General features: G+C 66.7%; 45 protein-coding genes and 9 pseudogenes (2 of these 54 running past the window's edge). 22 read left to right on the top strand and 32 right to left on the bottom strand.

All coding sequences use genetic code 11. The features are described from left to right. Nucleotides 1-164, top strand: the 3' portion of a protein-coding gene (locus tag ACZK2V_RS05895) for a ferric reductase-like transmembrane domain-containing protein (RefSeq protein ID WP_486322997.1). 475 nt of this gene lie to the left of the window's left edge; 164 of the gene's 639 nt are visible here — the last part of the coding sequence; its start codon lies off the left edge, out of view; the stop codon is at nucleotides 162-164. Nucleotides 165-226: 62 nt separating this feature from the next. On the opposite strand, the gene ACZK2V_RS05890 is transcribed toward ACZK2V_RS05895, so the two are convergent. The 9 genes and pseudogenes from ACZK2V_RS05890 to ACZK2V_RS05850 form a co-directional block, all read right to left on the bottom strand. Further along, nucleotides 227-586: a hypothetical protein gene (locus tag ACZK2V_RS05890; protein WP_486322996.1), complete on the bottom strand. Its 360-nt coding sequence runs from the start codon at nucleotides 584-586 to the stop codon at nucleotides 227-229. Nucleotides 587-656: 70 nt separating this feature from the next. Continuing rightward, nucleotides 657-1,791: pseudogene (locus ACZK2V_RS05885) on the bottom strand (metallophosphoesterase). A 165-nt stretch (nucleotides 1,792-1,956) separates the two neighbouring features. After that, the gene (locus tag ACZK2V_RS05880) at nucleotides 1,957-3,495 is read right to left on the bottom strand and encodes a TerC family protein (protein ID WP_132809516.1); all 1,539 of its coding nucleotides are present in this window, start codon (nucleotides 3,493-3,495) and stop codon (nucleotides 1,957-1,959) included. Between the two features lie 43 nt (nucleotides 3,496-3,538). Next, nucleotides 3,539-3,761, bottom strand: a pseudogene (locus tag ACZK2V_RS05875) (helix-turn-helix domain-containing protein). Then, entirely contained in the window at nucleotides 3,761-4,228 is a 468-nt protein-coding gene (locus ACZK2V_RS05870) for a DUF2975 domain-containing protein (RefSeq protein WP_049461809.1), read from the bottom strand. Before ACZK2V_RS05870 ends, ACZK2V_RS05875 begins: the two are co-directional and overlap by 1 nt. A 182-nt stretch (nucleotides 4,229-4,410) precedes the next feature. Then, nucleotides 4,411-4,992, bottom strand: coding sequence for an NMCC_0638 family (lipo)protein (locus tag ACZK2V_RS05865; RefSeq protein ID WP_100437520.1), 582 nt, complete (start codon nucleotides 4,990-4,992; stop codon nucleotides 4,411-4,413). A gap of 128 nt (nucleotides 4,993-5,120) precedes the next feature. Then, nucleotides 5,121-5,624 carry a GNAT family N-acetyltransferase gene (locus tag ACZK2V_RS05860; RefSeq protein ID WP_458075032.1) on the bottom strand — a complete coding sequence of 168 codons (504 nt, stop codon included), beginning with the start codon at nucleotides 5,622-5,624 and terminating at the stop codon, nucleotides 5,121-5,123. Between the two features lie 14 nt (nucleotides 5,625-5,638). Next, nucleotides 5,639-6,076, bottom strand: coding sequence for a hypothetical protein (locus ACZK2V_RS05855; protein ID WP_032127634.1), 438 nt, complete (start codon nucleotides 6,074-6,076; stop codon nucleotides 5,639-5,641). A gap of 72 nt (nucleotides 6,077-6,148) precedes the next feature. Continuing rightward, nucleotides 6,149-7,807: a GGDEF domain-containing protein gene (locus ACZK2V_RS05850; RefSeq protein ID WP_486322995.1), complete on the bottom strand. Its 1,659-nt coding sequence runs from the start codon at nucleotides 7,805-7,807 to the stop codon at nucleotides 6,149-6,151. On the opposite strand from ACZK2V_RS05850, the gene ACZK2V_RS05845 reads away from it, so the two are divergent. Further along, the gene (locus ACZK2V_RS05845; RefSeq protein ID WP_346485556.1) at nucleotides 7,800-7,967 is read left to right on the top strand and encodes a hypothetical protein; all 168 of its coding nucleotides are present in this window, start codon (nucleotides 7,800-7,802) and stop codon (nucleotides 7,965-7,967) included. The genes ACZK2V_RS05850 and ACZK2V_RS05845 overlap by 8 nt on opposite strands. An 86-nt stretch (nucleotides 7,968-8,053) precedes the next feature. Here ACZK2V_RS05845 and ACZK2V_RS05840 read toward each other — a convergent pair whose 3' ends face one another. Then, on the bottom strand, nucleotides 8,054-9,079 hold the full coding sequence (locus tag ACZK2V_RS05840) for an AI-2E family transporter (protein ID WP_012510371.1): 1,026 nt from the start codon (nucleotides 9,077-9,079) through the stop codon (nucleotides 8,054-8,056). Between the two features lie 135 nt (nucleotides 9,080-9,214). After that, on the bottom strand, nucleotides 9,215-10,063 hold the full coding sequence (locus ACZK2V_RS05835) for an isocitrate lyase/PEP mutase family protein (RefSeq protein ID WP_049398866.1): 849 nt from the start codon (nucleotides 10,061-10,063) through the stop codon (nucleotides 9,215-9,217). Between the two features lie 108 nt (nucleotides 10,064-10,171). Between ACZK2V_RS05835 and ACZK2V_RS05830 the strand changes: the two are divergent. Both ACZK2V_RS05830 and ACZK2V_RS05825 read left to right on the top strand, forming a co-directional pair. Then, nucleotides 10,172-10,297 (top strand): annotated as a pseudogene (locus ACZK2V_RS05830) (LysR family transcriptional regulator); the annotation flags it as partial. A 49-nt stretch (nucleotides 10,298-10,346) separates the two neighbouring features. Next, nucleotides 10,347-11,066 (top strand): LysR substrate-binding domain-containing protein, encoded by a 720-nt coding sequence (locus tag ACZK2V_RS05825; RefSeq protein ID WP_486322994.1) that lies wholly within the window; start codon nucleotides 10,347-10,349, stop codon nucleotides 11,064-11,066. Here ACZK2V_RS05825 and ACZK2V_RS05820 read toward each other — a convergent pair. Together ACZK2V_RS05820 and ACZK2V_RS05815 are read right to left on the bottom strand one after the other, a co-directional pair. After that, the gene (locus ACZK2V_RS05820; RefSeq protein ID WP_049398863.1) at nucleotides 11,054-12,106 is read right to left on the bottom strand and encodes a sensor domain-containing diguanylate cyclase; all 1,053 of its coding nucleotides are present in this window, start codon (nucleotides 12,104-12,106) and stop codon (nucleotides 11,054-11,056) included. The two genes, ACZK2V_RS05825 and ACZK2V_RS05820, sit on opposite strands and share 13 nt — an antisense overlap. A gap of 104 nt (nucleotides 12,107-12,210) precedes the next feature. After that, nucleotides 12,211-13,214: pseudogene (locus ACZK2V_RS05815) on the bottom strand (LacI family DNA-binding transcriptional regulator). Nucleotides 13,215-13,309: 95 nt separating this feature from the next. Here ACZK2V_RS05815 and ACZK2V_RS05810 point away from each other — a divergent pair. The 5 genes and pseudogenes from ACZK2V_RS05810 (at nucleotide 13,310) to ACZK2V_RS05790 (ending at nucleotide 17,938) form a co-directional block, all read left to right on the top strand. Then, nucleotides 13,310-14,362 carry a sugar phosphate isomerase/epimerase family protein gene (locus ACZK2V_RS05810; RefSeq protein ID WP_486322993.1) on the top strand — a complete coding sequence of 351 codons (1,053 nt, stop codon included), beginning with the start codon at nucleotides 13,310-13,312 and terminating at the stop codon, nucleotides 14,360-14,362. 27 nt (nucleotides 14,363-14,389) lie between these two features. Continuing rightward, nucleotides 14,390-15,607 (top strand): nucleoside permease, encoded by a 1,218-nt coding sequence (locus ACZK2V_RS05805; protein WP_486322992.1) that lies wholly within the window; start codon nucleotides 14,390-14,392, stop codon nucleotides 15,605-15,607. A gap of 12 nt (nucleotides 15,608-15,619) precedes the next feature. Beyond that, nucleotides 15,620-16,740, top strand: a pseudogene (locus tag ACZK2V_RS05800) (Gfo/Idh/MocA family protein). 19 nt (nucleotides 16,741-16,759) lie between these two features. Further along, entirely contained in the window at nucleotides 16,760-17,623 is an 864-nt protein-coding gene (locus ACZK2V_RS05795) for a sugar phosphate isomerase/epimerase family protein (RefSeq protein WP_049398855.1), read from the top strand. Between the two features lie 18 nt (nucleotides 17,624-17,641). Next, nucleotides 17,642-17,938 carry a c-type cytochrome gene (locus ACZK2V_RS05790; RefSeq protein ID WP_032127645.1) on the top strand — a complete coding sequence of 99 codons (297 nt, stop codon included), beginning with the start codon at nucleotides 17,642-17,644 and terminating at the stop codon, nucleotides 17,936-17,938. A gap of 30 nt (nucleotides 17,939-17,968) precedes the next feature. Here ACZK2V_RS05790 and ACZK2V_RS05785 read toward each other — a convergent pair whose 3' ends face one another. From ACZK2V_RS05785 to ACZK2V_RS05760, 6 genes are all read right to left on the bottom strand, one after another. Next, nucleotides 17,969-18,712: a 3-keto-disaccharide hydrolase gene (locus ACZK2V_RS05785; RefSeq protein WP_223276916.1), complete on the bottom strand. Its 744-nt coding sequence runs from the start codon at nucleotides 18,710-18,712 to the stop codon at nucleotides 17,969-17,971. Between the two features lie 14 nt (nucleotides 18,713-18,726). Then, nucleotides 18,727-19,302 (bottom strand): gluconate 2-dehydrogenase subunit 3 family protein, encoded by a 576-nt coding sequence (locus tag ACZK2V_RS05780; protein WP_458075024.1) that lies wholly within the window; start codon nucleotides 19,300-19,302, stop codon nucleotides 18,727-18,729. Beyond that, nucleotides 19,302-20,987, bottom strand: coding sequence for a GMC oxidoreductase (locus tag ACZK2V_RS05775; protein ID WP_458075023.1), 1,686 nt, complete (start codon nucleotides 20,985-20,987; stop codon nucleotides 19,302-19,304). Before ACZK2V_RS05775 ends, ACZK2V_RS05780 begins: the two co-directional genes overlap by 1 nt. Before the next feature lie 27 nt (nucleotides 20,988-21,014). After that, nucleotides 21,015-21,911: a hydroxypyruvate isomerase family protein gene (locus ACZK2V_RS05770; protein WP_486322991.1), complete on the bottom strand. Its 897-nt coding sequence runs from the start codon at nucleotides 21,909-21,911 to the stop codon at nucleotides 21,015-21,017. 201 nt (nucleotides 21,912-22,112) lie between these two features. Then, on the bottom strand, nucleotides 22,113-22,688 hold the full coding sequence (locus tag ACZK2V_RS05765; protein WP_010483495.1) for a single-stranded DNA-binding protein: 576 nt from the start codon (nucleotides 22,686-22,688) through the stop codon (nucleotides 22,113-22,115). A 170-nt stretch (nucleotides 22,689-22,858) separates the two neighbouring features. Then, nucleotides 22,859-23,254, bottom strand: a complete 396-nt coding sequence (locus ACZK2V_RS05760; RefSeq protein WP_486322990.1) for a hypothetical protein — start codon at nucleotides 23,252-23,254, stop codon at nucleotides 22,859-22,861. A gap of 139 nt (nucleotides 23,255-23,393) precedes the next feature. Between ACZK2V_RS05760 and ACZK2V_RS05755 the strand changes: the two genes are divergently transcribed. The 3 genes and pseudogenes from ACZK2V_RS05755 (at nucleotide 23,394) to ACZK2V_RS05745 (ending at nucleotide 29,052) form a co-directional block, all read left to right on the top strand. Then, on the top strand, nucleotides 23,394-24,425 hold the full coding sequence (locus ACZK2V_RS05755) for a LacI family DNA-binding transcriptional regulator (protein WP_329913983.1): 1,032 nt from the start codon (nucleotides 23,394-23,396) through the stop codon (nucleotides 24,423-24,425). 129 nt (nucleotides 24,426-24,554) lie between these two features. Then, on the top strand, nucleotides 24,555-25,457 hold the full coding sequence (locus tag ACZK2V_RS05750; protein WP_350259956.1) for an ABC transporter ATP-binding protein: 903 nt from the start codon (nucleotides 24,555-24,557) through the stop codon (nucleotides 25,455-25,457). Nucleotides 25,458-25,469: 12 nt separating this feature from the next. Further along, nucleotides 25,470-29,052: pseudogene (locus tag ACZK2V_RS05745) on the top strand (ABC transporter permease/M1 family aminopeptidase). Nucleotides 29,053-29,167: 115 nt separating this feature from the next. On the opposite strand, the gene ACZK2V_RS05740 reads toward ACZK2V_RS05745, so the two are convergent. From ACZK2V_RS05740 to ACZK2V_RS05715, 6 genes and pseudogenes are all read right to left on the bottom strand, one after another. Next, a complete protein-coding gene (locus ACZK2V_RS05740) occupies nucleotides 29,168-29,461 on the bottom strand; it encodes a hypothetical protein (protein WP_107433650.1) in 294 nt (97 codons plus the stop codon). Continuing rightward, a complete protein-coding gene (locus tag ACZK2V_RS05735; protein ID WP_107433651.1) occupies nucleotides 29,458-29,922 on the bottom strand; it encodes a GNAT family N-acetyltransferase in 465 nt (154 codons plus the stop codon). The genes ACZK2V_RS05740 and ACZK2V_RS05735 overlap by 4 nt, the downstream gene beginning before the upstream one ends. 115 nt (nucleotides 29,923-30,037) lie before the next feature. Continuing rightward, nucleotides 30,038-30,424 carry an SseB family protein gene (locus tag ACZK2V_RS05730; RefSeq protein WP_293794713.1) on the bottom strand — a complete coding sequence of 129 codons (387 nt, stop codon included), beginning with the start codon at nucleotides 30,422-30,424 and terminating at the stop codon, nucleotides 30,038-30,040. A gap of 142 nt (nucleotides 30,425-30,566) precedes the next feature. Continuing rightward, nucleotides 30,567-32,282 carry an alpha-amylase family glycosyl hydrolase gene (locus ACZK2V_RS05725; RefSeq protein ID WP_486322989.1) on the bottom strand — a complete coding sequence of 572 codons (1,716 nt, stop codon included), beginning with the start codon at nucleotides 32,280-32,282 and terminating at the stop codon, nucleotides 30,567-30,569. Next, the gene (locus tag ACZK2V_RS05720) at nucleotides 32,282-33,769 is read right to left on the bottom strand and encodes an MFS transporter (protein WP_486322988.1); all 1,488 of its coding nucleotides are present in this window, start codon (nucleotides 33,767-33,769) and stop codon (nucleotides 32,282-32,284) included. The genes ACZK2V_RS05725 and ACZK2V_RS05720 overlap by 1 nt, the downstream gene beginning before the upstream one ends. Further along, nucleotides 33,766-35,950: pseudogene (locus ACZK2V_RS05715) on the bottom strand (MGH1-like glycoside hydrolase domain-containing protein). Before ACZK2V_RS05715 ends, ACZK2V_RS05720 begins: the two are co-directional and overlap by 4 nt. A gap of 237 nt (nucleotides 35,951-36,187) precedes the next feature. Between ACZK2V_RS05715 and ACZK2V_RS05710 the strand changes: the two are divergent. Continuing rightward, nucleotides 36,188-38,239 carry a glycoside hydrolase family 97 protein gene (locus ACZK2V_RS05710; RefSeq protein WP_486323306.1) on the top strand — a complete coding sequence of 684 codons (2,052 nt, stop codon included), beginning with the start codon at nucleotides 36,188-36,190 and terminating at the stop codon, nucleotides 38,237-38,239. 251 nt (nucleotides 38,240-38,490) lie between these two features. Then, nucleotides 38,491-41,259 carry a TonB-dependent receptor gene (locus ACZK2V_RS05705; RefSeq protein ID WP_486322987.1) on the top strand — a complete coding sequence of 923 codons (2,769 nt, stop codon included), beginning with the start codon at nucleotides 38,491-38,493 and terminating at the stop codon, nucleotides 41,257-41,259. A 256-nt stretch (nucleotides 41,260-41,515) separates the two neighbouring features. Here ACZK2V_RS05705 and ACZK2V_RS05700 read toward each other — a convergent pair whose 3' ends face one another. After that, complete coding sequence (locus tag ACZK2V_RS05700) at nucleotides 41,516-43,129, bottom strand: alpha-glucosidase (RefSeq protein ID WP_486322986.1); 1,614 nt, start codon at nucleotides 43,127-43,129, stop codon at nucleotides 41,516-41,518. A 214-nt stretch (nucleotides 43,130-43,343) separates the two neighbouring features. Between ACZK2V_RS05700 and ACZK2V_RS05695 the strand changes: the two genes are divergently transcribed. Continuing rightward, nucleotides 43,344-44,342: a polyprenyl synthetase family protein gene (locus ACZK2V_RS05695; RefSeq protein ID WP_486322985.1), complete on the top strand. Its 999-nt coding sequence runs from the start codon at nucleotides 43,344-43,346 to the stop codon at nucleotides 44,340-44,342. A 159-nt stretch (nucleotides 44,343-44,501) separates the two neighbouring features. Here ACZK2V_RS05695 and ACZK2V_RS05690 read toward each other — a convergent pair whose 3' ends face one another. Then, the gene (locus ACZK2V_RS05690) at nucleotides 44,502-45,293 is read right to left on the bottom strand and encodes a dienelactone hydrolase family protein (protein ID WP_486322984.1); all 792 of its coding nucleotides are present in this window, start codon (nucleotides 45,291-45,293) and stop codon (nucleotides 44,502-44,504) included. A 134-nt stretch (nucleotides 45,294-45,427) separates the two neighbouring features. Between ACZK2V_RS05690 and ACZK2V_RS05685 the strand changes: the two genes are divergently transcribed. Then, nucleotides 45,428-46,021, top strand: a complete 594-nt coding sequence (locus ACZK2V_RS05685) for an SMI1/KNR4 family protein (protein WP_107433659.1) — start codon at nucleotides 45,428-45,430, stop codon at nucleotides 46,019-46,021. Nucleotides 46,022-46,081: 60 nt separating this feature from the next. On the opposite strand, the gene murD is transcribed toward ACZK2V_RS05685, so the two are convergent. From murD to ACZK2V_RS05670, 3 genes and pseudogenes are all read right to left on the bottom strand, one after another. Continuing rightward, on the bottom strand, nucleotides 46,082-47,491 hold the full coding sequence (murD, locus tag ACZK2V_RS05680) for a UDP-N-acetylmuramoyl-L-alanine--D-glutamate ligase (protein ID WP_486322983.1): 1,410 nt from the start codon (nucleotides 47,489-47,491) through the stop codon (nucleotides 46,082-46,084). Then, nucleotides 47,472-48,823 (bottom strand): annotated as a pseudogene (gene murL / locus ACZK2V_RS05675) (UDP-N-acetyl-alpha-D-muramoyl-L-alanyl-L-glutamate epimerase). The gene murD and the pseudogene murL overlap by 20 nt, the downstream one beginning before the upstream one ends. 74 nt (nucleotides 48,824-48,897) lie before the next feature. Beyond that, entirely contained in the window at nucleotides 48,898-51,492 is a 2,595-nt protein-coding gene (locus tag ACZK2V_RS05670; RefSeq protein WP_107433661.1) for a bifunctional aspartate kinase/diaminopimelate decarboxylase, read from the bottom strand. Nucleotides 51,493-51,567: 75 nt separating this feature from the next. Between ACZK2V_RS05670 and ACZK2V_RS05665 the strand changes: the two genes are divergently transcribed. Next, entirely contained in the window at nucleotides 51,568-52,440 is an 873-nt protein-coding gene (locus ACZK2V_RS05665) for a PhzF family phenazine biosynthesis protein (protein ID WP_107433662.1), read from the top strand. A 131-nt stretch (nucleotides 52,441-52,571) separates the two neighbouring features. After that, the gene (locus ACZK2V_RS05660; protein ID WP_486322982.1) at nucleotides 52,572-53,450 is read left to right on the top strand and encodes a PhzF family phenazine biosynthesis protein; all 879 of its coding nucleotides are present in this window, start codon (nucleotides 52,572-52,574) and stop codon (nucleotides 53,448-53,450) included. 99 nt (nucleotides 53,451-53,549) lie between these two features. On the opposite strand, the gene ACZK2V_RS05655 is transcribed toward ACZK2V_RS05660, so the two are convergent. After that, a complete protein-coding gene (locus tag ACZK2V_RS05655) occupies nucleotides 53,550-53,981 on the bottom strand; it encodes an OsmC family protein (RefSeq protein WP_005408443.1) in 432 nt (143 codons plus the stop codon). A 371-nt stretch (nucleotides 53,982-54,352) separates the two neighbouring features. Here ACZK2V_RS05655 and ACZK2V_RS05650 point away from each other — a divergent pair, with 371 nt between their 5' ends. From ACZK2V_RS05650 to ACZK2V_RS05635, 4 genes and pseudogenes are all read left to right on the top strand, one after another. Then, a complete protein-coding gene (locus ACZK2V_RS05650; protein WP_010483539.1) occupies nucleotides 54,353-54,751 on the top strand; it encodes an HU family DNA-binding protein in 399 nt (132 codons plus the stop codon). A gap of 252 nt (nucleotides 54,752-55,003) precedes the next feature. Continuing rightward, nucleotides 55,004-55,312 carry a DUF3861 family protein gene (locus tag ACZK2V_RS05645; RefSeq protein ID WP_049398822.1) on the top strand — a complete coding sequence of 103 codons (309 nt, stop codon included), beginning with the start codon at nucleotides 55,004-55,006 and terminating at the stop codon, nucleotides 55,310-55,312. Between the two features lie 55 nt (nucleotides 55,313-55,367). Next, a pseudogene (locus ACZK2V_RS05640) lies at nucleotides 55,368-55,914 on the top strand (hypothetical protein). Nucleotides 55,915-55,995: 81 nt separating this feature from the next. After that, a complete protein-coding gene (locus tag ACZK2V_RS05635) occupies nucleotides 55,996-56,592 on the top strand; it encodes a YceB family lipoprotein (protein ID WP_012510326.1) in 597 nt (198 codons plus the stop codon). A 72-nt stretch (nucleotides 56,593-56,664) separates the two neighbouring features. Here the strand turns inward: ACZK2V_RS05635 and ACZK2V_RS05630 are convergent, their stop codons facing one another. Beyond that, nucleotides 56,665-56,751: the end of an SET domain-containing protein gene (locus ACZK2V_RS05630; RefSeq protein WP_012479369.1), read on the bottom strand. The gene runs 381 nt beyond the window's last position; 87 of the gene's 468 nt are visible here — the last part of the coding sequence; the start codon falls outside the window, past its right edge — the gene reads right to left on this strand; the stop codon is at nucleotides 56,665-56,667.

Below are 56,751 nucleotides of genomic sequence, written 5' to 3'. Positions count from 1 at the left end.
CGGCGGTTTTCACCTACTCGTACTTCAAGCGCGTGCCGGGCAACTTCTGGTATGCGGTGCCGTCGGCGCTGCTGTTCACCGCCTTCGTGGTGCGCTGGATCGCCAAGCGGGCGCAAGCGCTGCGTCGAAGTGCGCATGCGCGGCCGCCGCTGCGAGCGGCCTGACGGGCCGGGGTCAGATCCCTTTGCCAAAGGCGAAGGGATCTGACCCCATCATGTCGTCCCCATCAGCCGTCACGTGTGGCGCGATAGGCAGCGTAGGCATCGAGGATCTTCTGCATCCGGGCCTGCTGCTTCACACCCATCGGTGCCCGTTGCACACGCTTCAGCAGCGTCTTCCACATATATCCGGAACGGAAGAAGTACGGGCGCACCTCAAGGAAGGTCAGCACGACATCCACCGTGTTCGGATCCTGCTCAGCCAGTTGCTTCAGTGCATTGGCGTAGCCACCCGGGAACGCAAGCTGTTCATAGCGCTGGTTGTATTCCGCGCAGGCTGCCGTGTGCCGCTGCACTTCTTCCGGGCCACGCCAGCGCGCCAGCGGCTTCGCGGATGGCTTGGCGCAGCCGATTGATCTCGTCCGCATTGGCGCGGATCAGACGTTCCATGGGTGCGCGGGGATGGGACATGGTTCCTTCCCTGTGGTTTGTCAGGGGTCACGGGGCGCGGCGCAGGGTGATCAGGGTGATCTCCGAAGGAACGCCGATGCGTGCCGGGAAACCGGCCCACAGGCCAGCACCATTGCTCACGTACAGTGTCATGCCATCCACCTCGTAACGCCCGGACACATAACCGCCATTGGCGCGCTTCACCAGCTGGTCCATGCCAATGATCTGGCCGCCATGTGTATGCCCGGACAGCTGCAGCTTCACCCCGCGTGCGGCAGCCTCGCGTGCGTTGCGCGGGCGATGGTCGAGCAGGATCACCGGCGCGCCCGGATCGGCGCCAGCCAGCGCGGCCTCCAGGTCCGGCAGCGGCAGACCGTAGCGTGCGGCCACCGGGTCGGTGACGCCGGCAATGGTCAGCGCCGCGTCACCGCGTCGTACCTGCAGATGACTGTTCTCCAGCACCTGCATGTGCAGCGCGCGGAACGCCTGCATCCAGTCCTGATACTGCGCGTAGTACTCGTGATTGCCGGTGATGGCAATGACGCCATCCGGCGCCTGCAGGTCGGCCAACGGACGCGCGTCCTCGCGACGGGCCTCGACACTGCCGTCGATCAGATCGCCAGTGATCACGATCAGGTCCGGCTTCAGTGCGTTGCTGTCGTCCACCACCCTGCGCACCCACTCACCGGTCAGCAGGCGGCTGGCATGGATGTCGGTCAACTGCAGCACGCGATAGCCATCGAACGCGGCCGGCAAGCCGGCGATGCTCACCTCGATCTGCCGAGGCTTGGGGACGGCCATGCCCTGGCTGACGCCAAAGCCACTGACCAGCAGCGCCAGCACACCCGCCGCCGGGCGCAGCTTCGGCGCGCAACGCCGATACAGCACGTGGCCTGCGCAGGATGCGCGACACCAACAGGCCCGCGTCCAGCACCAGCAGGAACAGCGCCAGCAGCAGTACGGCAGTCGAACCCGTGGCCAGCTTGGCGATGGCCAGCTTCGGTATCTCCGGCGAGGCCATCGTGCCCCAGAACACGGCGACGATGCGCAGCTGCACGGCAACGCTCACCAGCAGCAGCGACAGCACGACCTTCATCCAGATGGGCATGCGTAGTGGCCAGAACAGGCGCCAGGCCACATACAGGCCCATCAACAAACCGATCGTACTCAGCACTGCAACCATCCTGGAAAGAAAGCGGGCCCGCCATGGTGACGGTTGCCGGCAGTGTTGTGTAGAGCCGGGCCCGTACCCGGCTGCTCAGGAAGCAGTCGAGCATGGCTCGACTCTACAGAGGGCCAGTCGAGCATGGCTCGACTCTACAGAGGGCCAGTCGAGCATGGCTCGACTCTACGAAAGCCCGATGCGTTCCACCCGCAGGCGGGCGATGCGACGCTTCTCCATTGCCAGTACGGTGATGCGTACATCCGCAATCTCCACCGTGTCACCGATGTCCGGCAGGCGACCCAACTGCTCCAGTACCAGTCCGGAGATGGTCATGTAGTCGGCACTGCGCGGCAGCGACACGCCGGCCAGGCGCTGCAGGTCGTCCAGGGTCAGCGCACCGTCGGCCTCCCACTGGTTCTCGCCCTGCGCCTCCACGCCATAGCGCTCGTCCTGGGTGTCGACCAGGTCACCGGCAATGGCCGCCAGCAGATCGTTGGCGGTCACCAGGCCTTCCACACTGCCGTACTCGTCCACCGCCACCGCCAACGGCACCGGGTGCTGGCGGATCAGTTCCAGCGCCTGCAGTGCGCTGGCGCTGGACAGCACGTACTGCGGCTCGCGCAGGTTGCCCTCCAGCTGCAGCGGCCTGCCCTGCAGCAGGTCGGCCAGCAGGTCGCGGCTCTGCACCACGCCGCGCAGGCTGTCCAGGTCGCCATCACCCACCAGCAGGCGGGTATGCGGCGATGCCACCAGGCGTGCCACCACATCCTCCTGCCCACGCGCCAGGTCGATCCACTGCACGTCGGCACGCACGGTCATCACGCTCGACACCGGGCGATCAGCCAGGCCCAGCACGCTGCGGATCATCTCGTGCTCGGCCGGCTGCAGGCGCTCTTCAGCATCCACCTGCTCGCTGGCCTCTTCGTCGTGATGGCCGTTGGCCGGCCGCGCGCCGAGCATCCTCAGTACGGCGTCGGCAGTACGTTGACGGAACGGCTGGCGACGCTCGTTGCGCTCGCGATTGAAGCGCACCCACTGGTTGAAGGCTTCAACCAGGATCGAGAAGGCGATCGCCGCGTACAGATAACCCTTCGGGATCTTGTAGCCCAGGCCTTCGGCCACCAGGCTGAAACCGATCATCAACAGGAAGCCCAGGCACAGCACCACCACCGTGGGATGCTTGTTCACGAAGCGGGTCAGTGGCTTGCTGGCCACCAGCATCAGCACCATCGCGATGGTCACCGCGGCATACATCACGCCCAGGTTGTCGACCATACCAACTGCGGTGATCACCGAGTCCAGCGAGAACACCGCATCGAGCACCACGATCTGAGCCACCACCATCGCGAAGCTGGCGTAGACCTTCTTGCCATCCTCGTGATGCTCGCGGCCCTCCAGCCGCTCGTGCAGTTCCATCGTGCCCTTGAACAGCAGGAACAGACCACCGCCCAGCAGGATCAGGTCACGCCCGGAGAAGCTGTGGTCGAACAGCGTGAGCAGCGGTTCGGTCAACTTCATGATCCATGCCAGCGCGGCCAGCAGCACCAGCCGCATCAGCAGGGCCAGCGCCAGGCCGATCACCCGCGCGCGGTCACGCTGGTGCGGCGGCAGTTTGTCGGCCAGGATCGCGATGAACACCAGGTTGTCGATGCCGAGAACGATCTCCAGCACGACCAGGGTTGCAAGGCCCATCCATATCGAGGGGTCAGCCAACCATTCCATTTCAGGTCCGTTTCGTCAGTAGGTAAGGGAAAAGGGGAAACACTCAGTCAGCCTCCTGCGCCTGCGCCGGGTCATGCCCGAGCAGGTCACCGGGCGTGCACTGCAGCTCACGGCAGATCGCATCAAGTGTGGAAAAGCGGATGGCGCGCCTTGCCGGTTTTCAGGATCGACAGGTTGGCCAGGGTGATGTCGATGCGCCCGGCCAGCTCGGACAGGGTCATGCCCCGTTCCTGCAGCATGCGGTCCAGGGTGATGACAATCGCCATCAGATGACACCGTCGAGGTCATCGCGCATTGCCGCACCCACGGCAAATACGCGTGCCAGCACGAACAGCATCAGCACCGCGACCAGACCGGTGATCGACATGCCGCCGCCCACCTCCATCCAGGTGAAGTCCGGGCCCATCCAGGCGGCGTAGGCGCCGATCAGGATCGACAGCACCTCCATCGACAGCATCAGCCAGGCCATGCGCTGCAGGCGCTGTGCATTGGCGTGGGTGAACGGCCGCTCGCGCGCCGCCGACTTCAACAGCCGCAGCAGGTGGCGCAGGAACATCAGGCACAGCACCAGCAGCGCGACGATCGCGCCCAGGCCCAGGCAGAAATGCAGGAACAGGTCGCTGCCATGCACGGCAGCAGCATCAGCGTCGTGCATGCTGTCGAGCAGCCAGCTGCGGTCGTGGGCGACCAGCGGCACGGCCAGCAGTGCGGCCAGGATGCCCAGCCAGCACATCGCCCGCACCGCCTGTACGGCGGCCTGGGCCAGGGTGAACAAGCCTCGCGCGGGTCTGGCGCGGGCGGGACGAGCGGTCAAGCGGCCTCCGGCATTGGGGTGGCCTCGCCGCCCCGGGTGGATTTATCGATAAACGATATACCACTTGCCGCGTGAAAGGCTGAATCGCGAGCGTGGGCCCTTCAGGGCCCAGGCGCGCCCTGCGCCAGCATCGCTTCGCCCGGGGCCGCCGAGGCCATCGCCTGCACGCCGGCTTCGGCCGCCTGCCGTGTGACCAGGCGGAATCGCACCTGCAGCTTGCCCTGCCCCGGCGTGGCCCAGCCGTACTGGATGGCCACCTGATCGGCCGACAGCGGCCCACGCCCTGGCAGCGACCGCACCTGCAACGGCTTCGGTGCGGCCTGCACCAACCGGGCGAATCCCTTCTGCACGACCGCCGCGTCGGCCTTTTCGGCGTAGACCGTACACGTGCCATCGTCAGCCCAGCTCACCGCATAGCGGCCACTGGCCAGAGGCACCATCCAGGCCACGCCCGATTGCCCCTGCAACAGCGTCGCGGCTTCGGCGGGCTGCAACGGCGACAGCCCATTGGATTCCATCAGCGACTGCAACCGCGCCGGGGCACCGATGTGCTGCATGCAGGCAGTATCGAACAGCTCGCTGAAGGGATCCTGCGCCGGAGCCTTGGTCTTGGCAATACGCGCGGGTTGCGCCACCGCCAGGGTGGGCAGCAGGGCCAAAGCCAGCCAGAACACAGGACGCATCGGGATTCCACGCTACGGAAAACAGCAGGGAGGATGGCAAAGCCCGGGCGCCACGCGCAATGGGTCATGGCTTGACATGCGTAGATGACGCCCCCGGGTGCACCGATGATGCCGGCCAGCGGCCGGCACTACCGGGTGCTGTAGCGGTAGACCAGATCATCCGCATCGCTGCGCGCGGCGTTCGCATCCAGCACCCCGCCCAGGCGCCGCGCGACGGCCTGCGATGCCAGGTTGTCCGGCGCCATGTAGCTGACCAGCGTCGGCAGCCGCACCACCACGAACGCCCAATCGCGTAGTGCACCGGCCGCTTCAGTGGCAAAGCCCTGCCCTTCATGGCCGTCGTACAGCAACCAGCCCAGCTCCTTTTCAGGAAACAGCGGGCCATGATTGATCCCGACCTGGCCGATACAGGCACGGGTGTCACTGCGCTCGATCATCAACGCGCCATGGCCGAACAGATGCCAGCTGGCGAGGTCATGGCAGAACTGCCCCCACGCCGCCACCTCACCGAACGGCCCGCCCATGCCCCGCGCACGCTGCGAGGCCAGGAACGCGGCATAGACGCCGAAGTCATCCAGCTGCTGTGGACGCAGCCGCAGGCGCACGGTGTGCAGGGTTGGAATCTCAAGCACGACGGCGCACAGGATCAGTACACGGCCAGGTGGCCACAACCGCGGCGCTGTGGCTGCCCTTCCATCGTCACCTGCACGCTGGCCAGGGTATCCACACCTTCGGCAGTGCGGCACGACTCACGCTTGATCTCGACGATGGCGGGCTGCTGGCCAAGCTCGCCGTTGAGCACGATCAGCGAGCTCGGTGCATCGGCCGGCTGCCCCGGATAGCGCAGCGTGCCCTTGTGGGTGCGGCCGTCAGCGCTGAGGCTGGCATCGTGGTTGCCCTGGCCGGTGGAGGCGATCTCGATGCTCCAACCCGCACCGCCGCCGGTGAAGGCCGGCACCGGGCTCAGGTCGGCGGCAACGGAGGGGTGGCGTGGCGCATCCGCAGCGGTCTGCGACGAAGTGGAGGTACAGCCGGCCAGCATCCCGGCCAGCAGCGCTGCAGCAACGACGGGGCGAACGGTCATGATGCACTCCTGCCAGATGGTCGAAGGTCCAGTCTAGGCAGCCATGCGTGCGCCAGCGATGAACATGATGTTTCAGCGTGGAATGCGCCCACCACCGGCGACCCGCACGCGGTCGCGGCCCTGCGCCTTGGCCTGGTACATGGCCGCATCGGCGGCACGCAGCAGGGTCCGCCAGCCCAAGGCGTCGGTAGCACCGCGGGCCACGCCGAAGCTGGCGGTCACCCGCAGCACGGTACCGCCGGCCACCACGATGTCCAGCTGCTGCAGCGCAAGCCGCAGCGATTCGGCCAGCTGTCGGCCAGCGGCCAGGTCACCGTCGGCCAGCAGCACCAGGAACTCCTCGCCACCATAGCGGGAAATGCTGTCGCCGCGGCGAAGATGGCGCTGCAGCAGTTGCGCCACCTGTACCAGCACTTCATCACCCGCATCGTGGCCATGACCATCATTGATCGATTTGAAGCGATCAACGTCCAGCAGGATCACCACTGCGCTCATCCGCCCCTCGTCGTGGCGCTGCTGCACCAGTTCCTCCAGCGCGCGACGGTTCAGCAGTCCGGTCAATTCATCGGTGCCGGCCAGCTGGCGCAGCTCGCTGGTCAGCGCCGAGCGTTCGCGCGACTTCTCGCGCAGCACTTCAATCGCATCGAACAGGCGCTGCATCTCGGCCAGCGGATGGGTGACATGCTGCTCGGGCCCAGGCGCTTCGGAGGCAATCTGGATCACCTGCCGTTGTGCCTGCAGCAGAGGCCGCAGGATCTGCAGATGCGCGATACGCAGCGCCACACCCAGTACCACCAGGGTTCCCAGCGCGGTGGCCAGAAGTACCGCCAGCCGCGTGGCCTCCCGGTTGCGGGTGTGCTCGAACCTGGCGATGGACACACTCAGGTAACCGTCACGCAGCGCCTCAAGCGACTGCAGGGTCGGCACGTAGCGCGTGGTGAACTCGGCAGCGGTCCACGGCGGCGGCAGGCCACGCCGTCCGTCGTCGATCAGCTGTTCGATCATCGGCAGTGACTCGCCGAAGAACTGCCGGCGCGCCATATCCCAATGCCAGGACAGCGTCGGATCACTGCGGAACACCGATTCGTGGCTGCCGGCCAGCCGCCACAGTTCCAGCAGGCGGCCCTCGGTCTGCAGCGCCGCGCGCACCTGTTCGTTGCGCCAGGCACCGGGTACCGCCACCGGCGCCATCACGTTGGAGGCCAGACGCCCGCCGTGCTCGCGCAGGTCGATCAGCACCTGGCCCTGCATGGCTGGAATCGCCGCTTCGCGGTCGGCCCGGACCAGTACGTTGATCTGTGCCGAGGTCAGCAGGTGCAGGCGGTCGACCACGGCAAACATGCCGCTGATCGCGCGCTCCACGTCTTCGACACGTCGTGCGTCGCGCGGCTGCGCTGCCACCCGGTCCACGCCCGCGCGTGCCGACTGCAGGCGACGTTGCGCGTCTGCCAGCATCCCATGCTCATCCACCACGCCCGGATCAGCCGTGAACTCGGCATCCAGCTGCTGCAGCGCGGTGTCCACACGCCTGCGCACCACCGCCAGCTGCAGCGTAAGCCGCGCATGCTCGCTGGCATCGGCCGGGGCGGCACCGAGCAGGCTGTTGGCCGGGCCGCGTTCGGCCGAGACCAGGTTGGCCAGGTCGAAGGTCTGGCGCAGCTGGCGCAGGCTGACCAGGTTGTCCTCGGCAGCGCTGTAGCGCAGCGTGCCCTGGACCAGCGCGATGGCCATCAACGGCAGCGTACAGACCACGAACGACCCCGCCAGGATCCAGACCCAGGTCCGCAGTCCGATGGGCGATGCCTTGCCGGCCATGCAAATTTCCCCTGAAGTGCGGATCACTGTAGCCGCCGGTCCCGGCAGCGCCAAGCCAGTGCCGCGCGAACCGTGACCATGGGTATACCGCAGCCACCGCGAACGCGCCGGCAAGGTCTCATCCCGCGCCGGGCTGAGGCGAATGCGTCACACCCTGCCGTACTAGATCCAGCGCTGGTCGACCAGTTCGCGCTTCACGTAGGCGTAGAACACCGGCGCCGCCACCAGGCCGGGCAGGCCGAACGCCGCTTCCATCACCAGCATCGCCAACAGCAGCTCCCAGGCGCGGGCCTGGATTTCGCCGCCAACGATGCGCGCATTGAGGAAGTACTCCAGCTTGTGGATCACGATCAGGTACAGCAGCGCGGCCACGGCCACGTAGAACGAGACCGACAGCGCGACGATGGTGATGATGGTGTTGGAAATGATGTTGCCCACCACCGGCAGCAGGCCGGCGATGAAGGTGATCAGTACCAGGGTCTTGGACAGTGGCAGGTGCACGCCGAACAACGGCAGCACGCCCAGCAGGAAGATGGCGGTGAACACGGTGTTGAGCAGCGAGATCTTCACCTGCGCGAACACCACCTGGCGGAACGCGGTGGCCAGGCGGCTGGTGCGGCCGATCAGCTCCTGCGCCAGCGGGCCCATCTTCGGCAGCGGCAGTTCGTCATACAGCGCGATCATCGCGCCCAGCACCATACCGATCAGTACGCGTACGCCCACCTGCACCACCGAGGTACCGGCCACGCCCAGCTGGCGCTGATGCTCGGCGGCCCAGTCGTTCAGTGCCGTGCGCAGCGCCGGCATGTCCTCGGGGATGTACGGCTGCAGCAGCGCCGGCACCTGGTGCCGCGACGAATTGAGGATCTCCATCAGCCGCGCCAGCAATGCGTCCGGTCCACCGGTCTCGTTGCGGAAAAATGACGCCACGCCGATCCCGGCCAGTACAAGCGCACTGATGATCACCGCTGACAGCACGATCACCGCGATCGCCCGCGCCCGGCCTGGCGGCAGCTTGCCCTCCACGGTGGAGGCCAGCAGGTGGGTCAGCTGGAACACCAGCAGGCCCGACAGCAGGGTCACCACCAGGCCCAGCTTCAACGCCAGCCACATGCCCAGCAGCATCATCAGCCAGGCCGCGATCCTCGGGACGGGGGGCTTGGGCTGGGCAACGAGGGCGTCTTGCATGGGCGGCACGTCCGGGCAGGGTGGCCCATGGTAGAGGATTGGCGGCGATGATTCCGGGTGCAGGATGAACAGGCAACACACGCGGATTCCGCCGCCCCTTCTCCGTCCATCGGCACGTCCGCAATCACGCCCGGATCACACCCGGTCCAGTGCCAGATACCGCGCCGTGCGCACGATCGTCTCACGCTCGCCGAAGCTGGCCAGCTCGCCGGCAACACGCCCGCTGTCGCCAGTCGCTGCGATCTCCTGCAGGGTGCGCTGCATGGCCCGGATCGCAGCGCGCTGCAGGTCCGAGGGAATGATCACCAGCCGGTAATCGAGTTCGGCCAGCCGCGCCACGGGCACCAGCGGCGTCTTGCCGCTGTGGAACATGTTGATCAGCTTCGGCCCGGGAACCTGCTGCGAAATCACCTCGATCTGCTCCAGCGTTTCTGGTGCCTCGACGAAGATCATGTCCGCGCCCGCGTCCACATAGGCCTGCGCCCGTTCGATCGCCGCATCCAGGCCTTCGCAGGCGATGGCATCGGTACGCGCGATGATCATCAACTCCGGGTCGATCCGCGACTGGCAGGCAACACGGATCTTCGTGCACATCTCGCCCGCGTCGACCAGCGTCTTGTCATCCAAGTGTCCGCAGCGCTTGGGGAAGGCCTGGTCCTCGATATGCAGGGCGGCAACGCCTGCCCTTTCGAACGCGCGCACCGTGCGTTCAACATTCGCGGTGCCGCCGAAGCCGGTGTCAGCGTCGGCGATCACCGGCAGGTCGCAGGCATCGACGATCCGTTCAACCTGCGCAAGCACTTCGCTGAGGCCGAGCAGGCCGATGTCCGGCACGCCGGCCGAACGTGCGATGGCGCCGCCGCTGGCATAGACCGCATCGAAGCCGGCCAGCTCCACCAGGCGTGCCGACAATCCATCGAATGCACCTGGCGCAATCACGCTGCCCTGGCGGAGCAGATCGCGCAACTGACGTGTCTTTTTCATGGGGTCTCCCTTGTCGTTGGACATCTGCCGTGGGATACCGATGATGTTGCCGCCAGCGGCGACCGTCCAATACCGTGTTCGTACAGCACCAGAACGTTTGAGGTTCCAATGGAACTGCGGCACCTGCGCTACTTCGTCATGACTGCCCAGCTGCAGAGCTTCACCAAGGCCGCCGAGGCCCTGCATATCGCCCAGCCGCCGCTCGGGCAGCAGATCCGCGCCCTGGAGGAAGAGATCGGCACACCGCTGTTCCACCGGCAGGGACGCGGCATCGTGCTCAGCGATGCTGGCCAGGTATTCTGGAAAGCTGCGGAGGACATCCTCGCGCGTCGACCAGGCCAAGGAGGAGGCGCTGCGCGCCGCACGCGGCGAGGTCGGCACGTTGACATTGGGGCTGACCGAATCGGCGACCTACAACGAGGCGGTCACCGCGCTGATGCGCAGCTTCCAGCGGGCGCATCCGGCAGTGCAGGTGCGGCTGGTAGAAGATGGCAGTGAATCCCTGGTCCGGCGCCTCGATGATGGCGAGCTCGATGCAGTAATCGTGCGCCCGCCGTTTTCCAATACCGGTGAACGGATGACACAGCAACTCAGTGCCGAACCCCTGGTGGCAGTACTGCCGGCCGATCACCCGTTGGCGTGCCGGACGAGCATCGCGCTGATCGAGCTGCGCGACGAGCGCTTCATCCTGTTCTCGCGGAAATCGGGCCAGGGCCTGAGTGCAGACGTCGTCGCTGCCTGCCGCAGCCAGGGCTTTGCGCCTACCATCCAGCAGGAAGCGCCGCAGGTGGCTTCGGCGATCAACCTTGCCGCTGCCGGCCTGGGCATCGCCATCGTGCCGGCCTCGATGCAGAGCATGCACCGCAGCGGCCTGGCTTTTGTTGCGCTGGAACTGGGCATGCCGACCACTACGCTGCAGTTGGCGGTGCGCTGCAAGCCTCCGGCAACGGCCGCCCAGCTGCTGGCCTGCGCCAGAGACGTGTCAACACCTCATTCGCCATAGCTGGCGTTGTTCTTGCCCTGGCGCTTGGCGTGGTACAGCGCGCGGTCGGCCAGTGCCAGCCAGTCCTCTACGCTGCCACCGCGCGGCGTCGCCGCGATTCCGATGCTGACGCTGAACTCGATGCCCGGGGTTGCCTGCCGTGCTGCCTCCAGAAGTTGCAGCCGAACCCGCTCTGCCACATGCATCGCATCGACGGGCGCACAGTCCTGCAGCAGCACGACGAACTCGTCGCCTCCCAGCCGCGCAGGGGTATCGCCAGGCCGGGCGAAGGCGCGCAAGGTGGAGGCGATATGGCGCAGCACTTCGTCCCCGGCGCGATGACCGTGCGAGTCATTGATGCGCTTGAAGTCATCCACATCAAGCATCAGCAGGCAGGCAAAACCACCCTGCCCCTGCGCCTTGTCCAGTGCCTGCTGCGCACGGACGATCAGGAAGCCGCGGTTGGCCAGCTCCACCAGCGGGTCCATGCGGCTCAGCCGCTTCAACTGGCGGTTCTGCGATTTCACCCGCCGCGCCAGCTGCCAGCTGAGGATGCTGAGGCCGATGCCGTAGACGAACAGGAACGGCACGCTGAGCACGATCGTGCGCTGCGATGACACCGGCTGGTAAGGAAACCCGAGCCCCCACCAGGTGAGCGCGAACCCCACCACCAGTGCCAGTGTGGCCCGTACCGCCAGCTTCACCCCACCGGCGGCGATCTTGTCGGCGACCAGCAGCGCGGCGAACAACGCACTGGGTACCACGCTGAGCCCCATGAAGGCGATCCAGCCACCGCCAAAGAAGGAATCAACCACCATGCAACGGAACTGGACCACCGCAGGCTGCCGTGAGCGCTGGGTCAGCACCAGCGCGAGCGCCGGCCAGGCCAGCGCGTTGAGCAGCAGCAACACCCAGGCCCACGGGCCGTCCTGACGTTCAAGAATGATCGAGGCGATGGGAATCGCGCCCAGCCCATTGCCCACGAAGCGCATCCAGCCGATGCGACGTGCCGCGCCGATGCCTTCGACCGCGACTTCCGTCGAGTCCGTCAAGAACGGCATTGCCGACCCCCTTGCGCGATCGCACGCCCTTGCCGGGCGGCCTGTGGTGAGTCTGACAGCTCTGCGTCAATTCGGGATCAAGGATTCACGGCGGTTACCCTGCCTCACCCACGCCTGGGTGGCGCCGTTGAACCCCGCAGCATCAGGCTGAAATCCAGCGTCTGCTGCAGCGGCACATCCATGTGCTCGATGATGGCAAGCAGCAGGTTGACCGCGCGCTCACCGATCTCCCGCATCGGTTGCCGGATGGTGGTCAACGGCGGCGTGAGGTAGCGGGAAGATGCCAGATCATCGAAGCCGACGATGGACAGGTCCTCCGGCACGCGGATGCCCAGATCGCGGCAGGCCGCCAGGGTGCCCAGCGCCATCTGATCGCTGAAACAGAAGATCGCCGTTGGTGCAGACATGCCGTCCAGCAGCGCCATGGCAGCCGCATGGCCGGATTCCACCGAAAAGTCACCCGGCACGATGTTCAGCTGGCGCAGGCGTCCACGCGCCTTGCCAGCCGCCCGCACCCCTTCCAGCCGTTGCTGGTGCAGCGGATTGTCCGGCGGTCCGCCGACCACGGCGATCCGCTCGTGTCCCAGCCCATACAGATGTTCCATCACCACGCGCGGCCGCGGCGTTATCGATATGGACGCTGGGAATGCCCAGTGCGGGGTCGAACTCGCAGCCGTTGATCACCGGCGCGGCGGCACCGCGCTGCTGGACGATCTCGCGCGCCGTCGGCGGCAGGCGGTGCCCCAGCACGATCATGCCGTCAGCCTCGTTGCGCCGGAGCATCTGCGCATAGCGCTCCTCGCGGTCGGGTTGATGCTGGGTATCGCCGAGCAGAACCGCATAGCCGACCGCCTGTGCGGCGTCCTCCGCCCCCTGCAGGATCTGCGCGAAGAACGGATTGGCGATGTCCGGGACGGTGACCAGGATCTTGCCGCTGCGCTGGGTCTTGAGCGTGCGGGCCACCGTGTTGGGCACATAACCGAGTGCGGCAGCGGCCTGCTCGATGCGCGCGCGTGGCCGGCAGCACTTTGTCCGGCCGGGAAAGCGCCCGCGACACCGTGCCTGCGGAGACGCCGACGTGCTTCGCGATGTCGTAGATGGTGGCCATGGCGTTAGTTCTCCTGTCTGCTGTGCAGTGCACAACAGGTCCTGCGTGAGCCCCTGCTAGGATAATGCAATCGATTGCATCGAGGGCGAATCACGTTGAAGACGCTCAAGGGTCCAGCGCTGTTCCTGGCGCAGTTCATCGGCGACACAGCTCCTTTTGATCGGCTGGACACGCTGGCCGGATGGGCCGCGGGTCTGGGCTATTCTGGCGTACAAGTCCCCACCGGCGCGCCCCACCTGTTCGATCTGGCCGAGGCCGCGCGCAGCCAGGCGTACTGCGACGACGTCGCCGGCATGCTGGCCGGTCATGGCGTGCAGATCACCGAGCTGTCCACCCATCTGCAGGGGCAGCTGGTCGCGGTGCATCCGGCCTACGACAGCCTGTTCGACGGATTCGCGCCGGCGGACAAGCGCGGCGATCCGGCCGCCCGCCAGGCTTGGGCAGTCGAGCAGCTTCTGCTGGCCGCCAAAGCCAGCCAGCGCCTGGGGCTGACCGCGCATGCCACGTTCTCCGGCGCATTGGCCTGGCCCTATTTCTATCCCTGGCCGCAGCGCCCACCGGGACTGGTGGAAGAAGCCTTCGCCGAACTCGGCCGCCGCTGGCGCCCGATCCTCGATGCGTTCGACGCCTGCGGCGTGGACCTGTGCTTCGAGATCCACCCGGGTGAGGACCTGCACGACGGCGCGACCTTTGAACGCTTCCTCGATGTGGTGGACCATCACCCCCGCGCGAAGATCCTGTACGACCCCAGCCACCTGCTGCTGCAGCAGATGGACTACCTGGGTTTCATCGACCGCTACCACGCGCGCATCGGCATCTTCCACGTCAAGGACGCGGAGTATCACGCCAGCGCGAGCAGCGGCGTGTATGGCGGCTACCAGGACTGGATCGATCGTCCGGGCCGGTTCCGTTCGCCCGGTGACGGCCAGATCGACTTCAAGGCGATCTTCTCCAAGTTCGCCCAGTACGACTTCCCCGGATGGGCGGTACTGGAATGGGAGTGCTGCCTGAAGCACCCGGAGGACGGCGCACGCGAAGGTGCCGCCTTCATTCGCGACCACATCATCCGGGTGACCGAGCGCGCCTTCGATGACTTTGCCGACAGTGGCACGGACGCCGCATCACTGCGCCACATGCTGGGAATCTGAGCCATTACCGCCCCGGGAGGGCAAGCCATGTCGCACGCCATGTCGCGCTTGGGCGCGATGATGTTTCTGCAGTTCTTCATCTGGGGAGCGTGGTTCGTGACCCTCGGGACGTACCTGGTACAGGGCCCGCTGCAGGCCAGCGCCAGCCAGGTCGCAACGGCCTTCCTCAGCCAGTCGATCGGCGCGATCGTGGCGCCGTTCCTGGTCGGCCTGATCGCTGATCGCTACTTCGCCGCGCAGCGCATCCTCGCGGTGCTGCACCTGGCCGGCGCGGTGCTGATGTGGCTGGCGTCCACTGCTTCCAGCTTCAGCATGTTCTCGGCCTGCGTGATGGGTTACATGCTGCTTTTCATGCCCACGCTGGCACTGGCCAACAGCGTGGCGATGCGGCACATGCAGTCGCCCGAGAAACAGTTCCCGCTGGTGCGCGTGGCCGGCAGCATCGGCTGGATTGTCGCAGGCGTGCTGATCGGCTGGCTGGGGTGGGAGCAGGCCCATCGGCTTGAACTGACGTTCCGCATGGCGGCGCTGGCATCGCTGGTACTGGGCCTGTATGCGTTCACCCTGCCACACACGCCGCCACTGGCACAGCAGCGCGATGCCGGGCTGGGGCAGATCCTCGGGCTGGATTCATTGCGGCTGCTGAAGTCGCGCGCCTACCTGGTGTTCTTCCTGGCTTCCATCGCCATCTGCATCCCGCTGTCGTTCTACTACAACTTCACCAATCCGTATCTCAACGACCTGGGCGTGCGCGGCGCCGCGGGCCTGCAGTCGCTGGGCCAGGTTTCCGAGGTGCTGCTGATGCTGGCCATGCCGTTCCTGTTCGTTCGCCTTGGCGTCAAGACGATGCTGGCGGTCGGCATGGCGGCCTGGGTGGTGCGCTACGTCCTGTTCGCCTTCGGCGATGCGGGCAGCGGCTTCCCGCTGCTGGTGATCGGCATCGTGCTGCACGGCATCTGCTACGACTTCTTCTTCGTCACCGGCCAGATCTACACCGATGCCCATGCCGGCCCCGCCGTGCGCAGCAGCGCGCAGGGCTTCATCACCCTGGCCACGTACGGCGTGGGCATGCTGATCGGCACCTTCCTGTCCGGCGCGGTGGTGGAGCACTTCACCACCGAGGCCGGCCCCGACTGGCAGCAGATATGGCTGTTCCCGGCCGCTGTCGCGCTGGTGGTGCTGATCGCCTTCCTGCTGCTGTTCCGCGACCGGCCCGCCGTGGCCGCCGCATCTTCCACACGCTGAGGATTCGAGCCGATGCCAACGCTTGGAATCGCCATCGTCGGCGCCGGCATGATCGGCGCCGTGCACCGCCGTGCGGCCTTGCTCGCCGGTGCCGAGGTACGCGGCGTTGCCGCTTCGTCAGCGCAGCGCGCGTGAGATGGCGCAGCTGTGGAATGTCCCGCGCGCCTATCGGGACATCGAGGAGGTGATCGCCGATCCGCAGGTGCAGGTCGTGCATGTCTGCACGCCCAACCATCTGCACCGCGCGATGGCGCAGGCAGCACTGGAAGCCGGCAAGCACGTGATCTGCGAGAAACCGCTGGCGACCACGCTGGACGATGCGCAGGCCCTTGCAGCATTGGCCGCCTCAACCGGGCTGGTCGCCACAGTACCTTTCGTTTATCGCTACCACCCGGTGGTGCGCGAGGCGCGCACGCATAGCGCAGGGTGATCTGGGGCCACTGCACCTGATCCACGGCAGCTATCTGCAGGACTGGCTGCTGGACCCGGCCAGCAACAACTGGCGCGTGGACCCGGCGCTGGGTGGCGCATCGCGCGTGTTCGCCGACATCGGCTCGCACTGGTGCGACCTGGTGGAATGGATCAGCGGCGAGCGCTTCGCCGAGGTCAGCGCGGCGTTCTCTACGGTCATCGCCGAGCGCGGCGCCGTCAGCGGGCAGAGCTTCAGCACGCCAACCGCAGCCAGCGCAATGCAGGCGGTAACGAGCGAGGACGTAGCGGCGGCGATGTTCAGGACCGGCGCCGGTACGCTGGCATCTCTGACGGTCAGCCAGGTCTCGGCCGGACGCCACAACCGCCTCTGGTTCGAGATCGACGGTGCCAAGGCCAGCGCGGCCTTCAACCAGGAAGACGCCGAGCGCCTGTGGATCGGCCTGCCCGACCAACGCGAGGAGATCTTCGTGCGCGGACCAGGCGCCGGCAGTGCCGATCAACGCCGCCTTTCCGTGCTGCCGGCCGGACACGCGCAGGGCTACGCCCAGTGCTTCGAAGCGTTTGTCGCCGACACCTATCGCGCCATCGAGGGCGAGCGGCCGCAGGGCCTGCCCACCTTCAAGGACGGCCTGCGCTCGGCGCAGATCGTCGATCGTGTCATTGCATCAGCCAGGTCGCGTGCCTGGACCACCATCGGTTGAAACCCGGGAGGATCTGTTGATGAAAGCCCTTGTCCATGGAACTGCAAGCCTCATTCTGCTGCTCGCTGCCCTGCCCGCTTTTGCAGTCGAAGCTGTCAGCACGCAGAAGCCGATCGCGGTACAGATGTACACCCTGCGCGATGCAGGCTCGCTCGAGCAGCAGCTGAAGATCGTCCACGACGCTGGCGTCCATGCGGTGGAAACGGTCGGCACGCAGAACACCAGCGCCGCCGAGCTCAAGCAGCTGCTGGACCGGTATTCGATCAAGGCAATTTCATCGCATGTGCCACTGGCCGAGCTGCGCAGCAACCTGGATGGGGTGGTGACCTTCAACCGGTCGATCGGCAACACGACGCTGGTGGTGCCGTACCTGGACAAGAAGGATCGTCCGAGCGATGCCGCCGGCTGGACCGCCCTGGGCCAGGAACTGGGCCGGATCGCGAAACAGGTGCGCGGCAAGGGCATGCGCCTGGCCTACCACAACCACGACTTCGAACTGGTCGACTTCGACGGCAGGACCGGACTGGAGCTGCTGTTCGCCGCCGCCGGTCCCGACCTGCAGACCGAGCTGGACCTGGCCTGGGTCGCGCGTGCAGGCCTGGACCCGGCAGTGATGCTGGCAAAGTTCCGCGGCCACGTATTCGCGGTGCACGCCAAGGACAATGCACCGAAGGGCCAGGCCCAGGACGAAGGCGGATTCGCCGCGGTGGGCCAGGGCGTGCTGGACTGGAACGCGATCCTGCCTGCTGCGGCAGCCGCCGGCGTGCATTGGTACATCATCGAGCACGACCAGCCACGCGATCCGGCCAGGATCATCCAGACCGGTGCGGACTATCTGCGTGAACACCTGACCACCAACGTGCCCGCCCGTGCGCGGCGCTGACGCATCGAGGAGCCCCACATGAAAATGATCCTGGCAATGGCGGTGGCCCTGGGTGGCATGAGCGTTGCGACGGCCGCCTGGTGCAAGGACGATCCGGCTGCGGGTGCAAAGCTCTACACCGCGAACTGCGTGGCCTGCCATGGTGCGGATCGTGCGGGCATGCCGGGCGCATTCCCGGCGCTCACCGACATCGGCAAGCGCATGGCACCCGCACAGATCAAGGAAAAGATCAGCAAAGGCGGTGGGCTGATGCCGCCCTTCTCCCAGCTGTCACAGCAGGAGATCAACGACATCGCCAGCTACCTGGCGAAGTAAGCGGCCGGCGACCACGCTGGCCGCGTGCCCCTACAGCTCGCGCACCCAGATGTTGCGGTAGCTGACCCTGGAGTCATGTTCCTGCAGATAGAGCGGCGCACACGCATGCGGCGCGTAGGAAGGCGCGCCGATGTACTCGGTCTTGCCGGCCAGCACAGTGTCGTCCTGCACCAGCACGCCGTTGTGCAGCACCGTGATGCGCGCGGGCGACACAAGCCCACCGCCCTGCGAGAAGCGCGGCGCCTTCCAGAGGATGTCGTAGGCCTGCCACTCACCCGGTGCGCGCGAGGCGTTCACCAACGGCATGGCCTGCTTGTAGATCGAGCCCGCCTGGCCATTGGCATAGGTCGGGTTGTTGTAGCTGTCGAGCACCTGCAGCTCATACAGCTCCTGCAGGAAGATGCCGCTGTTGCCGCGGTTCTGCCCGTCGAAGCCCTTCGTGTCGGTAGGCGTGCGCCACTCGACATGCAGCTGGAGGTCGCAGAAGCGTTGCCTGGTGCGAATGCCCTTGCTGCCGGGCACGACGGTCATGGCGCCATCGGCAACCTTCCAGGGCACGCCTCCGCCCTGCTCCGACTCCCACGCGGAGACATCCTTGCCATCGAACAGCACGATTGCGTCGGACGGGGCCCTGCCTGGCGGCGTGGCCACGGTCGCAGGCACCGGCGTCCACACCTCGGTCTTCTTCGGATCGCGCGCGGCGTCGGCACCGTTCTGCGCGAACACGGGTGCGGCGGCCAGCACGGTGGCCGCAATCAGCAGCGGCTTGATCATCCTGTTGCGCTCCATCAGCTGGTCCCCCAGGCGGGCGTGCCGGGAACATAAGCAAGATCGCCGTCGTAGCGCCCCGGCACGGCAACGTACTGCAGCACCCCGGTCGCGCCGACCTTGGAGGTGAAGAAGCCGAAGATGGCCAGCTGCTTGAGCATCGTGAAGTAGTGCGGCATCGCCTCGCCCTCCTCAGGCGTACCTGTTTCAGTCACATCGGCATGTCGTGCCTTGGCTTCTGCATCGAGCGTGCGCAGCAATTCGGTTCGGGCTTCCGGCGTGAGCGACACGAAGCGACCGCCGGCGCGCTTGTCGATATCGACCAGCCCTGCGCGGAACGTCGCCTGCTGCCGGGCGGTGTAGCAGTCGTTGACGAAGGTCGCCATGAACAGACCAGCGCCCGCGTCTTTCGCCCCTGGTGTCCGGGTCCGCGGCAGGATGGTCTCGGCGATCTCGTCCAGCGTGCCGACATCGGCGTCGGAGAAATGGAGCTTCGCAGCGGCGGCCGGCGCCTGCCCTTGCACGAGCGCAGGCAGGCCGACCATGGCCGCCCCCGTGGCGGCGACGATCATTTTCAGAAGTTCGCGGCGATCCATCAGAGGTTCCCCGCTTTCAGTTCGCGCACCGCATGGTCGGCGGCCCGGGCCGTCAGCGCCATGTAGGTCAGCGAAGGATTCACGCAGGCGCTGGAGGTCATGCAGGCACCGTCGGTGACATACACGTTGGGCGCATCCCAGACCTGGTTGTGCTGGTTCAACACCGAACTCTTCCGATCACGTCCCATGCGCGCGGTCCCCATCTCGTGGATGCCCTTGCCCGGGGCATAGTCGTTGTCGTGCATCTTCACGTCCTTGACGCCGGCCGCCTCCAGCATCTCTGCGGCATCGGCGGCCATGTCCTTGCGCATCGCCAGTTCGTTGGCGCGCATGGCAACGTCCATCGCCAGCACCGGCAAGCCCCACTTGTCCTTGCGGTCGTGGTCCAGGCGGATCGTATTGTCGTGGTGCGGCAGCATTTCACCGAAGCCGGTCATGCCGATACGCCAGTCACCCGGCACGGTCAGCGCCTCCTTCAGGTCTGCACCGATGTTGAGCTCGGCGATCTCGCGCGACCAGCCGGTGCGGCTTGCGCCGCCCTGGTAGCCGAACCCGCGCAGGTAACCGCGTTTGTCAGCCGCGACGTTGCGGAACCGCGGAATGTAGAAGCCGCAGGGGCGACGCCCGAAGTAATACTTGTCTTCGTAGCCCTCGACCCGGCCCGAGGCACCTGCACCGAAATGATGATCCATCACGTTGTGCCCGAGCTCGCCCGACGATGAGCCCAGCCCGCCCTCCCACACATCGGTGGCCGAGTTCATCAGCAGCCAGGTCGAGTTGAAGGACGATGCGTTGAGGAAGATGACCTTGGCCATGTACTGATAGGTCTGCCCGGTCTCGGCGTCGATCACCTCCACCCCGCGGGCACGCTTGCGGTCCTTGTCGTAGAGCACTTCCTTGACGATCGAGAACGGCCGCAAGGTCAGGTTGCCGGTCTTCATCGCCGCCGGCAGTGTCGCTGCCTGGGTGGAAAAATAAGCGCCGAAAGGGCAACCCAGGATGCACTTGTTGCGGTACTGGCAGTTGACGCGGCCCTGTTCGGGCATGGGCTTGGTGATGTTGGCGGTACGCGAGTGGATCATGTGCCGGGTGCCGCCGAACGCCTTTTTGATCCGTGCGGCCACGTCCTTCTCGACGATGTTCAACGGGATCGGCGGCAGGAACTCACCATCCGGCAACACGTCCAGCCCTTCGCGCGTACCAGCGATACCTGCGAATTTCTCCACGTAGTCGTACCACGGCGCGATATCGGCGTAGCGGATGGGCCAATCGGCTGCGATGCCGTCCTTGAGATTCGCCTCGAAGTCCAGGTCGGAGAAGCGATAGCTCTGCCGGCCCCACAACAATGAGCGGCCGCCGACGTGATAGCCGCGGAACCAATCGAAGCGCTTGGTCTCGACGTAGGGCGAGTCCTGTTCGTTGGCCCACATCCCTTCCAGGTTCTCGGCCAGGCCATAGTCGCGCATCAGCACCGGGAAGTCGGCCTTCATCGCCTGCGTTGGCCGGTTTCGGTGCGGGAAGTCCCACGCCTCCTTCATCGCGTTGACGTAGTCCTTGACGTGCTCGATGTTGCGTCCGCGTTCCAGCATCAGGACCTTCAGGCCCTTCTCGGTCAGCTCCTTCGCTGCCCAACCGCCACTGATTCCCGAGCCAACAACAATGGCGTCGTAGTGATTATCTGCCATGGGTTTCTCACCTGGGTGGATATCGTTTCAGACGTCGCAGAGGCGGATCGCCTCGCGCAATGAGGCAACGGGATCGGGCGCTGCAGGCGTGAACTCCTGCGCCAGATACCCCTTGAAACCGGTGTCGCGGATCGCGCGACAGATGGCCGGATAGTGGAGCTCCTGCTGGTCTCCGATCTCATTCCGGCCGGGCACGCCTGCGGTGTGGTAATGCTTGAAGCAGGCGTGATGCTTGCCGATGGTGGCGATGATGTCGCCCTCCATGATCTGCATGTGGTAGATGTCGTAGAGCAGGCCGAAATTGTCCGAGCCGAGCCGCTGGCACAGCTCCACACCCCATGCGGAGTGGTCGCACAGGTAGTCACGATGATCGACCTTGGAATTCAGCAGTTCCATCACCAGCACCACCCCGCGCTTCTCGGCGTGCCCGAGGATGCGCTTGAGGCCGGCCTCGGCATTCGCGATGCCCTCGGCGGGGTCCATACCGTTGCGGTTGCCGGAGAAGCAGATCAGGTTGCGATAGCCGGCATCGGCGACCAGATCGATGTGCCGCGTGTAGCGTTCCACCAGCTGGTCGTGGAACTCACGGCCGGCAAAGCCCTTGGTAAGGCCCAGCTCCGCGCCGTTGCACATCGAACTGTCCACGCCGTGCGCCTTCAGGGTGGGCCAGTCCTCCGGGCCGACCAGGTCGATCGCGGCAAAGCCGATGTCCTTCACCGTCGCGCAGAGCTGGGCGACGGACAGCTGCGGGAAGGTCCAGCGGGCGACAGAATGCTTCAGGTTGCCCTTGAGCGGCGCCGTGGCGGCGAATGCAGGCAACGCTCCCGCAGTACCCAGAGCTACGCCCCCAGCAACCGCCATGCGCAACGCATCGCGCCGCGTGAGGCCCGTCGCCGGAGCCGGTCTGATCGAATGGATGGACATCCACCTGCCGGCCTCCCAACCGGTATCAAACGCAACGATTCACAGCAATGCAATCGATTGCACCATAGGGGAGGAAATTGTCTGTTTGCAAGTCGCGGTGCACGAAAACTGATGCTGCGGGGCACAACTCCGCGGGAATCGCGGACAAAGAAAAGCCCCGCATGAGCGGGGCTTTCTTTTCTGCTGCGAACGAGCGTTCGATCAGAACGGAATATCGTCGTCAGCGAAGTCGTCCATCGGCGGCGCCTGCTGCGGCTGCGGGCGCTGGTTGCCACCCTGGTTGCCGTAACCGCCGCCCTGATTGCCGCCCTGGTTGCCATAGCCACCGCCCTGGCCGCCGCGCTGGCCACCGCCACCGCCGCCGTACTCCTGGCGCGGAGCCTGCTGGCGCTGCGGGCGATCGCCGCCGTAGTTGCCGCCACCGCCGCCACCGCCGCCTTCACCACGGCCGCCCAGCATCTGCATTTCATCGGCAACGATGTCGGTGGAGTACTTCTCCACGCCATCCTGGCCGGTGTACTTGTCGTAGCGCAGGCTGCCTTCGACGTAGACCGAGCTGCCCTTGCGCAGGTACTCGCCGGCGATCTCGCCGAGCTTGCCGAAGAACACCACGCGGTGCCATTCGGTACGTTCCTGCTGGTTGCCATCCTTGTCCTTGCGGACGCTGGTGGTGGCCAGGCTGATGCGGGTGATCGCCATGCCGCTCTGGGTGTACTTCACGTCCGGGTCGTTGCCGAGGTTGCCGACCAGGATGACTTTGTTGATGCCGCGCGCCATAGATGGATTCTTCCGTTGTCCGGGGCTGGACCAGTGATAGCACACCCGACGGGGTGCCGATACGCTGGACCTCCCACGGTTGCGAATGGGGGATATCGGAACGAGGCATCTTACCATTCCCTTCGCCCCCGGCCCGTCGGGAATCCGGCCGATACGGGTCGGAACCGGCCTCAACGAAGCAGGGGGCGATCCAGCAGCAGGCCGGTGACCCGCGTAACCTCCCCCACCGCCACCATCTTGGGCCCTTCATGGCAGTGGAAGCGCACGCCCGGCCGGATACGCTCCCGGTGCAGCCCCGCCCTCAGCACCTCATTGACCACGGTCAGGCCGGCCAACAGGGACTCTCCCACCGGCAGCGGCAGCTCGGTCGCCCAGCTGTCGCCCTCAGCGTGCCGGAAGTCGGGCCAGATCATGAACAGCTCGGGTGTCCCGGCGTCATCGGCGTAGGCGAAGTCCCAGCGGATACCGTTCCGGGCCGGGCTGCGACGCCCACCCTCCTCTGGCGCAAGGATGCGGATCCGCGCCTCGAAATCGTCGGGGACACCCGGGTACAGGCGAAAGGTCACCGCTTGGCTCCATCAGGCTATGGTGTTGACCGTCGCACGACCGCGACCGTGGCCACAAGCAGTGACGGCCAGGACGGCCAGCAGCCACCGCATGGCATCATGCCCTGGCACCTTCCACCCTGCCCCCTCCCGCGTGCCCATGACCATCAAAGGCAAAGCCACCTCCCTGGACATCGCCCACCTGGCCGGGGTCTCCCAGCCGACCGTGTCGCGGGCCCTGCGGGGCAGCCCGATGGTCAACGCCGAGACCCGCGAGCGCATCCTGCGCATCGCCCGCGAGCTGAACTACAAGGTCGACAAGAACGCCTCCAGCCTGCGCCTGCGCAATGCCGGCACGCTGGCCCTGCTGTTCTTCGAGGACCCGACCAACGACGACTCGCTGATCAACCCGTTCTTCCATTCGATGCTGGGCTCGATCACCCGCGCCTGCGCGCTGCACGGGCAGGACCTGCTGGTCTCGTTCCAGCAGCTGTCCACCGACTGGCAGGCCGATTACGAGGACAGCAACAAGGCCGATGGCATCATCCTGCTCGGCTACGGCGACTACCACGAATCGCGCGACCGCCTGCAGCGGCTGGTCGAACAGGGCACGCACTTCGTGCGCTGGGGCGCCGCCCTGCCCGGCCAGCCCGGCGTCTCGATCGGCAGCGACAACTTCCAGGGTGGGCATGACATCACCACCCACCTGCTGCAGCAGGGCTGCCGCCGCATCGCCTTCCTCGGCCATGCCTCCAGCCATTACCCCGAATTCCAGGAACGCTACCGCGGCCATGTCGCGGCCCTGCAGGACCACGGCCTGGCCGCCGAACCGGCGCTGCAGCACGATGCGATCACCACCGAGGCTTCCGGCCAGGAGGCCTGCCAAGTGCTGCTGGCGCGCGGTGAACCGATCGATGCGATCTGCGCCGCCAGCGACCTGATCGCCATCGGTGCGATGCGCGCCCTGCGCGAGACCGGCCTGCGGGTGCCACAGGACGTGGCGGTGACCGGCTTCGACGACATCCCGCTGGCGGCCTCGGTATCCCCGGCGCTGACCACCGTGCAGCAGGACACCAAGCAGGCCGGCCAGCTGCTGGTGGAGCGCCTGCTGGCACTGATCGGCCGGCAGCCGGTGGAGAGCCAGAGCATCCCGGTGAAGCTGGTGGTGCGGGAATCGTCGCTGCGCGGGTAGGCACCGCAGGGCCGGCGCCCCTGCCAACGCACGACGGCCGGATTCTCCCCCCATGACCAACGGCGGATGCGCACGGACGCTGATGCGCGGATAACGCGCAGACATCGCCCATGGAAAGGTGTACGTCGCATGCTGAAGATCGATTCGCTGTCCAAGACGTACGCCAACGGCGTGCATGCCCTCAACAAGGTCACCCTGGACATCCCGCGCGGCATGTTCGGCCTGCTCGGCCCGAACGGCGCCGGCAAGTCGTCGCTGATGCGCACGCTGTCCACCCTGCAGGAAGCCGACAGCGGCACGGCGACGCTCAGCATTCCGGGCGAAGCGTCGATCGACGTGCTGCGCGACAAGGACGCGGTGCGCCGCCGGCTGGGCTACCTGCCGCAGGATTTCGGCGTGTACCCGAAAGTCAGCGCGCTGGACCTGCTGGAACATTTCGCAGTGCTCAAGGGCCTGACCCAGCGCGCCCAGCGCCGCGAGGTGGTCGATGGGCTGCTGCAGCAGGTGAATCTGTGGGACGCGCGCAAGCGCAAGCTGGGCACGTACTCCGGCGGCATGCGCCAGCGCTTCGGCATCGCCCAGGCGCTGCTGGGTGACCCGCGGCTGGTGATCGTCGATGAACCCACCGCCGGCCTCGACCCGGAAGAACGCAACCGCTTCCTCAACCTGCTGGCCGCCATCGGCGAGAACGTGGCGGTGATCCTGTCCACCCACATCGTCGAGGACGTAACCGATCTGTGCCCGACGATGGCGATCATGAACAAGGGCCAGGTGCTGCTGACCGGCCGTCCTGCCGAAGCGATCGACGCCCTGCAGCACCAGGTCTGGCGCAAGCAGGTTGATCCTTCGGAACTGGCCGACCACGAGGCACGCTACGTGGTGCTGTCCACCCGCCTGGTCGGTGGTCGCCCGGTGATCCACGTGCACAGCGCCAACGACCCCGGCGACGGCTTCGCAGCCGTGGCTCCCGACCTCGAGGACGTGTACTTCCAGCGCCTGCGCCTGCAGGCCCGTGCCCGCGCGGCAGCCTGAGCGGAGCACGCCATGATCCTCAACTTCTTCCGTTTCGAGCTGCGCGAGCAGCTGCGCTCCCCGCTGCTGTGGCTGCTGGCCGGGCTGTTCGCCCTGCTCGCCTTCGCCGCGGCCTCCAGCGACGCCGTGCAGATCGGTGGCGGCAGCGGCAACGTGCACAGCAACGCGCCCACCGTGATCGCGCAGATGCTGGGTATCTTCACCCTGCTCGGCATGCTGGTCACCGCACTGTTCGTCAGCAATGCGCTGTTGCGTGACTTCGAACTCGGCACCGCCGAACTGATCTTCGCCAGTCCGGTGAAGCGCCGCGATTACCTGGCCGGGCGCATCGCTGCCGCCCTGGCGGCCGGGCTGCTGGTCTACGTCCTGATCGCGTTCGGCCTGTGGCTGGCGCCGTTCATGCCGTGGGTCGATCCCGAGCGCATGGGCCCGATCAGCTGGCAGGGCTATGCGTGGACGTTCGCGGTCATCGTCATTCCCAACCTGCTGTTCACCACCGCGCTGCTCTCGCTGCTGGCGGCGCTGACGCGCTCGATCCTGTGGGTCTACATCGGCCTGGTGGCCTACCTGGTGCTGTATGGCGCCAGCGCGGCCCTGCTGCGCGACATCGACAACACGTGGATCGCGGTGCTGAGCGAACCGCTGGGCATGCGCGCACTCGGCCGCACGATCCGCTACTGGTCCACCGCCGAACGCAACAACGGGATTCCCGAGCTCGCCGGTTACCTGCTGGTCAATCGCGCCCTGTGGTTGGGCGTGGCTGCCGCGCTGTTCGCCGCCACCTTCGCGCTGTTCCGTACCGAGCGCAGCGGCAGCGGCCGCCGTCGCTGGGGCCGCAGGCAGTCGCAGCCGGCTGCCGACGCCAGCGCCGCCCGCCCGACCCGCGCAACGCTGCCGCGCGTGGTACCGGCGTTCACCGCCACCACGGCATGGCAGCAGTTCCTGCGCCAGGTCCGCTTCGATACACGCGGCGTGCTGCGCAGCGTGCCGTTCATCGTGCTGCTGGTACTGGGCCTGGCCAACTTCCTGCCCAGCGCGCTGTTCCGGCAGACGCTGTACGGCACCTCGATCTGGCCGGTCACCTCGCAGATGATCATGGGTCTGCAGGGGGCCTTCAGCTGGCTGCTGGTGATCATCGTGCTGTTCTTCGCCGGTGAGCTGGTCTGGAAGGAACGCAGCGCGCATCAATGAAGTGACCGATGCCATGCCGGTGCCGAACTGGGTGCCGCTGCTGGCCAAGTTCACTGCACTGCTGGCGGTGATCGTCTGCTTCCAGGCCGCCGGCGCGCTGGCGGCGATGGGTGTGCAGCTGGCCAAGGGCTACACGCATCTTGAGCCGCTGCTGTACCTGCGCAGCCTGGCCCTGGATTCGGTGGTCTACATCCTGATGGGCGGCCTGGCGCTGGTGCTGCAGGTGCTCACCAACAACAAGTTCGTCGGCTACGCACTGCTGATCGTGGTGATGATCGGCCAGGGTGTGCTCGGCCTGCTCGACTACACGCAGAACCTGTACAACTTCGGCAGCTGGCCCAACGCGCCCTATTCGGACATGAACGGCTACGGCCACTTCCTGACCGGGCAGCTGGCGTTCCAGGGCTACTGGGCGTTGTCCCTGCTGACGTTGATGTGCCTGGCATCGGCCTTCTGGGTACGAGGTGTCAGCCAGGGCCTGCGTCAGCGCGTGGCCCTGGCCGGCCGCCGCCTGCGCGGCCCGACCGGGGTCTTCGCCGGAGTCGCCGCATTGGCCTTCGTCGGCGTGGGTGGCTGGCTGTACTGGAGCACCAACATCCGCAACGAGTTCATCTCGCCCGACCAGCAGCTGGATCTGCAGGCCCGCTACGAGCGCGAGCTGTCGAAGTACCGCACGCTGCCGCAGCCCCGCATCGTGGCGGTGGACAACCGCGTGGACCTGTTCCCGGAATCGCAGTCGATGGTGATCGATGCGAACTGGACGGTGCGCAATACGCATGCCGTGCCGATCCAGGACGTGCATGTCTCGATGGGCGACGACAAGCAGCTGGTCGCGGTTGACCTGGGTGGGCAGACCTTGTCGATGCACGACGCCGACCTTGGCTACCGCATCTACCGCCTGGCCACGCCACTGCAACCGGGTGAAAGCCGCAACGTCCACTTCCGGGTGGTGCAAAAACCCAACGGCATCACCGCCGGCCAGGCACCAAGCAACATTGTCGACAACGGCACCTTCTTCAACAGCCGCGTGCTGCCCTCCTTCGGCTACAACGAGGGTGCCGAGATCAGCGACCGCAACGAACGCCGCAAGCGCGGCCTCGGCGAGCCGCGGCGCATGCCCAAGCTGGAAGACGAAGCCGCGCGCGCCAACACCTACATTTCCAACGACGCCGACTGGCTCGATTTCCGCACCACGGTCTGCACCGCACCGGACCAGGTGGCGTTGGCGCCGGGCTACCTGCAGAAGGAGACCACGGTAAATGGCCGGCGCTGCTTCAGCTACGCCATGGATCGGCCGATGCTGAACTTCTACGCCTATCTGTCGGCACGCTGGGAGGTGCGCAAGGCGAAGTACAAGGACATCCCGATCGAGGTCTACTTCGACCCGGCGCACGGCTACAACGTGGACCGGATGATCGAAGCGGTGCAGAAGTCGCTGGCCTACTACGAAGCGAACTTCACGCCCTACCAGCACCGCCAGGTACGCATCATCGAGTTCCCGGGCTATGCGCGCTTCGCGCAGTCGTTCGCCAATACCATCCCCTACTCCGAGGCCATCGGTTTCATCGCCGACCTGCGTGACCCGGACAAGGTGGACTACGTGTTCTACGTAACCGCGCACGAGATCGCGCACCAATGGTGGGCGCACCAGGTGATCGGTGCCAACGTGCAGGGCGCGACGGTGCTCTCCGAATCGTTGTCGCAGTACTCTGCGCTGATGGTGATGGAGCAGGAGTACGGCCGCCAGCACATGCGCCAGTTCCTCAAGCGCGAGCTGGATGGCTACCTGTCCGGACGCGGTGGCGAGGCCATCGAGGAGCAGCCGCTGGAGCGCGTGGAGAACCAGCAGTACATCCACTACCAGAAGGGTTCGCTGGTGTTCTACCGGCTGCGCGAGGAAATCGGCGAGCAGGCGCTGAACCGCGCGTTGAAGCGCTTCCTGCAGGACAAGGGCTATCAGCAACCGCCGTACACCACCTCGCGCGAACTGCTGGACTACATCCGGGCGGAGACCCCGGCCGACCGCCAGCAGCTGGTCACCGACCTGTTCGAGAAGATCAGCTTCTACGACAACCGGGTGATGGCCGCCAGCGCCCGCAAGCGTGCTGACGGTCGCTACGACGTAACCCTGGACCTGCACGCCGCCAAGCAGTACGCCGATGGCAAGGGCAAGGAGAGCGACGGCACGATGGATGACTGGGTCGAGATCGGCGTGTTCGCCAACGGGCCTTCGGGCAAGGAACGCGACCAGAAGGTGCTGTATCTGCAGCGCCACCACATCACCAGCGCCGCGCCGAAGATCACGGTGACGGTGGATGAAAAGCCGGATGAAGCAGGCTTCGACCCGTACAACAAGCTGATCGACCGGGTGAGCGATGACAACCGGCGCAAGGTGACGATGTAAGGCAACGGGGCGCCGGCCTGTCCGCCGGCGCTCCACGCAACACCTGCGGGCTTGGCTCGGCCTTACTGTAGTGCCAAGCCATGCTCGGCATACTGCCCAGGGTGACCGAGAAGCTTCAGCGCACCGTCGCCTTCGGCCCCAGCAACGCCAGCAGCACGAAGACCACGATCGAGGCGACGGTGCCGAGCGCCGCCGGCAACCCGAATGCCCACGCCGAACGGCCCTGCTGGCGCGCCCACTGGGCCAGATGCCAGGCCGCGCCCAGATTGATCAGCCAGGCAATGACGAACACCGGCCACAGCACCATGCCCACCGCGCGCAGCAGGGGCATGGAGACCAGTGCGGCAACGATGGCCGCGATCAGGAAGATCAGTGCTGAGCGGGAGTGCCGGGCCGTTGCGGTGCTCATGCCGCCAACCTGCGCACCATCACCAGCACGCGGTGGCTGCGGTTGTCGGCTTCCTGCAGCGGCTTCCAGCCCAACCGCGCATACAGGCCGCCATCCAACGATTCGGTCTGCAGGTACAGTTCGGAAACGCTCATCCGCACCGCCTGCGCCGCGGCCTGTTCGACCAGCGCGCCAGCCAGCCCACGCCCGCGATGACTATCGGCCACGAACACGCTGCCCAGCCAGTGCTCGTACTGCGGGAAGGCCTGCATTTCCCGGCGCTTGAGCTGCACGGCACCGACCACCTGGTCGCCATCGAAGGCGGCGATCAGGTGCGGGAAACCCTCGGCGTCCTGAGGTGTGTTCAGCCGCTGCAGTTCCTGTTCCAGCGACAGGCCGGCGTCGCGGCCCCATTCGGCGTGGTACCACCGGGCCAACTGCTGCCGTTCCGGTGCATCGGCGGGTAATACCCTGAATTCCATGGCAATGCCTCGATGGGGAAGCGTTCTGTAGAGTCGAGCCATGCTCGACTGATCTGGCACTGTGCGAAAGGCAGTCGAGCATGGCTCGACTTTACAAATATAGCGCGGTGGCGGTTCAGCCCTGGGCGAAGTCCTTCAGGATCTCGCCCACGCCGCTCGGCGAAATCTCAAAGCCCAGCGAAGTGCCCGGATTGATCACCACGCCATAGCCACCCGGCACGCGGCGCAGCACGTCCAGCATCAGCCAGCGGATCTGGTGTTCGGCCTGCTGGCTGTAGGTGCCCACCCGCGACGGGTCGGTGAACACGGCCACATGCAGGGTGCCCTGCTTGTCGAACAGCAGCGGGTCGAAGCCGCTGCCGTCGGGGGTGACCAGGCTGCCGGTCAGCAGCACCACCTCGGAGGCGACGAAGGCCTCCATGAAGGTGCGGATCGGTACCGCCCCGTCCATCGCCGCCTTCAGCAGGGTTTCGATCGGGGTCTGCGGGGCGAGGTCGGTCATGGCGGTACGGCGGGGCGTGAGGGGTGCCTATTGTAGAGTCGAGCTTGCTCGACTGCTCGAAAAGCGTGCCAACCAAGGTTGGCACCCACCAGAGCGGTAGGCAGGTGCCATGGATTCATGGGTTGCCGGCCAGCGGCCGGCACTACCGCCCCAGCCGCTGATCCCGCGCCTTCTGGTCGGCCATCGCCTTGTCCAGCTCAGCCTGCAATGCCGGTTGCTGCACGGCGGCGTCAAGCACGTACACCTTCACGCCGTGCGCGGGCACGTCGGCCTTCAGGGATGCATCCACCTGCAACGAACCGCCGTCCAGTGCATCGCGCCAGCGGCCCGCCTGCACGTAACGCGACACGGTGAGGGTCCTGGTCCGGTCGCCCTTGTTCAGCAGCACCAGCGCGGTCTGCGCCACGTCGCCATACTGCAGCACGCGGAAGAACACCGCCTCATCACCCTGCAGGCGCTCGTTCACCTGCAGGCCACGCTGCAGCGCCGGCGTGGCTTCGCGCAATCGCGCGATACGCTGCAGCTGCGCGAAGATCGGACTCTCCGGTGCGGCATCCACACGCGACTGGCCGAAGTAGGCACGATTGCCGGCATGCTCGGCGCGGCCGCGCATGAAGCCGGTTTCCGAGCCGTAATAGACCACCGGAATGCCGCGTGCGGTGAACAACCAGTTGTGCGCATCGATGAAGCCGCTGTCGCTGGCCTGCAGGCGCGGCATGTCGTGGTTGTCGTAGAAGCTCATCAGCTCATACGGGTTGGCGTACGGGCCACCGCTCAGGTGCAGCGGCTCGGCCAGGGTCTCGAAGCCCTTTCCGGCGGTGCCGAAGGTCTGCTCCAGTGCGCCGCGCAGCGGGAAGTCGAGCACGCTGACATTGGCGTTGGCCGGCCAGGTGTGTTCGGCGATGCTCGCGGCGTTGTAGTCGAACGCTTCGCCGAACATGAACATGCCCGGATGCTCGGCGCGGATGCGCTTCACGAAGGCATGCCACCACGGGTGCGGCAGCCAGCCGATGGTGTCGATGCGCAAGGCATCCACGCCCTGCGCGGTCCACTGCAGGTAAGCACCCACCAGATAATCCATCACCGCCGGATTGTCCTGGTTGAAGTCGGACAGTTCAGCCAGGTTGCCGTCGAAGATCGAGCCATCCTTGCTGTCGACCGGACCGATGTTGTTGTAGAACGCGTGCAGCGGGTTGTGCTTCGGGTCCAGTTTCTGCGGTGGCAGGTTCTGGTGATCGGCGATCAGTGTGCCGTCCTTGTCGAAGATCTGGCCGAACTGCGGCTGCCGCGTCGGCATGGTCCAGGCCGGCGAACCGTGGTTGCCGACAATGTCCAGCACCACTTTCAGGCCTGCGCCATGCAGGCCCTTGGTCAACCCCGCGAAGTCCAGGTCCTTGCTGGGCAGGTGCTCATCGAGCTTGTAGAAGTTGATGCCCCAGTAGCCGTGGTAGCCGGTCTTGCCGCGATCGGTCAGCGTGCTGGTGCAGCTGATCGGCTTGCTGCCGGTGAACGCCTCGTCCGGGTTGTCGACGATGGGGGTAATCCACACCGCACCGAAGCCGAGGTTGCGGATGTACTGCGCATTGTCGAGCACACCGCGGAAGTCACCACCGAGATAGCCGATGTTGCCGTCCACCTTGTCCGGGCACGGCACCGGAATATCGAAGGTGCGATGCATGCCGCCCTGGTCGCGATGGTCGTTGGACGGATCGCCGTTGACGAAGCGGTCAGTGACCACGAAGTACACCGCATCGCTGGCGAATGGCTCGGTGGTGCCCACATAGTCCGGGCGCGGCGCGGCCGTCGCATTGCCGGCCAGCAGTACCAGGGAAACAGCAACAGACAGCGCACCACGCATCACACCACCTCCGGACGGGACGGAACCCACAGCACGCACAGGCCGGCGATGAACAGGCTGCAGCCGCCCAGCACCAGTACATGCATCGGCTGGCCACCCAGCAACGTACGCAGGGCGAAGCCGAGCGCACTGGCGGCGACCAGCTGCGGAATCACGATGAAGAAATTGAAGATGCCCATGTACACGCCCATCTTCGATGCCGGCACGCTGTCGGACAGCAGTGCATAGGGCAGCGAGAGAATGGACGCCCAGGCGAAGCCGACGCCCACCATCGACAGCAGCAGCCAGTGCGGGTCGCGGATGAACATCAGCGAGACCAGCCCGGCACCGCCCAGCCACAGGTTGACCAGGTGGCTCCAGCGCAGGCCGATCGCACGCACCATCAGTGGAATCAGCACCGCCGCCAACGCGGCGAAACCATTGTAGGCGCCGAACAGCACGCCCACCCAGTTGGCGCCCTCGTTGTAGGCCGCCGACTCCGGCTCGGTCGAACCGAAGTGGGCGCCGGCCACGGCGGCGGTGGTGTAGATCCACATCGCAAACAGCGCGAACCACGAGAAGAACTGCACCCATGCCAGGCGACGCATGGTGACCGGCATCGCGCGCAGGTCGCCGACGATGGCGGCCAGCATGTGCGTGGCCGGCAACGTGCGCGCGAGCGCCAGCAGCAGGCCATAGCCGGCACACAGGCCGGCCAGCACGTACAGCATCCTGTCGCCCTGCCGCCAGGCGATCAGCAGCGCCAGCAGCACGCCCAGCCCCAGCCATACGGCGACCTGGGTCCAGGGTGCCGGACCGCTGATCGGCGCTGCTGCATGATGTGCCGATGGCTCGGCATCATCGAACCCCGCAAGCTCTGCCGGTGAATACTCGCGGGTGCTGACCACCGTCCAGGTGATCGCCGCCAGCAGCACCACCGCACCGAAGTAGAACGCATAGCGCACGGTGTCCGGCACCTCACCGGTGGCGGCCGTATTGGCGACCCCGAAGTGGGCCAGGATGAACGGCAGGAAGCTGGCGACGATGGCGCCCACGCCGATGAAGAAGCTCTGCATCGCGTAGCCGGCTGGGCGCTGGCGCGGCGCCAGCTGATCGCCGACGAAGGCGCGGAACGGCTCCATCGATACGTTGATCGAGGCGTCCAGCACCCACAGCGTGCCGGCGGCGATCCACAGCGCCGGCGAGTTCGGCATTACCAGCAGCGCCAGCGTGGTCAACACCGCTCCGATCATGAAGAACGGACGGCGGCGCCCCCAGCGCGTCCAGGTGCGGTCGGACAGGTAGCCGATCACCGGCTGCACCAGCAGGCCGGTCAGCGGCGCCGCAATCCACAGCCCGGGCACCGCATCGATGTCGGCGCCCAGGGTCTCGAAGATGCGACTGGCATTGGCGTTCTGCAGGGCGAAGCCGAACTGGATGCCGAGGAAGCCGAAACACATGTTCCAGATCTGCCAGAACGACAGCTGCGGCTTGGCGGGACGACTCATCGTGCGCCCTCTTCCATCGCCACCGGCGCCACCTTCAGCGCCTGCACCTGGGCCTGGTTGAGCACACCCTCGCGTCCACCCTTGCCGCCGGTGTAGTGCGCGAAGTGCTGCAGCGCTCATGTTGAAGCCCTCTTCAAGCGCGACCGTGCACTGCCCCTTTGGCACCGTGAATGTCGCCGAGGTCGAGTCCTGCATCGCCACGCTGTGCGGCAGGGTGACCGTATGCCGCTGCAATGGCTGGCCCGGGCACTGCAGCACCAGCTGCTTGACCGCAGCGGTGACGCCGGTGTTGATCGGCCCGTTCGGGTTGCGGTACTGCAGCCGCAGGCGCACCTGCCCGGCCTTGACCGAGTTGAACTGCCAGCGTTCCTCGCCCTTCAGCACCTGCTGCGGACCGACGCAGAGCGTCGGGCTGTGCAGCGACTCCAGCGCACCCTCGCGCAGGGTCAGGCTGAGGCAGTGCTGCAGGCCATCGTCGCTGATGTGCACCGGGCCATTGCTGGCGACGAGGGCCCTGCCGTCCTTCCACAGAACCTGCTCGGCTTGCACCGGAACGTTCCAGCCCGTGCCCATGCGCAGGGCCTGCGGTGCCGCCGGTGTTGCGGGCGCACGCGCGTTGGCATCCGCAGTCGTGGCAGCGAAACCGGTTGCTGCCGGGACAGCGACCAGCTGCACCGTGGTAGTCGTGCCACGTGTGATGGTGCTGCCGGCCACCAGCAGGCCATCGCCCACGTTCTGCGGGCGCTCCAGCACATAGCGCCTGCCGTTGGCTTCCAGCGTGATGCGGGGATGCGTGCCGAACAGCTCCGGCACCAGCACGGCCGGCAGCTTGGGCTGCACGCGGCCATCGTCCTGCACACCGAACACACCTTCAAGCACCATCGACAGATAGCCGGCCACCGACCACAGCTGGCGTTCGGAGTTGACCACCGGGCCGCTCAACGCGCCCTCGTCAACATGCACGGCCTGGCTGACCAGCTCGTAGTTCTCCATGTTGGAACCGGCCAGCGCAGCGCCCTGCATCAGCGAACGGATCTCGGCGGCGATGCGCGGCGCATCGTCCAGCTGCCGCGCCGCACGCAGAGAGTACGCGCTGACAAACGGCCAGATCGCGCGGTTGTGGTAGATCGGCTGCTGCGCCTCCTGCGGCCACACCACCGGGCTGCCGGCCGGCCCCATCGGGTAGGCAGCCAGTGCGCGGCGCGCGTTCGGGTGGCAGCACGTCGGCCAGGATGCCCAGCGACAGGCCAAGCAGATCGACCTTGGCGTACGGCACCGGGTGCGCGGCTTCGCCGATATAGCTCATGTACTGGCCGGTATCCTCGCGCCAGAAACGTGCATCGATCTGCTGCGCCAGCGCATCGGCCCAGGCCTTGTAGTCGGCCGCGCGGGCGTCGCCCTGCTGTCCAGCGAGGCGTTCGGCCAGGCGCAGCGCCTGGTAGTGCAGCACGTTGGTGGACAGTGCATAGGAGTCACCGATGAAGCGCACGTCCTCACGGGTCCAGTCCGGATAGGTCTGCTCGCGCCAGTCCAGGAACGAGGTCTCGCCACGGTACAGGCCCATCTGCGCGTCGAACACCATCGCGCGGTCCTGAGCCAGCGTGCCCTGCAGCGCCTGCCAGACCTGGTCGGCAAACGCGCGATCCTCCAGCAGGTGACGTGCCGCCAGGAACCACACCACGCGGTCGCTGCTGATCGGCCAGCTGCCGCCGGAACCGGTGTCCTGCGCGACGAACAGGCCGGGTGTATGGCCATCGCGGGCCGCCGACAGCTTGAACTGCAGCGACTGCCGGGTGCGCTGCGGATCCAGCCGCGCCAGCGCCAGGTCGGCGGCGAAGCTGACATCGCGGGTCCACACGTAGGGCCAGCGCGCCGGTCTGGAAGCACTCGCACGGCACCGGCCGGCCTTCGTCGAACGCAGGATCGCGGATCGCATCCACGCGGTCCTGGTCCATCTCCTGCTGGGCCAGCGCGAACAGGGCATCGAACATCACGCTGCCGGTCTGGCTGCGCATCGGTGCGGCTGCGATCTGCACTGCACCCTTCGGCGCATGCAGCACGAAGCTGCCCTTGGCAGCGGCTTCGGCGCGCATGACGGCCGTCGAATTGCAGGTCGGCCGCCTGCGCGGTCGATCCCAGCGCTGCCCCCAGGGCAGCGGTCAGGCAAATGATCTTCAGCATCGAAGCGGCGGACCGGCTTGCGCCCGTCGGCCTCCCTCCCTCTCTGCACGCGTTGTAGGTCCGCACCGTCGTTGCCGGCGGGCGGGCGCGGCCCCTCCCTCAAGGTGCCTTGGCCCCATGGTAGACGCGGGGCTGTCGGCTGCGTCCATCTGCATACGTATTCATGGCGCCACGCGGTGGCGCGCCTGCCGCACTGGCTTATGGTCCGGGTCTGCCAACGGCGCCTTGGGAGGGGAACTGCCGATGTCACCTACTGCTGTACGCGCGGCAATCGCGCACCTGCTCGGTCTGGCCCTGCTGGTCTGGGCCACGCTGGCACAGGCCACGCCACAGGTAGCCAGCGTCGAGTCACCGGGTAAGGTACTCAAAGTCAGCCTGGTGCTGGACGGCGGCACCGCCCGCTATCGCGTCGAGCGTTTCGGCGAGCCCGTGGTGGAGGATTCGACGCTCGGCTTCGCCCTGCGCGATGGCCGCCTGGACCGCGATTTCACCCTGCTTGGCCAGCAGCGGCGCAGCGTCGATGACCGCTGGGAGCAGCCGTGGGGCGAGCGCCGGCTCACCCGCAACCACTTCAACGAACTGACCGTGCAGCTGGCCGAGACCACCGGCAGCAAGCGCCGGCTGGATGTGGTGTTCCGCGTCTACGACGATGGCCTCGGCTTCCGCTACGTATTCCCCGAGCAGCCGAACCTGCGCGAAGCCATCATTGATGACGAGCTGACCGAGTTCGCCATCGCGCAGGATTCCACCGCGTGGTGGATCCCTGCCGGCGAACCGATCCACTACGAGTACCTGTACCAGCGCACGCCGCTGCGCGAGGTTCCGCTGGTGCATACGCCGATGACCCTGCGCAGCCGCGATGGCCTGCACGTGGCGATTCACGAGGCCGCGCTGGTGGACTATGCCGGCATGTGGCTGCGCCGCACCGAGGGCCAACGCCTGCGCGCGCAGCTGTCACCCTCGGCAGAAGGCTGGAAGGTGCGCCGCGGCCTGCCCTTCGCCACGCCGTGGCGCACGCTGCAGATTGCCGACCGTGCGGGTGGCCTGGTCGAATCAGACCTCATCCTCAACCTCAACGAGCCCAATGCACTGGGCGATGTGAGCTGGGTGAAACCGGCCAAGTACCTGGGCGTGTGGTGGTCAATGCACCTGGACAACGAGAGCTGGGCGACCGGGCCGAAGCATGCGGCCACCACCGCGAAGACGAAGAAGGTGATCGACTTCGCCGCCGCGCACGGCTTCCGTGGCGTGCTGGTGGAAGGCTGGAATCCGGGCTGGGACGGCATGTGGGTGGGCAATGGCTACGACTTCGATTTCACCCGTGCCACGCCTGATTTCGATATCGAGGCGCTGTCCGCCTACGGCCTGAAGAAGGGCGTGCACCTGATCGGCCACCACGAAACCGGCTGCGCCATCGAGCACTACGAGGAGCAGCTGGGCGCTGCGCTGGACCTGTACGCACGGCTGGGCGTGGACCAGTTCAAGACCGGCTATGTCTGTGACGACGGCCAGGTCGACCGCCGCAACCCCTCGGGCGGCCCGCTGTGGCGCGAGTGGCACGACGGTCAGTTCATGGCCCGCCACCATCTGACGGTGGTGCAGGAAGCGGCACGCCGGCACCTGTCGGTGAACCCGCATGAGCCGATCAAGGACACCGGCCTGCGCCGCACCTATCCCAACTGGATCGCGCGCGAAGGCGCACGCGGCATGGAGTACAACGCCTGGGGCCAGCCGCCGAACCCGCCGGAACATGAGGTCAACCTGGTGTTCACCCGCATGCTGGCCGGGCCGATGGATTACACCCCCGGCATCCTCAGCCTGAAGGGCCGCCACGGCCAGGCCATTCCCAGCACGCTGGCACGCCAGCTGGCGCTGTACGTGGTGCTGTACAGCCCGATCCAGATGGCCGCCGACCTGCCCGAGCACTACCTGCAGCATCGCCAGGCATTCCGCTTCATCGAAGACGTGGCGGTGGACTGGGAGCAGAGCCGCGTGCTCGATGGCGAAGTGGGCGACTACGCGACGATCGTGCGCCGCGACCGCAACAGCCGCGACTGGTTCCTCGGCAGCATCACCGACGAGCACGGCCGCGTGCTGCCGGTGTCGCTGGGCTTCCTGGAGCCGGGCGTGCGCTATCGCGCCGAGATCTACCGCGATGGCGAGGGCGCGGATTTCCGCAGCAATCCCTTCGCATTCGCGCGCGAAACCCGAGAGGTGACCAGCGCCGACGTGCTGACGCTGGTGCTGGCACCGGGGGGTGGACAGGCCATTCGTTTCACGCCGCTTTGAATGCCGCGGTAGTGCCGGCCGCTGGACGGCAACCCGGTGAACGCGATTGCCGGCCAGCGGCCGGCACTACCGCAAACAGAACCTGAAAGCGATTACATCCCTGCAAACGCCATTGAATACGTATGCAGGGTGATTCCCGCGAAGAACGCGCTGCCTACCATAGCGGCGACGACAGCGGCCACCGCGTCGCACGTCCACGGTCACTCCTGGACGTTCACGAATCGATCTGCAACATTGCCTGGGAGGGGAAAATGTTGAACCACAAGCGCAGCGCGCTGAGCATCGCGCTGGCCGTTGTCCTGGCGCCGACGCTGGCGTCGGCACAGTCCACGCAGAGCACCACCACGCCGGCCGCCACCGCCGCCACCAACCTGGATACGGTGCAGGTCACCGGCATCCGCCGCGGCATCGAGAACGCAATCGCGATCAAGCAGGACGCCACCTCGGTGGTCGAAGCGATCTCCGCCGAAGACATCGGCAAACTGCCTGACGTCAGCATCGCCGAATCCATCTCGCGCCTGCCCGGCCTGGCTGCCCAGCGCGTGGCCGGTCGTGCGCAGGTGATCAGCGTGCGTGGCCTGTCGCCCGACTTCGCCACCACCCTGCTCAATGGCCGTGAAGTGGTCAGCACCGGCGACAACCGCGGCGTCGAGTTCGACCAGTACCCGTCCGAGCTGGTCAACGGCGTGACCGTGTACAAGACCCCGGACGCGGCGCTGGTCGGCCAGGGCCTGTCGGGCACCATCGACATGCAGACCGCACGCCCGCTCAGCTTCGGCGAGCGCGTGATCGCAGTCAGCGGCCGCTACCAGAAGAGCTCCCTGGGCCGCGCTGCCAACATCGACCCGTATGGCAACCGTTTCAGCGCCAGCTACATCGACCAGTTCTTCGACAACACCCTGGGCATCGCCATTGGTTATGCGCACAGCGACATGCCGATCCAGGAGAACCAGGTCGGCGTGTACGAGCCCTGGACCACCGAACACACCGACAAGGGCGAGCGTCGCGGAATCGCACCTGGCACCTACTTCACCGATGGCATCAAGGCCCTGCGTCGCACCGGCAACAACAAGCGCGACGGTGTGATGGCAACGATCCAGTTCCGCCCCAGCAACAGCTGGACCAGCACCTTCGATGCGTTCCATACCGAAGCCGAGCAGATCGACACCGCCAACCAGTTCGAGCTGAGCCTCAGCGGCAACGGCGAGGACAGCAACAATCCCAACGCGATCCTGCCGGTGTTCAGCAATGTCGGCCGCAATGCCGATGGCAGCTTCACCGGTGGCACGATCAACAATGCGTACCCGCTGGTGCGCGGCATGTACAACAAGCGCAAGGACAAGATCGATGCGTTCGGCTGGAACAACGAGTTCAACGTCGGTGGCGTGAAGCTGGTCGCCGACCTGAACTACTCCAAGGCGACCCGCCGCGAGATCAACCTGGAAAACAACCTGCAGCTGGTGCCGCGCCCGCAGTTCGACACGATCGGGCTGGTGGTGAACAACAACAGCTTCTCGCAGATCACGCCGGGGCGCGACTATTCCAATCCGGACAGCCTGTTCCTGACCAACACGATCTATGGTTCCGGCTACGGCAAGGTGCCAGAGGTGGAAGATCGCTTGAAGGGCGCCAAGCTGGCGGCGACGCTGCCGGTTCCCGAGGCCATGTCCAGCTGGTTCTCGGATGTGGACGTGGGCGTGAACTATGCCGACCGCCGCAAGCAGAAGGCCCAGGCCGAAGGCAACATCCTGCTCGGCGCCCAAGGCGAATCCACCATCGCTCCGGACCTGCAGTACCGCCCGGTCAACCTCGGTTTCGCCGGCATCGGCTACATCCCGTCGTGGAATGTGCCGGCAGCCGTCGGTCGTTACATGACCTTCAACCCGGTCGACAACCTGGACTACCTGATTCCGAAGTCCTGGACGGTCGAGGAGAAGATCACCACGGCGTGGGCACGCCTGAACATCAATACCGACATCGGCGTGGTCGGCGTGCGCGGCAACATCGGCGTGCAGATGCAGCACACCGACCAGAGCTCGGATTCGCGCTACTGGGACAGCTCGCAGCCGGCGGGCAGCAACATCCAGCCCTTCTCTGCCGGCAAGACCTACAAGGATTGGCTGCCAAGCTTGAACCTGGTGTTCATGTTCCCGCACCAGCAGACGCTGCGCTTCGCCGCCGCCAAGCAGGTCGCGCGCCCGCGCGTGGACCAGATGCGTGCCGGCCTGGAATTCGGCGTGGATACCAACAACGGCCGCCCCGGTGGCAGCGGTGGCAATCCGCTGCTGGATCCGTGGCGCGCCACCGCGCTGGATCTGTCCTATGAGAAGTACTTCGGCGAGAAGGCCTACGTGGCTGCGGCGATCTTCTACAAGGACCTGAAGAGCTACGTCTACACGCAGTCGGTGGACAACTACGACTTCAGCGGCCTGCTCGGCAACTACGTGCCACCGCCGGGCATGACCGCACCGGTGCTGACCACCGGCACCTTCTCCACGCCGCAGAACGGCAAGGGCGGCACGTTGAAGGGGCTGGAGCTGACCGGTTCGTTCCCGTTGGAGATGCTGACCGACAGCCTGCGTGGCTTCGGCGTGCAGGCCAGCGCAACGTTCAACAAGAGCGACATCACCATCCTGGATCCGGAAAGCGCCAACAGCGTGGGCACCGGCCCGATCAGCCTGCCGGGCCTGTCCAAGCGTGTCTACAACTTCACCGCCTACTACGAGCGCAGTGGCTTTGAAGCACGCGTGAGCCAGCGACGCCGCTCGGACTTCATCGGTGAGATCGGCAACTTCAACGGCAACCGCACGCTGCGTTACGTGGTGGGCGAGAACGTGACCGATGCACAGGTCAGCTACACCTTCAGCGACAGCAGCAGCCTGCGCGGGCTGACCCTGCTGCTGCAGGGCAGCAACCTGACCAACGAACCGTACCGCACCTACGCCGGCAGCAAGGACCGCCCGCTGGAATACATCGAGTGGGGCCGCACCTACATGCTGGGCGTGAACTACAAGTTCTGACCACGACCGGGTAGTGCCGGCCGCTGGCCGGCAGCGACTCATCGGAAACCCGCTGCGCAGGCAGCGGGTTTTCTTTTGCGCGGATGCCGGCCGTTGGTCGGCAAGGCCCATCCACGCATGGCGTGGATCTACTGGTTGGGGTGTCTCTGGGTAGATCCACGCCATGCGTGGATGCCTTTCGCCGGAAGCCCACCCACAAAAAAGGGACGGGGCGCTTCGGCCCCGTCCCCGCAAGTACCGCCACCGGAGAAAACGGTCAGCTGCGTCGGGCGCAATACACCGCGCGCGGCGGCAGCTGGAGTTCATTGCCCTGCACCGTGCCCGCATCCGGGCCTGGCACCGCCACCTGCTGCCAGTTGCCCGGCGGCAGCGGATGGCTCACCGCTTCGGCCGACAGGTTGAAGGCCAGCAGGAGGGTTTCATCTGCAAGCATACGCTCGAACAGCAGCACTGGCTCGGCGCTTTCGATGAATCGGATGCTGCCATGCAGGAGTGCCGGCTGGCTATGCCGCCAGGCCAGGAACCCGCGGAACGCAGCCAGGACCGAGTCCGGGTCGCGCTCCTGCACCGCCACGGCCGCGGCACGGTGCTCGGGCGGGATCGGCAGCCACGGCTGGCCGGCGGTGAAACCGGCCAGCGGCGCGTCGGTCCACGGCAGTGGGGTCCGGCAGCCATCGCGGCCCTTGAAGTTGGGCCAGAAGGTAATGCCATAGGGGTCCTGCAGGGCCTCGAACGGCACCTCGGCCTCGGCCAGGCCCAGTTCCTCGCCCTGGTACAGGCAGACCGAGCCGCGCAGCGAGCACAGCATCGCCACCAGCATCCTCGCCAGGCGCGGGTCAGCCGGGTGGCCGCCCCAGCGGCTGACCGCCCGCTCCACGTCGTGATTCGAAACTGCCCAGCACGGCCAGCCTTCGGTCATCGCCGCTTCCAGCCGCGAAACCGTATCGCGGATGTAGGCCGCGCTGTAGTCGTCCACCAGCAGCTCGAAGCTGTAGCCCATGTGCAGGCGGCCATCGCGGGTGTACTCGGCGGTGGTGGCCAGCGAGTCCTCCGAAGATATCTCGCCCAGGCTGACCGCCCCCGGGTACTCGTCCAGCAGCGCGCGCAGGCGCTCCAGGAACGGCAGGTTCTCCGGCTGGGTGTTGTTGTAGTAGTGGTACTGGTAGGCGTACGGGTTGTCCGGGCTGAAGCCGCGCCCCACCCGCTTGTCGGCGGGCTTGGCCGGGTTGTCACGCAGGCGCGCATCATGGAAGCAGAAGTTGATCGCATCCAGGCGGAAGCCATCCACGCCGCGGTCCAGCCAGAAGCGCACGTTGTCCAGGGTGGCCTGCTGCACGTCCGGGTGATGGAAGTTCAGGTCCGGCTGGTCCACCAGGAAGTTGTGCAGGTAGTACTGCTCTCGGCGCGGCTCCCACTGCCAGGCGCCGCCGCCGAACAGCGACAGCCAGTTGTTGGGCGGCGTGCCGTCCTCGCGCGGGTCCGCCCATACGTACCAGTCGGCCTTGGGGTTGGTCCGGTCCTGGCGGCTCTCGCGGAACCAGGCGTGCTCGATCGAGGTATGGCTCAGCACCTGGTCGATCATCACCTTCAGGCCCAGACCGTGCGCCTTGGCCAGCAGGCGGTCGAAGTCGTCCAGGCTGCCGAACAGCGGGTCGACGTCGCGGTAGTCGGCGATGTCGTAGCCGAAGTCGGCCATCGGCGATTTGAAGAACGGCGAGATCCAGATCGCGTCCACGCCCAGCGTTGCGATGTGGTCCAGGCGCTGGATGATGCCCGGCAGGTCGCCTACCCCGTCGCCGTTGGCGTCAAGGAAACTGCGCGGGTAGATCTGGTAGATGACGGCTCCGCGCCACCATGGATAGTGCGACATCGACAGCCCCCCTCCGGGCGTGCGGGACCCGCCGGGAGCGGGCCGAAATCCTGATGCCGCAAGCTTAGCGGTGGCCTCACGGGCATGGCGCAACCTGCATACGTATTCACGCAGGCGGCATCCGTGGCCGGGCCGCGGACGCCGGTCTGCCCGGTTTGCGCCCGAATTCACAGGCAACGCCTATAATCAGCGATGAGCCTGAAAGCCTGATCGCATGACCATCACCGAAGACACCCGTCCCGCCCTGGGCCTGCCCCAGATCCAGTCGCTTGCCGCGGCCGACATGGCCGCCGTCGACGCCCTGATCCGGCGCCGCCTGTCCTCGGACGTCGTGCTGATCAACCAGATCGCCGACCACATCATTTCCGCCGGCGGCAAGCGCCTGCGCCCGATGCTGGTGATGCTGGCCGGCCATGCGGTCGGCCAGGCCGGTCCGGACCACCACCAGTTGGCGGCGATCATCGAGTTCATCCACACCTCCACCCTGCTGCACGACGACGTGGTGGACGAATCCAGCCTGCGCCGTGGCCGCAGCACCGCCAACGCGCTGTGGGGCAACGCGCCCAGCGTGCTGGTCGGCGACTTCCTGTACTCACGCAGCTTCCAGCTGATGGTCGAGCTGGAGCGCATGTCGGTGATGCAGATCCTGGCCGATGCCACCAACCGCATCGCCGAGGGTGAAGTGCTGCAGCTGCTGCACGTGCACAACCCGGATACCGACGAAGCCGCCTACCTGCGCGTGATCGAGCGCAAGACCGCGGTGCTGTTCGCCGCCGGCACCCGCCTGGGCGCGCTGGCCAGCGGCGTGGATGAAGCCACCCAGCAGGCCCTGTTCGACTACGGCATGCACCTGGGCTACGCGTTCCAGATTGCCGACGACGTGCTGGACTACTCGGCCAATGCCGAGGAGCTGGGCAAGAACCTGGGCGACGACCTTGCCGAGGGCAAGGCAACGCTGCCGCTGATCCACGCCATGGCCCATTCGGACGCCGCCACCCGCGAGCGCCTGCGCACCATCGTGCAGGACGGCGACGCCTCGGCGATGCCGGAAGTGCTGGCCGCGATCCGTACCACCGGCGGCCTCGAGTACAGCCGCCACCGCGCCGAGGAATACGCCGAAGCCGCCGAACGTGCGCTCGATGGCCTGGCCGACAATGATGCCGTGGCTGCCCTGCGCGGCCTGGCCCGCTACGCGGTGCAGCGCTCGCATTGATGGGTTGAGGTGTGCCGACCAACGGTCGGCACGGAAACATCGGTGACTACCGACCGATCGCGTTTACCGCATCGTAGTGCCGACCGCTGGCCGGCAACCTCATGATGCTGCGGATGTCACGGGAATGCCGGCCAGCGGCCGGCACTACCGCTGCACGGATCAACGTTTCTCGAAGCGCTCCTCGAAGAACTCATCCAGCGCCTTCCAGGCGCGCTTGGCCGCCCGTTCGTTGTACTGGCAGCCTGGCGGACTGTTGGCATCGCGCTCGGCAAAGCAGTGCACCGCGCCGCTGTAGTTGGTGAATTCCCAATCGACCTTGGCCGCGTTCATTTCTTTCTGGAAGCTGCCGATGTCCTCGGCAGTCACGCTTTTGTCGTCGGCGCCGTTGAGCACCAGCACCGACGGGTGGCTGCCACCAGCCTGTGCGGGCAGCGGCGAACCCAGCCCGCCGTGCAGGCTGACCACCCCTGCCAGCGGCGCACCGGCACGGGCCAGCTCCAGCACCGTGGTGCCACCGAAACAGAAGCCCACCGCACCGATCCGGCTGGCATCCAGCGGTGCCTTGCCGGCCTGGGCCTTGAGCACGTTCACCGCCTCCAGCGCACGCGCACGCAGCAGCGGCCGATCATTGCGGAGCTTGGTCGCCACCGGCCCGGCCTCGGCATCGGTCTTCGGCCGCACGCTCTTGCCGTAGACATCGGCCACCAGCACCACATAGTCATCGCCGGCCAGCTGCTTGGCCTTCTCGACCGCCGATTCGTTCACGCCTTTCCAGTTCGGCACCATCACCAGCCCGGGGCGCTTATCGTTGTCGCCGTCGTCATAGACCAGCACGCCGCTGAAAGTCGTGCCGTGGTGCTTCCACTCCACCGGCTGCGTCTTCATCGCCGCCCACGCCGGCATCGCCGCCAGCCCCAGAACCACCGCCACACTGCATCGCCAACGATTCATGCGCCTGCTCCGCAAGAAAAAGGGGACGGAGGGGATTAAGCCGTATTCGCCCCTCCCGCGTCGCATTCTGCATTGGCGACGTGACGCAGGTGTGGTTGGATACGACTTAATCCCCTCCGTCCCCTTTTTTCTGCATGAACCTTGTTGATCGCTTTCTGTCTGGCCTGATCCCCCGCCTGCCTGCCGAGGATGCCCCGCAGTGGGCCCACGTGCAGGGCGCCAGCGGCGAAGACCTGCAGCGCCTGCGTGCGCAGTGGCCTCAGGTGCCAGACAGCCTGCTGGAACTGTTGTCCCGCGTGGATGGCACCCACTTCCGTGAGTACCCCGGCGGCGAGGTCTGCGTGCTGGTGCTCGGCTCGGACGTGGAGGACGGCGGCTATCCCTACTACCTGCGTTCGGTTGCGCAGATCTTCGAAGACCAGCAGCAGTGGGACGACAGCATCCGTTCGATCTACGAAGAGTGGCTGGATGACGAGCCAGAGATCCTGGGTGAGGGCATCGACGCCGATCTGCCGATGAACCGCCGCCTGTGCTTCTCGCACTGCATGAACAACGGCGGCACCTCGATGCTGTACCTGGATTTTGATCCCGCGCCGGGCGGCGCGGTCGGCCAGGTGGTGCGCTACCTGCACGATCCGGACAGCTATGCGGTGATCGCGCCCAGCTTCGATGCGTACCTGCAGCAGTTGATCGACGGCGGCTACGCGTTCATCGAAGACGAACAGTAGATCCACGCCATGCGTGGATGAATTTCTCCGGAGGTTGCCGGCCAGCGGCCGGCACTACCTTCAAGCGATACCCAGCCCGGGAATCGCGCTGATGCTCTCCGGGTCAAACCCAGCCAGCTCAGCGAAATGACGGCCACGCGCCACGTAATCCCGGTAGGCACCAAAGCTCGGCGCGCCCGGCGACAGCAATACCACCCCGCCTTCAGAACCCAACGCGGCACGTGCCAGCGCCATTGCCTCGGGCAGATCCGCCGCCGCGTGCAGACCGAAGCGACCGGCATCGGCCAGCGGCTGCAGCATCGCGTGGATGCGCGGGCCGTTGCTGCCCATCGTCACGATCTCCACCGGCGGCACGTCGTGCGCCATGTGCTGCATGAAATCGGTCCAGTCCAGGCCACGGTCATGCCCGCCCACCAGCAACGCGATGCGCTGCCCGGCGAAGCACTCCAGCGCGGCCAGGCTGGCATGCGGCGTGGTGCTGATCGAATCGTTGACGTAGGTCAGGCCATCGGCCGCGCCGATGCGCTGCAGGCGATTCGGCAGCGGACGGAAATCCTGCACCGCCGGTGCCAGCGCCACGGCGTCCAGCCCCAGCGCTTCCAGCGCCGCCAGTACCGCACAAAGGTTGCCGCGGTTGTGGCGACCCGGCAGCGGCGTGTTGCGGGTATCGAACACGGCCTGCTCGCCGCGATGCACGATGTCACCGCGCATATGCCAGCCCTGCGGCTGGTTGAACCAGACCACTTCGCTATCGGGCAGCCACAGCGCAGCCAGATGCGGATCGGCGGCATTGAGCACGGCGATGCGCGGTGCGGCTTCAGTCACCAGCCGCAGCTTGTCCTCGATGTAACGTTGTTCGCTGCCATGCCAGTCCAGGTGTTCGGGGAACAGGTTCAGCACCACCGCCACCTGCGGGTGGGCGCCACTGCGTGCCACTTCGCCGGTCTGGTAGCTGGACAGTTCCACCGCCCAGTACTCGGGCGTGGGCTGCGGATCCAGCACTTCCAGCAGCGGCAGGCCGATGTTGCCGACCAGGCCGGTGCGGTGGCCGGCGGCACGCAGCAGGTGCGCGACCAGCGCGGTGGTGGTGCTCTTGCCCTTGGTGCCGGTCACGCACACGGTGTCGTGCACGATGCCATCGGCACCCGCATGCTCGGCAAACCACAGCGCGGTGCCACCGATGAAAGTGGTGCCCTGCGCCGCCGCGGCCAGCGCGATCGGCTGGTACGGGCTGATGCCGGGCGATTTGATCACCACGTCGAACGCGGCCAGCGCTTCAGCAGAAGGCTCGCCACGCACATCCAGCACGCCCTGTGTTTCCGCACGCGCGGCCTCCACTTCGGCCGCCGGGCAGAACAGGCTCAGGCCAAGCGTGGGCAGGCGCTCGCGCAGCACCGCAAACGCGGCGCGGCCCTCACGGCCCCAGCCCCACAGCGCAACGCGCTTTCCTTCAAGCTTCGAAATCTTCACGCACCCGTTCCCACAGCGCAGCCGGAACGCGGTGCTCGCCCTGCAGCTGCAGCAGCGGTGCCAGTTCCAGTTCGGCGGCATCCAGCTGCGGCTGGATCTCATTGCAGAAGCGCTTCACCAGCACGTCTTCCTTCCACTCCGGGCGCTGCGCCAGGGTCGCCATCGCCGCACGCGATTCGCGGCCTTCGCCCACGCACTCGAACGGCTTGTGGTCCTGGAATTCCAGCAGCGCGTCGAAGCCGCCGGCCTGCTCGGCATCGTCCAGCAGGTTGCGGCCGAAGATGCGCACCAGGCGCGTCTTGGGCATGAACGGGGCCAGCGCCAGGAACACGAAATGGCACTTCGGGCAGACACCGCACCAGCGGTTCACCGGGCGCTCGCCGAGGATGTGGAAGTTGCGGTTGCAGCTGGAGAAATGCGCGTCGTAGAAATCGGTCTTGGCGAACTGGCGGGCCACTGCCAGCTCCGACATCGGGCGCAGCAGCGAATAGTACTGCAGGTCCGCCGCTACGTGCGTCTGCACATGGCTGCCGAACGCCTGCTCGAATGCCCAGCCCTTGGACCACTGGTGGTTCACTTCGCCGGTGCCCGGAATCTGGCTGCCGTAGCTGGCCGAACGTTCGTTGGAGAACACCACCTGGTCCACGCCCTGCAGCAGCGCGGCCAGCACCATGATCGCCGAGTTCACCGCAGTGACCGGGATATGCCCGTTCCACGCACCCTGGCGGTTCAGCTCGAACAGTTCCGGCGCCAGCGCGCGGCCCAGGTTCAGCGTCGGCAGGCCGGTGCGTTCAGCGCAGGCACGGATCAGCTGCGAGCCACCGATCCAGGTCACCGTCTCGTCCACGCCGGCACGGCGCAGCGCTTCGATGCTGACCAGCGAATCCTTGCCGCCACCGATCGCCACCAGCGCGTGCGGCTGCAGGCCCAGCACCGGCGCCTGCACTGCCTCGCCCTGCACCGGCAGGCGGAAGCGCCCGCGCAGGTTCAGGCCGTTGCGGTAGGCAAATTCACCCAGGCCATTGAGGTAGACCGTCTCCACCAGCGCAGCGGTATCGGCATCGATGGCGTAGCTGTCGATGCTGACCGTCTCCGGCACGCCCGCCTTGTAGTAGCTGACACCGGCGATCAGGTGCAGCAGCTGCAGCGGCGCTGCACAGCGGCGGTACGCGCTTCGTCCAGCACGAACGGGGCGCCCGGCACGGTGATGGTTTCCACCATCTCCGGGCCGTCATCAAAGGCGTAGACCAGCTTGGCCACGCCGGTGTCCGCGGCGAATTCGCGGCGGACGAAGCGGAAGCGGGAAACCTGGTGTTTGTCGAAAGCAGTCATGGTGTATCCGGTCAGGCACGGGCCCGCGCGATGGCGCGGGGCGTGTCGGTGGGCGGGTGCAGGGCGCGCGGTGGTCATTCGATCACGTCTTCGCGCGGCAGCATCCGCTGGTTGTAGGTGTTGGCCATCGAATAGCCGTAGGCGCCGGCATCGGCGATCAGCATCACGTCGTCCGGTGCGGTCGACACCGGCAGCTTGCGGCGCTTGCCGAACACATCGCTGGATTCGCAGATCGGGCCGACCACGTCGAATGCCGCTTCGGCATAACCGCCCTGGCGGCTGAGGTTCTCGATGTCGTGCCAGGCGTCGTACAGGGCCGGGCGCATCAGTGCGTTCATGCCGGCATCCAGGCCAACACGGCGCACGCCGTCCTTCTCCACCACCTGGGTGACATGGGTCAGCAGCACGCCGGACTCGGCCACCAGGTAGCGGCCCGGCTCGATCGCCAGGCGGAATGCCGGATGCAGCGCCTTGACCTCGGCCAGACCCTCGGCCCAGGCGTCCAGGTCGAACGGCTCGTCTTCGTCGCTGTACGGAATCGGCAGGCCACCGCCGATATCGATGGTGTGTACGCTGCCGATGCGACGGGCGAAACCGGCCAGCTCATCGCACATCAGGCGCCAGTGCTGTGCGGTTTCCACGCCGCTGCCCAGATGCGCATGCAGGCCGACCACGCGGCTGCCCAGATCGGTGGCCGCGCGCACGAACTCATCGACGCGGGCGATCGGGAGGCCGAACTTGGAGTCCTTGCCGCCGGTGCGGACCTTGGCATGGTGGCCTTCGCCACGGCCCAGATCCACGCGCAGCCACAGCTCGCGGTTGCGGAACAGGTCCGGCCAGCGCTGCAGCGCTTCGACGTTGTCGACGGTGACGGTCACGCCCAGCGCGAACGCGGCTTCGTACTCGCTGCGCGGGCAGAAGCTGGGGGTGAACAGCACACGCTTGGGCGACAGTTCCGGCAGGTGCTGGAACACGTGCTTCAGTTCGCCGTGCGATACACACTCAAGGCCGAAGCCCTCGGCTTCCAGCAGCTGCAGGATGGCCGGGTGGCTGTTGGCCTTGATCGCGTAGTAGCGCTGGTCAATCGGCTTGATCGCGGCCAGCGCGCGGGCACGGGCGCGCACGGTCCGCAGGTGGTAGACATAGCGCGGCGTACCGGCGTCGGCCAGCTGCAGCAGGTGCGCCCGCTGGCCCCGCCACCACGGCGTGCCACGCGGGCGCACGGTGCCGGCGATCTCGCGCCAGCGTGGGCCGAACACTTCGGTCTCTTCCACCGGCATCGCACCGCTGTCGATCAGCTCGGCGTGCAGGATCGGCAGCAGGCCATCGGCATCGGCTTCGTCGATGACGAAGGTCAGGTTCAGGTCGTTGGACGACTGCGAGATCATGTGCACGCGCTCGCGGCCGAATGTGGCCCACACGTCCGACAGCTTGTGCAGCAGCGAACGCATGCCGCGGCCAACCAGGGTGATCGCTGCGCACGGCACGATCACCTTCACCTTGCAGATCTGCGACAGGTCGGCCGACAGCGCGGCCAGCACATCGGTGTTGACCAGGTTCTCGGACGGATCCAGCGATACGGTGACGTTGGTTTCGGCCGAACCGATCAGGTCCACCGACAGGCCATGCTTCTTGAACAGGTTGAACACATCGGCCAGGAAGCCGACCTGCTGCCACATGCCGATGCCTTCCATCGACACCAGCACGATGCCGTTGCGGCGGCTGATCGCCTTCACGCCCGGGACCGGCGCAGCGCTGCCATCGATGCTGGTGCCCGGCAGTTCCGGGCGCTCGGTATCGAGGATGGCCATCGGTACGCCGGCATCGCGGCACGGCTTGATCGAGCGCGGGTGCAGCACCTTGGCGCCAGTGGTGGCGATTTCCTGCGCCTCGTAATAGTCCAGGCGGGTCAGCAGGCGCGCGTCCGGCACATCCTTCGGGTTGGCACTGAACATGCCCGGCACATCGGTCCAGATCTCCACGCGGCTGGCACCGAGCAGCGCACCGAAGTACGCCGCCGAGGTATCCGAGCCACCGCGGCCGAGGATGGCGGTACCGCCATCGGCGTGCCGCGAGATGAAGCCCTGGGTGATCAGCAGGCGGGTCGGCTGCGCGCGGAAGCGCTGCACCCATTCCGCGTCGGCGCGCCACTGGCAGTTCACCGACAGGCGCTGCGACCAGTCGCTCTGGTTCGGCTGCGGCGGCATCGCGTCCAGCCACTGGCGGGCATCCATCCAGCCCATGTCCAGGCCCGACGCGCGCAGGTAGGCCGCACCCAGGGTGGAGGACAGCAGCTCGCCCTGGCCCAGCACTTCGGCCTGCCAGTCGAGCGGACGGGTGGCTGCACGCGCGTCGTCGAGCAGGCCCTGCAGCGCCGCCAGGCGATCGGCCAGCACCTCGCGGCCCAGGCCGAGTTCAACCAGGAAGGCCTCGTGGCGTTCGACCAGCGCTGCCACGCGGTCCCGGCTGTCGGGCGCGCCATCGGCGATCGCGGTCAGTTCGTTGGTGACCCCGGACAGCGCCGACACCACCACCAGCACGCGCGAGCCGGTCTCTTCCGCGCGTTTTTTCGCCAGCTTCCCGATCGTGTCCCAGCGATGACGACGCGACACCGAGGTGCCGCCGAACTTCAGTACGATCCAACGATCGACAAGGGGGGAAGCTGACATGGATTGGCTATGTAGAATGTGGGGAAGCCGCCCTCGGGGGCGGAACCTTTGATTCTAAGCGCAATATCCCCGTAGATGGCCGTCCTCCGTTACCTGCAGCTCGATGTCTTCGCCCCCCGCCCCGGCACCGGCAACCCACTGGGCGTCATCCTGGACGCCGACGAGCTCTCCAGCAGCCAGATGCAGGCCCTGGCCGCCTGGCTGAACCTGTCCGAGACGGTGTTCTTCCTGCGCCCCAGTGCGCCGGGCGCCGACTACCACATCCGCATCTTCACTCCGACCCGCGAGCTGGCATTTGCCGGCCACCCCAGCGTCGGCGCCGCCTGGGCGGCGGTGACCTGCGGCCTGGCGCAACCACGCGACGGTGCCCTGCTGCAGCAATGCGCGGCGGGGTTGCTGCCGGTACGGGTGAGCGGCCCGGCCGAGGCACTGCAGATCCAACTGGCCAGCCCACCGGCGCAGCAACTGGACACAGCGGCGGACGGAGCGCCGGAAACGCTGCTGGCGCTGGCTGCCAGCGGGCACGTACCCGAACTATGGGACAACGGCGCTCGCTGGTGGCTGCTGCCGCTGCGCGACGCCTCCGCCGTACGCAACCTGGTGCCGGACATGGCCGCACTGGCCGACTGGAGCCTCACCACTGATGCCACCGGCCTGGCCGTGTTCGCCGACGAGGCCGGCAGCGACCACACCCGGGTGGTGCGCGCCTTCTGCCCCGCTGATGCGGCCGCCGTACCGGAGGACCCGGTTACCGGCAGCGCCAATGCCCTGATCGGTGCCTGGCTGCGGCAGCGCGATGCCCTGCCCGGCCGCGAGGGCCACTACGTGGCCAGCCAGGGCCGCGAAGTCGGCCGCGATGGCCGTGTGCAGGTGCAGGTCGGTGCGCAGGGCACGGTCTGGATCGGCGGCCAGGTGCAGGCGGTCATCGACGGCCACATCCGCTGGTAGCCCACGGAAAAAAGGGGACGGAGGGAATTAAGTCGCTTATGGCACATGGGGCAAAAGCGACTTAATTCCCTCCGTCCCCTTTTGGGTGCCCCGCGCTACGCTATGCGGCCTGTTTACTGGAGTGCCGCCTGATGTCCACCCGCCGTTTCCTGCAGCTGGATGTGTTTTCCCCGCGCGCCGGCGCCGGCAATCCGCTGGCCGTGGTGCTCGATGCCGAGGGCCTGGACGACGCCAGCATGCAGGCCATCGCGCGCTGGACGCGCCTGCCCGAAACCACCTTCGTGTTCCCGCCGCAGGTCGCCGGTGCCAGTTACCGGCTGCGCATGTTCAGCCCGCAGAAGGAAGTTCCGTTTGCCGGCCACCCCAGCGTCGGCACCGCGCATGCGGTGCTGCAGGCCGGCCTGGCCGCAGCGGTCGATGGTGTGCTGGTGCAGGACGGCATTGCCGGTGCCCTGCCGCTGCGCGTCAGAGGTGAAGGTGCGCAGCAGCGCATTGCCATCCGCACGCCGCGCGCGCAGCTGGCCGAGACTGCCGAGGCGACCGATCCACGCCTGCAGGCCGCACTGAAGGACTGGCCGCTGGGCACGCTGCCGCCGGCGCGCATGCAGGGCGGACGCAGCTGGTGGGTGGCGCAGGTGGCCGATGAGGCCGCATTGCGCGCATTGCAGCCGGACTGGGATGCGGTGGCCGCACTGGCCGAGTCCACCGACAGCATGGGCGTGTTTGCCTATGCCTTCAGCGATGGCGGTGAGGGCTTCGATCTGGCGGTACGTGCCTTCGTCGGCAATGGACGCCGCTTCGAGGACGCCGCCTCCGGTGCCGCCAATGCGGTGCTGGCCGCATGGCTGGACCTGCGCGATGCGCTGCCCCGTGGTCGCGCACCGTTCGAAGTCAGCCAGGGCCGCGAAGTCGGCCACGACGCGCGCCTGACCCTTTTCGTCGATGAAGACGGGGAAGTCTGGTCCGGTGGCCAGGTGCAGACGGTCATCACCGGCACCATCGATTGGTAAAGGGATGCTGTAGAGCCGAGCCCATGCTCGGCTGCTCTCCGGCCAGATCATGGCAGCCAGAGGAGCCGAGCATGGGCTCGGCTCTACAGATACGCCGGCTCAGCCCAGCTCGGCTTCCAGGCTGATCGGCACTGCGCTCAGCGCCTTGGATACCGGGCAGTTCTGCTTGGCGTCATCGGCAATCGCACGGAACTGCGTCGCGTCGATGCCCGGCACCACCGCCTTCACCTTCAGCCGGATCTGCGACAGCTGCGGGCCGCCTTCCAGCGACAGATCGACCTTGGCTTCGGTATCCAGCGAAGTCGGGGTGAAGCCGGCTTCGCCGAGCTTGGCCGACAGCGCCATGGTGAAACAGCCGGCGTGCGCGGCAGCGATCAGTTCTTCCGGATTGGTGCCCTTTTCGTCGCCGAAGCGGCTGTTGAAGCCGTAGCGGGTCTTGTCCAGCAGCCCACTCTGCGGCGTGCTCAACTGCCCCTTGCCCGACTTCAGATCGCCTTCCCAGTGCGCGGTGGCGTGTCGCGAGATTCCCATGTGCTGCTCCTGCGTGACGGTGATGAACGGTCACCCTCGCACGGGAGGCGTTAGCCCTGCGTCGCTCCGCCGCACGCCACAGGTCCGCCGGAAACCGGACAACTGGTCACTTCTTCGCCAGGCCGGCGCGCATTTTTCCCTTGTTTTCAGTGGTTTCGCGCATTCCTCCGACGGGCGGGCGCGGGCCATCGCGCGCGCTGCCACACCCCCTTCCTCCACTGCCGGCCATGTACTGAATCGGCCTGGATATGAAAAAACATGCACTTTCCACGCTTCGGGCTATTGGCGGCGCCCGAGAGTTGCCCTACATTGCGCTTGCCGACGGGGTTCGGCGCCGACCAAACAACCAACCGTTCACGGAACAGGAAACCATGGCAAAGACCGCTAAGAAGGCTGCCCCGAAGAAGGCAGTGAAGAAAGTCGCGACGAAGGCAGCCGCCAAGCCGGCCGCTCCGAAGCCGATCAAGGAAGTGCTGACCAAGTCCGGCCTGGTTGCACACATCGCTGAAGCCTCCGGCGTCATCGCCAAGGACGTCCGCGCTGTGCTGGCCTCGCTGGAAAGCGCCGTCGCCTCCTCGGTGCACAAGAAGGGCGCTGGCTCGTTCACCCTGCCGGGCCTGCTGAAGATCACCACCGTCAATGTGCCGGCCAAGCCGAAGCGCAAGGGCATCAACCCGTTCACCAAGGAAGAGCAGTGGTTCGCTGCCAAGCCGGCCACCACCAAGCTGAAGGTGCGTCCGCTGAAGAAGCTGAAGGACGCCGCGCTGTAAGGCGCGCCCCAACGCGGATTCCGACGGGACGGCTCTGGCCGTCCCGTTTTTTTTGTCCCAACCACAGCCCGCAACACAGCGTTGCCGCATCCCCGGGAATGCGCGTACAGGCCCGTCGCCATTGGCTGGCGTGGTCCGTTGCGGCCCCGGAACGTACCGGGTGGAACACTGCGTGCAGCCCCGGCCATCGCCGCCGGGCACGGCCTTGCCTAAGGTGGGCACATCCTCCACAGCTACGGCGAGCACACCCTCATGGCCAGCCCCTCCACCCGCTACCGGATCTCGGTGACCCCCATCGAAAAGGACGGGTTGCAGTGCACCGGGCGCTGCACCATCGAACTGGAACATCGCGCAAGCCGCGACCTGATGCGCCTGCTGGAAGCGGCACCGCGTACCGCTGGTATCAGCGGCGACGAGCGCGCGACCCTGGTGATCGCCACCCAGCTGCTGCGCGACATCGTGCAGCGCCACGCCGACACCGAAGGCCATGCCCTGGCCGCCATCGCCGCGCAGGTGCTGCCGGCGCTGGATGCACTGGAACAGCTGCCCTCCTCCCGCTGATCGCGGAACAGCCGATACACTGCCTCCTTCCGTTCGCCTCGGGGAGGAGGCAGACATGCGCAGGTTCCTGATACTGCTCGCACCGCTGGTGCTGCTGGCCTGTTCCCGGCCGACATCGCAATCCGATCCAGCGGATGCCACACCGTCGGCCACGGCCGAGGCGGCTGCCCGCACGAAGTCACAGACCGCCGCAGAAGGCGATGCACCGACCGTGCAGGGCATCGATGTCGATCCCCTGTTTGCCGCCGTCGCGGCCGAGGCCGAGCTGCCGGCGGGAATGCTCAATGCCTATGTCATGGCCCTGCTCAATCGCGATCGCAAGGCCGTCGACGCCGCGTGGACATTCCCGCCCAGCGATGCACGACGCGCCGACGATGCCGCATTGCGCCAGCTCACGGACGTGCGCAGCCTGCGCCTGACCAGCGAACTACCGATCGCGCGACGGTCACCAGCCGCCGCAGCTGCTGGAGGTTCCGGTACAGATCCGCGCAGTGACCCCTGAGGGCACCTTCCGCTTCGGTGGCTGGTACCGGGTGCAACCCCGTGCCGATGGCCGCGCCTGGCGGATCCAGTCGGCGCAACTGCGGCCAACGCTGGACTGAACCGTTGCAGCGGCATGCACGCGCGATTCAGCCGCCACGGCTACTCTTTGATTCGTCCATTCATATCCACCGGTCACCGCCATGCGCCTGCGTTCCCTGATGACCCGCCTCGCCGCCTCCACCGTGCTGATCGCCGCTGCGATCGGCGCCCAGGCCGCCCCTTCAATTTCCGGCCGCGAACTGTCGGTCGGTGCCAGTGACGTGCAGCAGTACCTCGATGGCAGCTTCCCGCGCACCCAGGACGCCCTCGGCGGCCTGATCGCCCTGACCATGAGTCACCCGCAACTGAGCCTTCCGGCCGGCGAACGGTTGAACCTGGGCATGGATGTGGCACTGGCCACCGCCGGTGGCAACCCGGCCAAGCTGGGCACGGTGAAGCTCAGCAGTGGACTGCGCTACGACGCGCAGACCCAGGGCTTCCACCTGCAGCAACCGAGCGTGGATGACTTCACCCCGGCCAACCAGGGCGGTCGCCTCGATTCGCGCACCCGCGGCCTGCTCAATGCCTGGCTGAGCGACTACGCCCAGCGCGAACCGATCTACAAGCTGGACCCGGCCGTGGCCGGCCTGCTCGGCGCGCTGCAGGTGCAGTCGGCGCAGGTGAAGAACGGCAAGCTGGTGGTCACCTTCAACCAGAACCTGGGCAACCTGGTGCCGGCAGGCGTGCTGGGTAAGTAAGGTAGTGCCGGCCGCTGGCCGGCACGCTTTTCACATGTGTGCCGGCCAGCGGCCGGCACTACCCGCTGCGGGTCAGCGCTTGGGCTGCAGCATGGTGCCGGTGCACTTGGGCGAGCCGCAGCGGCACTCCCAGATCTTCTTCAGCTTGGCGGTGTGGCG

Source organism: Stenotrophomonas sp. 93052_Sma (assembly GCF_056481145.1).
This window is presented reverse-complemented; position numbering and strand designations above follow the sequence as displayed.

Bases quoted from the DNA above. Each gene is read 5' to 3' on its own strand.
- ACZK2V_RS05730 (WP_293794713.1), bottom strand. From the start codon at position 30,424: ATGACCGACCTCGCCCCGCAGACCCCGATCGAAACCCTGCTGAAGGCG.
- ACZK2V_RS05790 (WP_032127645.1), top strand. From the start codon at position 17,642: ATGAAAATGATCCTGGCAATGGCGGTGGCCCTGGGTGGCATGAGCGTT.
- ACZK2V_RS05700 (WP_486322986.1), bottom strand. From the start codon at position 43,129: ATGTCGCACTATCCATGGTGGCGCGGAGCCGTCATCTACCAGATCTAC.
- ACZK2V_RS05665 (WP_107433662.1), top strand. From the start codon at position 51,568: ATGGCCGTCCTCCGTTACCTGCAGCTCGATGTCTTCGCCCCCCGCCCC.
- ACZK2V_RS05785 (WP_223276916.1), bottom strand. From the start codon at position 18,712: ATGATCAAGCCGCTGCTGATTGCGGCCACCGTGCTGGCCGCCGCACCC.
- ACZK2V_RS05775 (WP_458075023.1), bottom strand. From the start codon at position 20,987: ATGGCAGATAATCACTACGACGCCATTGTTGTTGGCTCGGGAATCAGT.
- ACZK2V_RS05825 (WP_486322994.1), top strand. From the start codon at position 10,347: ATGCTGGCCAGGTATTCTGGAAAGCTGCGGAGGACATCCTCGCGCGTC.
- ACZK2V_RS05795 (WP_049398855.1), top strand. From the start codon at position 16,760: ATGAAAGCCCTTGTCCATGGAACTGCAAGCCTCATTCTGCTGCTCGCT.
- ACZK2V_RS05690 (WP_486322984.1), bottom strand. From the start codon at position 45,293: ATGAATCGTTGGCGATGCAGTGTGGCGGTGGTTCTGGGGCTGGCGGCG.
- ACZK2V_RS05850 (WP_486322995.1), bottom strand. From the start codon at position 7,807: ATGGCCATCGCGCTGGTCCAGGGCACGCTGCGCTACAGCGCTGCCGAG.
- ACZK2V_RS05770 (WP_486322991.1), bottom strand. From the start codon at position 21,911: ATGTCCATCCATTCGATCAGACCGGCTCCGGCGACGGGCCTCACGCGG.
- ACZK2V_RS05870 (WP_049461809.1), bottom strand. From the start codon at position 4,228: ATGTGCTGGCTGGGCATCCTGGCCGCACTGCTGGCCGTGCCGCTGGTC.
- ACZK2V_RS05645 (WP_049398822.1), top strand. From the start codon at position 55,004: ATGGCCAGCCCCTCCACCCGCTACCGGATCTCGGTGACCCCCATCGAA.
- ACZK2V_RS05765 (WP_010483495.1), bottom strand. From the start codon at position 22,688: ATGGCGCGCGGCATCAACAAAGTCATCCTGGTCGGCAACCTCGGCAAC.
- ACZK2V_RS05755 (WP_329913983.1), top strand. From the start codon at position 23,394: ATGACCATCAAAGGCAAAGCCACCTCCCTGGACATCGCCCACCTGGCC.
- ACZK2V_RS05750 (WP_350259956.1), top strand. From the start codon at position 24,555: ATGCTGAAGATCGATTCGCTGTCCAAGACGTACGCCAACGGCGTGCAT.
- ACZK2V_RS05820 (WP_049398863.1), bottom strand. From the start codon at position 12,106: ATGCCGTTCTTGACGGACTCGACGGAAGTCGCGGTCGAAGGCATCGGC.
- ACZK2V_RS05890 (WP_486322996.1), bottom strand. From the start codon at position 586: ATGCGGACGAGATCAATCGGCTGCGCCAAGCCATCCGCGAAGCCGCTG.
- ACZK2V_RS05855 (WP_032127634.1), bottom strand. From the start codon at position 6,076: ATGACCGTTCGCCCCGTCGTTGCTGCAGCGCTGCTGGCCGGGATGCTG.
- ACZK2V_RS05705 (WP_486322987.1), top strand. From the start codon at position 38,491: ATGTTGAACCACAAGCGCAGCGCGCTGAGCATCGCGCTGGCCGTTGTC.
- ACZK2V_RS05740 (WP_107433650.1), bottom strand. From the start codon at position 29,461: ATGAGCACCGCAACGGCCCGGCACTCCCGCTCAGCACTGATCTTCCTG.
- ACZK2V_RS05635 (WP_012510326.1), top strand. From the start codon at position 55,996: ATGCGCCTGCGTTCCCTGATGACCCGCCTCGCCGCCTCCACCGTGCTG.
- ACZK2V_RS05865 (WP_100437520.1), bottom strand. From the start codon at position 4,992: ATGCGTCCTGTGTTCTGGCTGGCTTTGGCCCTGCTGCCCACCCTGGCG.
- ACZK2V_RS05720 (WP_486322988.1), bottom strand. From the start codon at position 33,769: ATGAGTCGTCCCGCCAAGCCGCAGCTGTCGTTCTGGCAGATCTGGAAC.
- ACZK2V_RS05805 (WP_486322992.1), top strand. From the start codon at position 14,390: ATGTCGCACGCCATGTCGCGCTTGGGCGCGATGATGTTTCTGCAGTTC.
- ACZK2V_RS05735 (WP_107433651.1), bottom strand. From the start codon at position 29,922: ATGGAATTCAGGGTATTACCCGCCGATGCACCGGAACGGCAGCAGTTG.
- ACZK2V_RS05670 (WP_107433661.1), bottom strand. From the start codon at position 51,492: ATGTCAGCTTCCCCCCTTGTCGATCGTTGGATCGTACTGAAGTTCGGC.
- ACZK2V_RS05840 (WP_012510371.1), bottom strand. From the start codon at position 9,079: ATGCAAGACGCCCTCGTTGCCCAGCCCAAGCCCCCCGTCCCGAGGATC.
- ACZK2V_RS05660 (WP_486322982.1), top strand. From the start codon at position 52,572: ATGTCCACCCGCCGTTTCCTGCAGCTGGATGTGTTTTCCCCGCGCGCC.
- ACZK2V_RS05880 (WP_132809516.1), bottom strand. From the start codon at position 3,495: ATGGAATGGTTGGCTGACCCCTCGATATGGATGGGCCTTGCAACCCTG.
- ACZK2V_RS05650 (WP_010483539.1), top strand. From the start codon at position 54,353: ATGGCAAAGACCGCTAAGAAGGCTGCCCCGAAGAAGGCAGTGAAGAAA.
- ACZK2V_RS05695 (WP_486322985.1), top strand. From the start codon at position 43,344: ATGACCATCACCGAAGACACCCGTCCCGCCCTGGGCCTGCCCCAGATC.
- ACZK2V_RS05835 (WP_049398866.1), bottom strand. From the start codon at position 10,063: ATGAAAAAGACACGTCAGTTGCGCGATCTGCTCCGCCAGGGCAGCGTG.
- ACZK2V_RS05780 (WP_458075024.1), bottom strand. From the start codon at position 19,302: ATGGATCGCCGCGAACTTCTGAAAATGATCGTCGCCGCCACGGGGGCG.
- ACZK2V_RS05845 (WP_346485556.1), top strand. From the start codon at position 7,800: ATGGCCATCAACGGCAGCGTACAGACCACGAACGACCCCGCCAGGATC.
- ACZK2V_RS05655 (WP_005408443.1), bottom strand. From the start codon at position 53,981: ATGGGAATCTCGCGACACGCCACCGCGCACTGGGAAGGCGATCTGAAG.
- ACZK2V_RS05685 (WP_107433659.1), top strand. From the start codon at position 45,428: ATGAACCTTGTTGATCGCTTTCTGTCTGGCCTGATCCCCCGCCTGCCT.
- ACZK2V_RS05725 (WP_486322989.1), bottom strand. From the start codon at position 32,282: ATGCGTGGTGCGCTGTCTGTTGCTGTTTCCCTGGTACTGCTGGCCGGC.